The sequence below is a fragment of the Streptomyces sp. NPDC056128 genome (assembly GCF_042263835.1).
Lineage (GTDB): Bacteria > Actinomycetota > Actinomycetes > Streptomycetales > Streptomycetaceae > Streptomyces.
On record NZ_JBHJVQ010000002.1, the window covers coordinates 471491 to 529161 of the forward strand.

At 69.0% G+C, this 57671-nt stretch carries 47 protein-coding genes and 4 pseudogenes (1 of these 51 cut by a window edge); 27 read left to right on the forward strand and 24 right to left on the reverse strand.

What is annotated here, in order from left to right; all coding sequences use genetic code 11:
- The first annotated feature begins 534 nt into the window (after window positions 1–534).
- Window positions 535–882: an SH3 domain-containing protein gene (locus ACFC1X_RS06015; RefSeq protein ID WP_376349138.1), complete on the forward strand. Its 348-nt coding sequence runs from the start codon at window positions 535–537 to the stop codon at window positions 880–882.
- Window positions 883–1573: 691 nt separating this feature from the next.
- Here ACFC1X_RS06015 and ACFC1X_RS06020 read toward each other — a convergent pair.
- From ACFC1X_RS06020 to ACFC1X_RS06030, 3 genes are all read right to left on the reverse strand, one after another.
- Window positions 1574–3268, reverse strand: coding sequence for a SpoIIE family protein phosphatase (locus tag ACFC1X_RS06020; protein ID WP_376349140.1), 1695 nt, complete (start codon window positions 3266–3268; stop codon window positions 1574–1576).
- A 58-nt stretch (window positions 3269–3326) separates the two neighbouring features.
- The gene (locus ACFC1X_RS06025; RefSeq protein ID WP_376349142.1) at window positions 3327–3680 is read right to left on the reverse strand and encodes an STAS domain-containing protein; all 354 of its coding nucleotides are present in this window, start codon (window positions 3678–3680) and stop codon (window positions 3327–3329) included.
- A 717-nt stretch (window positions 3681–4397) separates the two neighbouring features.
- Window positions 4398–6371: a heavy metal translocating P-type ATPase gene (locus ACFC1X_RS06030; protein ID WP_376349144.1), complete on the reverse strand. Its 1974-nt coding sequence runs from the start codon at window positions 6369–6371 to the stop codon at window positions 4398–4400.
- A gap of 96 nt (window positions 6372–6467) precedes the next feature.
- Between ACFC1X_RS06030 and ACFC1X_RS06035 the strand changes: the two genes are divergently transcribed.
- On the forward strand, window positions 6468–6854 hold the full coding sequence (locus tag ACFC1X_RS06035; RefSeq protein ID WP_376349146.1) for an ArsR/SmtB family transcription factor: 387 nt from the start codon (window positions 6468–6470) through the stop codon (window positions 6852–6854).
- Window positions 6855–7067: 213 nt separating this feature from the next.
- Here ACFC1X_RS06035 and ACFC1X_RS06040 read toward each other — a convergent pair whose 3' ends face one another.
- The 3 genes from ACFC1X_RS06040 to ACFC1X_RS06050 form a co-directional block, all read right to left on the reverse strand.
- A complete protein-coding gene (locus ACFC1X_RS06040) occupies window positions 7068–7310 on the reverse strand; it encodes an alpha/beta fold hydrolase (RefSeq protein WP_376349148.1) in 243 nt (80 codons plus the stop codon).
- A 540-nt stretch (window positions 7311–7850) separates the two neighbouring features.
- Entirely contained in the window at window positions 7851–8399 is a 549-nt protein-coding gene (locus tag ACFC1X_RS06045) for a GIY-YIG nuclease family protein (RefSeq protein ID WP_376349150.1), read from the reverse strand.
- A 342-nt stretch (window positions 8400–8741) separates the two neighbouring features.
- Complete coding sequence (locus tag ACFC1X_RS06050; RefSeq protein ID WP_376349152.1) at window positions 8742–9419, reverse strand: hypothetical protein; 678 nt, start codon at window positions 9417–9419, stop codon at window positions 8742–8744.
- A gap of 364 nt (window positions 9420–9783) precedes the next feature.
- Between ACFC1X_RS06050 and ACFC1X_RS06055 the strand changes: the two are divergent.
- Window positions 9784–9924 (forward strand): annotated as a pseudogene (locus ACFC1X_RS06055) (IS5/IS1182 family transposase); the annotation flags it as partial.
- Between the two features lie 321 nt (window positions 9925–10245).
- Here the strand turns inward: ACFC1X_RS06055 and ACFC1X_RS06060 are convergent.
- Both ACFC1X_RS06060 and ACFC1X_RS06065 read right to left on the reverse strand, forming a co-directional pair.
- Window positions 10246–11850 (reverse strand): N-acetylmuramoyl-L-alanine amidase, encoded by a 1605-nt coding sequence (locus tag ACFC1X_RS06060; protein WP_376349154.1) that lies wholly within the window; start codon window positions 11848–11850, stop codon window positions 10246–10248.
- 31 nt (window positions 11851–11881) lie between these two features.
- Entirely contained in the window at window positions 11882–12445 is a 564-nt protein-coding gene (locus ACFC1X_RS06065; RefSeq protein WP_376349156.1) for an MmpS family transport accessory protein, read from the reverse strand.
- A 1336-nt stretch (window positions 12446–13781) separates the two neighbouring features.
- Between ACFC1X_RS06065 and ACFC1X_RS06070 the strand changes: the two genes are divergently transcribed.
- From ACFC1X_RS06070 to ACFC1X_RS06095, 6 genes and pseudogenes are all read left to right on the forward strand, one after another.
- On the forward strand, window positions 13782–21506 hold the full coding sequence (locus tag ACFC1X_RS06070; RefSeq protein WP_376349782.1) for a DNRLRE domain-containing protein: 7725 nt from the start codon (window positions 13782–13784) through the stop codon (window positions 21504–21506).
- Window positions 21507–21654: 148 nt separating this feature from the next.
- Entirely contained in the window at window positions 21655–22647 is a 993-nt protein-coding gene (locus ACFC1X_RS06075) for a hypothetical protein (protein ID WP_376349158.1), read from the forward strand.
- Between the two features lie 85 nt (window positions 22648–22732).
- Complete coding sequence (locus ACFC1X_RS06080; RefSeq protein ID WP_376349160.1) at window positions 22733–24115, forward strand: SMI1/KNR4 family protein; 1383 nt, start codon at window positions 22733–22735, stop codon at window positions 24113–24115.
- 98 nt (window positions 24116–24213) lie between these two features.
- A complete protein-coding gene (locus ACFC1X_RS06085) occupies window positions 24214–24810 on the forward strand; it encodes a DUF6461 domain-containing protein (RefSeq protein WP_376349784.1) in 597 nt (198 codons plus the stop codon).
- 81 nt (window positions 24811–24891) lie between these two features.
- Window positions 24892–25428 carry a hypothetical protein gene (locus tag ACFC1X_RS06090; RefSeq protein ID WP_376349162.1) on the forward strand — a complete coding sequence of 179 codons (537 nt, stop codon included), beginning with the start codon at window positions 24892–24894 and terminating at the stop codon, window positions 25426–25428.
- Window positions 25429–25500: 72 nt separating this feature from the next.
- Window positions 25501–25668: pseudogene (locus ACFC1X_RS06095) on the forward strand (IS5/IS1182 family transposase); the annotation flags it as partial.
- Between the two features lie 29 nt (window positions 25669–25697).
- Here the strand turns inward: ACFC1X_RS06095 and ACFC1X_RS06100 are convergent.
- On the reverse strand, window positions 25698–26222 hold the full coding sequence (locus tag ACFC1X_RS06100) for an SMI1/KNR4 family protein (RefSeq protein WP_376349164.1): 525 nt from the start codon (window positions 26220–26222) through the stop codon (window positions 25698–25700).
- Between the two features lie 53 nt (window positions 26223–26275).
- Window positions 26276–26434 (reverse strand): hypothetical protein, encoded by a 159-nt coding sequence (locus ACFC1X_RS06105; RefSeq protein WP_376349166.1) that lies wholly within the window; start codon window positions 26432–26434, stop codon window positions 26276–26278.
- 586 nt (window positions 26435–27020) lie between these two features.
- On the opposite strand from ACFC1X_RS06105, the gene ACFC1X_RS06110 reads away from it, so the two are divergent.
- The 16 genes and pseudogenes from ACFC1X_RS06110 to ACFC1X_RS06185 all read left to right on the forward strand — a co-directional run bounded on the left by ACFC1X_RS06110 (window position 27021) and on the right by ACFC1X_RS06185 (window position 38508).
- Window positions 27021–27149: a hypothetical protein gene (locus ACFC1X_RS06110; RefSeq protein ID WP_376349168.1), complete on the forward strand. Its 129-nt coding sequence runs from the start codon at window positions 27021–27023 to the stop codon at window positions 27147–27149.
- 106 nt (window positions 27150–27255) lie between these two features.
- Window positions 27256–27459: a hypothetical protein gene (locus tag ACFC1X_RS06115; RefSeq protein ID WP_376349170.1), complete on the forward strand. Its 204-nt coding sequence runs from the start codon at window positions 27256–27258 to the stop codon at window positions 27457–27459.
- Window positions 27460–27903: 444 nt separating this feature from the next.
- Complete coding sequence (locus ACFC1X_RS06120) at window positions 27904–28719, forward strand: DUF3152 domain-containing protein (RefSeq protein ID WP_376349171.1); 816 nt, start codon at window positions 27904–27906, stop codon at window positions 28717–28719.
- A 181-nt stretch (window positions 28720–28900) separates the two neighbouring features.
- Window positions 28901–29353, forward strand: coding sequence for a hypothetical protein (locus ACFC1X_RS06125; protein ID WP_376349173.1), 453 nt, complete (start codon window positions 28901–28903; stop codon window positions 29351–29353).
- A 92-nt stretch (window positions 29354–29445) separates the two neighbouring features.
- Window positions 29446–30009, forward strand: a complete 564-nt coding sequence (locus ACFC1X_RS06130) for an RNA polymerase sigma factor (RefSeq protein WP_376349175.1) — start codon at window positions 29446–29448, stop codon at window positions 30007–30009.
- 2 nt (window positions 30010–30011) lie between these two features.
- Window positions 30012–30779, forward strand: coding sequence for a hypothetical protein (locus tag ACFC1X_RS06135; protein WP_376349177.1), 768 nt, complete (start codon window positions 30012–30014; stop codon window positions 30777–30779).
- A 61-nt stretch (window positions 30780–30840) separates the two neighbouring features.
- Window positions 30841–31235, forward strand: a pseudogene (locus tag ACFC1X_RS06140) (transposase); the annotation flags it as partial.
- Window positions 31236–32003: 768 nt separating this feature from the next.
- Window positions 32004–32894, forward strand: coding sequence for a hypothetical protein (locus ACFC1X_RS06145; protein ID WP_376349178.1), 891 nt, complete (start codon window positions 32004–32006; stop codon window positions 32892–32894).
- Window positions 32895–33001: 107 nt separating this feature from the next.
- Window positions 33002–33436, forward strand: coding sequence for a DUF6409 family protein (locus ACFC1X_RS06150; RefSeq protein WP_376349179.1), 435 nt, complete (start codon window positions 33002–33004; stop codon window positions 33434–33436).
- Window positions 33437–33744: 308 nt separating this feature from the next.
- Window positions 33745–35139 carry a DUF3560 domain-containing protein gene (locus ACFC1X_RS06155; protein WP_376349181.1) on the forward strand — a complete coding sequence of 465 codons (1395 nt, stop codon included), beginning with the start codon at window positions 33745–33747 and terminating at the stop codon, window positions 35137–35139.
- 72 nt (window positions 35140–35211) lie between these two features.
- Entirely contained in the window at window positions 35212–35862 is a 651-nt protein-coding gene (locus ACFC1X_RS06160) for a hypothetical protein (RefSeq protein ID WP_376349183.1), read from the forward strand.
- Window positions 35863–35928: 66 nt separating this feature from the next.
- Window positions 35929–36282, forward strand: coding sequence for a DUF6197 family protein (locus tag ACFC1X_RS06165; RefSeq protein ID WP_376349185.1), 354 nt, complete (start codon window positions 35929–35931; stop codon window positions 36280–36282).
- Between the two features lie 44 nt (window positions 36283–36326).
- Window positions 36327–36725, forward strand: coding sequence for a DUF6181 family protein (locus ACFC1X_RS06170; RefSeq protein WP_376349187.1), 399 nt, complete (start codon window positions 36327–36329; stop codon window positions 36723–36725).
- Window positions 36722–37330 (forward strand): DUF6349 family protein, encoded by a 609-nt coding sequence (locus ACFC1X_RS06175; RefSeq protein WP_376349189.1) that lies wholly within the window; start codon window positions 36722–36724, stop codon window positions 37328–37330. The genes ACFC1X_RS06170 and ACFC1X_RS06175 overlap by 4 nt, the downstream gene beginning before the upstream one ends.
- 201 nt (window positions 37331–37531) lie before the next feature.
- Entirely contained in the window at window positions 37532–37810 is a 279-nt protein-coding gene (locus ACFC1X_RS06180; RefSeq protein ID WP_376349191.1) for a DUF6211 family protein, read from the forward strand.
- A gap of 44 nt (window positions 37811–37854) precedes the next feature.
- Complete coding sequence (locus tag ACFC1X_RS06185) at window positions 37855–38508, forward strand: hypothetical protein (protein WP_376349193.1); 654 nt, start codon at window positions 37855–37857, stop codon at window positions 38506–38508.
- Between the two features lie 458 nt (window positions 38509–38966).
- On the opposite strand, the gene ACFC1X_RS06190 is transcribed toward ACFC1X_RS06185, so the two are convergent.
- The 4 genes from ACFC1X_RS06190 to ACFC1X_RS06205 form a co-directional block, all read right to left on the reverse strand.
- Window positions 38967–40229 carry an APC family permease gene (locus ACFC1X_RS06190; protein ID WP_376349195.1) on the reverse strand — a complete coding sequence of 421 codons (1263 nt, stop codon included), beginning with the start codon at window positions 40227–40229 and terminating at the stop codon, window positions 38967–38969.
- 100 nt (window positions 40230–40329) lie between these two features.
- The gene (locus tag ACFC1X_RS06195; protein ID WP_376349197.1) at window positions 40330–41145 is read right to left on the reverse strand and encodes a TSUP family transporter; all 816 of its coding nucleotides are present in this window, start codon (window positions 41143–41145) and stop codon (window positions 40330–40332) included.
- Window positions 41146–41770: 625 nt separating this feature from the next.
- Window positions 41771–42646: a cyclase family protein gene (locus ACFC1X_RS06200; RefSeq protein ID WP_376349198.1), complete on the reverse strand. Its 876-nt coding sequence runs from the start codon at window positions 42644–42646 to the stop codon at window positions 41771–41773.
- 114 nt (window positions 42647–42760) lie between these two features.
- Window positions 42761–44371, reverse strand: coding sequence for an FAD-dependent monooxygenase (locus ACFC1X_RS06205; protein ID WP_376349200.1), 1611 nt, complete (start codon window positions 44369–44371; stop codon window positions 42761–42763).
- Window positions 44372–44442: 71 nt separating this feature from the next.
- On the opposite strand from ACFC1X_RS06205, the gene ACFC1X_RS06210 reads away from it, so the two are divergent.
- Window positions 44443–44883 (forward strand): MarR family winged helix-turn-helix transcriptional regulator, encoded by a 441-nt coding sequence (locus ACFC1X_RS06210; protein ID WP_376349202.1) that lies wholly within the window; start codon window positions 44443–44445, stop codon window positions 44881–44883.
- A 193-nt stretch (window positions 44884–45076) separates the two neighbouring features.
- Here the strand turns inward: ACFC1X_RS06210 and ACFC1X_RS06215 are convergent, their stop codons facing one another.
- From ACFC1X_RS06215 to ACFC1X_RS06250, 8 genes are all read right to left on the reverse strand, one after another.
- A complete protein-coding gene (locus ACFC1X_RS06215; protein WP_376349204.1) occupies window positions 45077–46555 on the reverse strand; it encodes a hypothetical protein in 1479 nt (492 codons plus the stop codon).
- Between the two features lie 190 nt (window positions 46556–46745).
- Window positions 46746–46919 carry a hypothetical protein gene (locus tag ACFC1X_RS06220; RefSeq protein WP_376349206.1) on the reverse strand — a complete coding sequence of 58 codons (174 nt, stop codon included), beginning with the start codon at window positions 46917–46919 and terminating at the stop codon, window positions 46746–46748.
- Window positions 46920–47194: 275 nt separating this feature from the next.
- A complete protein-coding gene (locus ACFC1X_RS06225) occupies window positions 47195–48064 on the reverse strand; it encodes an alpha/beta fold hydrolase (RefSeq protein WP_376349208.1) in 870 nt (289 codons plus the stop codon).
- A 72-nt stretch (window positions 48065–48136) separates the two neighbouring features.
- A complete protein-coding gene (locus ACFC1X_RS06230; protein ID WP_376349210.1) occupies window positions 48137–48703 on the reverse strand; it encodes a hypothetical protein in 567 nt (188 codons plus the stop codon).
- Window positions 48700–49257: a Mu transposase C-terminal domain-containing protein gene (locus ACFC1X_RS06235; protein WP_376349212.1), complete on the reverse strand. Its 558-nt coding sequence runs from the start codon at window positions 49255–49257 to the stop codon at window positions 48700–48702. Before ACFC1X_RS06235 ends, ACFC1X_RS06230 begins: the two co-directional genes overlap by 4 nt.
- Window positions 49258–49693: 436 nt before the next feature.
- On the reverse strand, window positions 49694–49894 hold the full coding sequence (locus ACFC1X_RS06240) for a hypothetical protein (protein WP_376349214.1): 201 nt from the start codon (window positions 49892–49894) through the stop codon (window positions 49694–49696).
- Window positions 49895–50093: 199 nt separating this feature from the next.
- A complete protein-coding gene (locus ACFC1X_RS06245) occupies window positions 50094–50597 on the reverse strand; it encodes a hypothetical protein (RefSeq protein ID WP_376349216.1) in 504 nt (167 codons plus the stop codon).
- A 10-nt stretch (window positions 50598–50607) separates the two neighbouring features.
- Window positions 50608–51303: a TnsA-like heteromeric transposase endonuclease subunit gene (locus tag ACFC1X_RS06250; RefSeq protein ID WP_376349218.1), complete on the reverse strand. Its 696-nt coding sequence runs from the start codon at window positions 51301–51303 to the stop codon at window positions 50608–50610.
- 337 nt (window positions 51304–51640) lie between these two features.
- On the opposite strand from ACFC1X_RS06250, the gene mobF reads away from it, so the two are divergent.
- Window positions 51641–56086 (forward strand): MobF family relaxase, encoded by a 4446-nt coding sequence (gene mobF / locus ACFC1X_RS06255; RefSeq protein ID WP_376349220.1) that lies wholly within the window; start codon window positions 51641–51643, stop codon window positions 56084–56086.
- Window positions 56087–56266: 180 nt separating this feature from the next.
- On the opposite strand, the pseudogene ACFC1X_RS06260 reads toward mobF, so the two are convergent.
- Both ACFC1X_RS06260 and ACFC1X_RS06265 read right to left on the reverse strand, forming a co-directional pair.
- A pseudogene (locus ACFC1X_RS06260) lies at window positions 56267–57327 on the reverse strand (hypothetical protein); the annotation flags it as partial.
- A 34-nt stretch (window positions 57328–57361) separates the two neighbouring features.
- A protein-coding gene (locus tag ACFC1X_RS06265) for a thiopeptide-type bacteriocin biosynthesis protein (protein ID WP_376349222.1) crosses the window boundary here: on the reverse strand, window positions 57362–57671 show its 3' portion. The gene runs 704 nt beyond the window's last position; the window shows 310 of its 1014 coding nt (coding positions 705–1014); its start codon lies beyond the right edge, outside the window — the gene reads right to left on this strand; its stop codon occupies window positions 57362–57364.

Below are 57671 nucleotides of genomic sequence, written 5' to 3' on the forward strand. Positions count from 1 at the left end.
CGGGCGGGGGGGTCCCCACGCCCGGGCCGCACCCCGCCCGCGGGGCGGGGGGGGGGGCGCAACCCCCCCCCCCACCCCACGCTCCGCCCACCGCCGTCCGTGCGCACCCGCGTCGGCGGCCAGCCCCGCTCACCGACCTCCGTACCGAGGCGTCCCTCCGGGACGGCTCAGCCTGGCTCGGCTCGCAGCCGGCCGGAACGTCCGGGCCGCGGGCGGCCCTACGGGCACGACGGCGCTGTGCATCGCGCTCCGCGCGAGACGGGCGGCCGGCACCTCCCCGACGTCGGTACGGCACGCCGCCGACCGCACCACCAAGATCTCACGGCCACGTGCCCCATGCTTCGGAGTCGAGCATTTGAGAGTGCTCGAATGCTGGCCCCTTTCAAACTCGCTTGTCTAACGTGAAAGAGAAGAGTGCTTGAGAGGCCGGATGCTATTGGGAAGTCTCCAAGATGACGTCTTGAGACGGTGGCTTGGAGACACGCAGTCGGCGCAGCACCCTGCACACCTAAACGACCTTTCACTGGGGGATCAATGAACCGTCGACTCCGTGCCCTTGCCGTGGCTGCCGCTGCGGCAGGCTCCACCATCCTGGCCACCAACCCCGTTTCAGCCGTAGAGATGGTCACCACGTACGAGGCTGTAAACCAGCGGGACTACCCCGACTCGAAGAGCGCATGGCAAGGTACCTACCCCGCCAACCACACCGTCCTCGGCCTCTGTTGGACCTGGGGCGAGACCATCACCGATAACGGCATCACCAACGACGTCTGGGTCGCCACCGGCCGGCACAGTAACGGCCGATACACAGCCTGGATCAGTGCCGTCTATTTGAAGGGCAATGCGACCGGCGGGGTAACGAATTACTGCAGTTGGCTCTGACAGCAGCAAGCAGGGGCGGGCCGGGCGGCCCGCCCCTCTCGTGTCTGCGGGACCGTGGCCGTCCACGGCGGTCCCCGCCCGGCCGCGAGCTGCGGACTGGGGCTCCACCCGCAGTTCTCTGGCGAGACGGGGGACCGGGCCATCGAGGCACCGTCGCGTGCCGAGCGAGGCCGTCGTCGTCCTTTACAAGCTCGCAGGCACCGCAGCACAGAAGCAACATCTGACCCAGCTTGGCGAGCTCCTCGGCCGCATCAAGCAGGCCGAACGCCGCTTCCCCGAACTCCCGCTCGACAGTGTCGCCGCCCACCTCGATGCCTTCCGGAAGCCACCCTTCCAGATAGCTTCAGCTGCAAAATATGCGGTAAAAGGATCGTCCTGGACGAGCTGCTGGACCTCGCGCGTCAAGAGGGAGCCGCGATCGCCCGCGCTCGCGACGCCATCGGCGCAGTGCAGAACGAAATCGACCGCCGCTCCGGCTGATCACCACGCCCGAACCGTGACGCCGATGGTTCGGCCCTCAGGGGCGGCGGTAGCACGCGGCGACGGCACCTAGGTCGGCCTTGAGCAGCGCCTTGGTGATGCTGGCGCTGATCAGGACGAGCTGTCGCACGAACTGCGAGCGTTCTCACCGAAGGGCGAGTATCGCGTGCACCCATCCAGCGCCCAGTCAGCCAGGTTCTGCGCTCTTCGTTCAGGGGGTGCGGAGAGCGATCAGGGTGATGTCGTCTCGGGCGTCGCCGAGTTCGCTGGCCAGTTGTGCACACAGGCGGGTCAGGGGGAGGTGTTGGTGGGTGTCGAGGTGCTGGCGCAGGCGGGTCATGCCGGTGTCGAGGTTCTGGGTGCGGGACTCGACGAGGCCGTCGGTGTAGAGGACGAGGGTGGCTCCGGCGGGCAGGGGGATGCGGGCGGTGGGGCGTTCCATGGTGGGCCGAACGCCGAGGAGCATGGCATGGGGGCCGGTGAGGTAGATGCTGGTGTGATCGGTGGCCAGCAGCAGGGGCGGGGGGTGTCCGGCCACTGACCAGGACAGTTCCCAGGTGTCGTCGGGCTGGGGGTGCAGGCGGGCGAGGACGACGGTCGCGGAGTCGGCCAGTCTGAGGTGGGCCTGGGCGGTGTCCAGGCGGCGAATGATCTGCCCGGGGGTTTCGTCGGGCCGGTCGACGGCCAGAGCGCGGAGCATGTTGCGCAGTTCGCTCATGCGCGAGGCGGCCTTGATGTCATGGCCCGTGACGTCGCCGATGACCACGGCGAGGTCGCCGCCGGGCAGGACGAAGGCGTCGTACCAGTCCCCGCCGACTTCGGCGGCCTGTTGGGCGGGCTGATAGTGGGCGGCCAGCTCCAGACCGGGCACGTGCGGCAGGTCGGTGAGCAGGGCCCTTTGGAGGGTGCCGGCGATGTCGGCCTGGGCGGCGTGCAGGTGCGTGTTCTCCAGCCCGAGCGCGGTACGCCGGGCCACTTCCTCGGCCAGGACCCGGTCTGCCTCGTTGAACGGCGGGCTGCCCGCGGTGCGGGCCAGGGTCAGAGCACCCAGGGTCTGGGCGCGCAGCCGTAGCGGGACGACCAGGACGTCCTCGGCCTCCACCAGGTTCAGCAGGTCCGCTCCCGCCGCCGGGGCCGGCGTGGGCAGGTGCCGCATGCCCGCTCCCTGCCTGATCCGCACGAGCGCCTCACGATGTGCGGAGCTCTCCGGCACGCGCGTGTCCCACGGCGCGGCAGGCAGGGTGCCGGGCACGTGATGCGCCCAGGCCGCCCGCTGCATGACGCTGCCCTCAAAGAGATCAATGAACACGGTGTCGGCCAGCCGGGGCACGAGCTGACGCACCAGGCGCTCCAGCGCCTGCTGGGCGTCCAGGGTGCTGACCATCGCCAGGGTGATCTCGCCAAGCCAGGTGATCTCCGCGAGGTCGTACTCGGCCTGCTCGCGCATCGTCTCGCTGTGCGCGTAGCGGTTGGTCTGATGCGCGGCGCGCTCGCGCTGGGCGGAGGCGTCGTGGAACACGACGACCGCGCCCGCGCCGTGCCCGGCCTCGGGCGGCAGCGGAACCGCCGACCACCACACCGGCAGCGGCGTTCCGTCCGCGCGCAGCAGCACCGCCCGGTCGCCGCTGATCCGCTTGCCCTGAGCTACATCGGCGAGGATCGGCCGCTGCTCACGCAACCCGTCCGTGTTCGCCGCCTGAGGGTTGAGAGCCCGGTGGGCGTCGACACCGATCAGAGTGCCCGGCTCGTACCCGAGCAGCTCTTCCGCCCACGGATTGCAGGCGACCACCACGCCGTGGACATCCACCGCGTACACACCGGCGCCCGCGGCGTCGAACAGCACCGACATCAACGCCCCACCGGCCAGCGGTTCAGCCGGTATGCCCTTGTCAACGAAACTCTCCACAGGCCGTATTGTGCCGAACCCGGCGCCGAGACCGGAAGTGTGATCGGTTTGCCCCTTCTCACCGGGCCGTCCGCTCGGTCGCGGACGCGACGTCGGGATGGCACTCGACCACCGCGTCGAGCCCGGTCAGCTCCAGCAGTCGGCGCACCTGCCCATCCGGTCCCGCCAGACGGACACTGCCCTCCCGGGCCTCCACCGAACGCATCGTGTACACCAAGACTCCCAGACCGGTGGAGTCCATGAAACTCACGCCCTCCAGGTCCCACACCAGGTGCACCCGGCCCTCGGAGACCAGCTCATCGACAGCCTCACGCACCCGCGCGACCAGGTACACGTCGATCTCACCAAACAGGGCAAGCACCGCCCACGCCCCGGCATCAGAAACCCGCTCCACACCTGACACCGGAACCATGGCGGCTCCTCCTCTACCTGGAATATGCCGATCATCCCACCCCTCGGGCCCTGGCGAGCACATCGCCCAAACAGACTCAGCAGACACGGAACACCCATCCGTACATCTCCAGCAGGGTGGAGGATCCACGCAACCTTCGGTGAAACGAAAGTGCGATCCGTCAAGGTGCAATGAGATTCACTCAGGTCTTGATGCAAACGGACACTCAGTCTGACTCCGGACCGCGGCCTCTGTGACCGTCATCGAGAGCTGGCCAGCCAATCTGTTCAGCCCGAGGTTACGAGTCTGGCTGTCAGCGATACCCGGCCGTAGGCGTCAGAGGTAGTTGGCCACCCGAACATCCGGGAGCGATGTTTCGCATGCATTGACCGGGTTCAGAAGGGGCGAGGTCAGGGCACCGCAGTCTCCTTGATCATGAGACAGTCCAGAGGGGGATGGCGGGCTTGCTGACGCCCACTCGCTGACTGACTTCTCCGTGATCTCCAGGACGGGGACCCCATTTGTTCTTCTCTTCGGGCGGCGGCTCCTGTGACGGCGTACGCCGTTGGCCCGGACCCTTCCGGAGCGGTGCTCCCGTCGAGGGCGCGGCGCAGGTGGTGGAGTTGGGCGGCGTGGCCGCGGTCGGGGACCTTGGAGGTGCCGCAGCAGCAGCCGTGGCACACGCTCACGGTCGGTCGTGGGCTCCGAGGGCGGGGGCGGTACGCCGGGTGTGTTTGCTCACGCGGCGTCCTCGGTGAGGCGGGGCCAGGCGGCGTCGCGCAGTAGGCGCAAGCCGTTGAGGCCGACGATGACGGTGGAGCCCTCGTGGCCGGCGACACCGAGGGGCAGAGGGAGGGAGCCGATCAAGTCCCAGGCGACCAGCACCGTGATGAACGCCCCGGCGATGGCCAGATTCTGGATGACCAGGCGGCATGCGGTGCGCGAGAGCTGCACGATCGAGGGGATGGTGGCGAGTTCGTCGCGGACGACGACGGCGTCGGCGGTCTCCAGGGCGAGATCGGAGCCGGCCTTGCCCATCGCGATCCCGGAGTGCGCGGCGGCCAGGGCGGGGGCGTCGTTGACGCCGTCGCCCACGACCAGCACCCGGCGTCCCTGGGCTTCCCACTCCTTGACGGCCGTCACCTTGTCCTGAGGCAGCAGACCGGCGCGGACGTCGGTGATGCCGACCGCGGCGGCCAGGTGCTGGGCGGCGCGCTCGTTGTCGCCGGTGAGCAGGATGGGCCGGTGGCCGGTCAGGCGGGTGAGGGCGGCGATAGTGGCCGCCGCGTCCGGCCGGAGCCGGTCCGTGATGCCCAGCACGCCCACCGGCTCCTGGTCGCGCAGGACCATGATGGCGGTCCGCCCAGCCTCCTCCAGTCCGGCCACCACCGCCCGCTGCGGCTGGTGGTCAGCGTCCCGGAATCGGGCGGGGGCGCCGACCGTGATGGTGTGGCCGTCGACGGTGGCGGTGACTCCCTGCCCGGGTGCAGAGGTGAAGTTCTCGGCGCCGGTCAGGGGCAGGTCGCGTTCGCGGGCGGCGGCGACGACAGCGCGGGCGAGCGGGTGCTCGCTGGGGTGTTCGGCGGACGCTGCCAGGGTGAGGAGCGTGTCCTCGTCCAGCCCGCTGCCGGGCAGGGGGCGTAGGTCGGTGACGCGGGGAGTGCCTTCCGTGAGGGTGCCGGTCTTGTCAAGGGCGACGGTGTCGATCTGGCCGAGGCGTTCCATGACGACGGCGGACTTGGCGAGCACGCCGTGACGTCCGGCGTTGGCGATGGCGGACAGCAGCGGCGGCATCGTGGAGAGCACCACCGCGCACGGCGAGGCCACGATCATGAAAGTCATCGCCCGCAGCAACGCTGAGGAGAGGGTCTCGCCGAAGGCGAGCGGGACGCCGAAGACGGCGAGGGTCGCGATCACCATGCCGATCGAGTAGCGCTGCTCGATCTTCTCGATGGCCAGCTGGGTGGGGGCCTTGGTCTCGGAGGCTTCCTCGACCATCTTCACGATCCGGGCGATCACCGAGTCCGACGGGTCGCGTTCGACACGTACGCGCAAGGCGCCGGTGCCGTTGACGGTGCCGGCGAAGACCTCGTCCCCCGCCTGCTTGGCCACGGGCAGTGGCTCGCCTGTGATGGTGGCCTGGTCGACGTCGCTGGAGCCGTCGAGGACCGGGCCGTCGGCGGTGACCCGCTCGCCGGGCCGGACCAGGATGGTGTCCCCGATCACCAGATACTCGGTCTCGACCGTCTCCTCGGTGCCGTCCGCCAGGAGCCGAGTGGCCGTGGTGGGGGCGAGATCCAGCAGCCCGCGTACGGAGTCGGCGGTCCGCGCGGTGGCGACGGCTTCCAGGGCGCCGGAGGTGGCAAAGATGACGACCAGCAGCGCGCCGTCGAGAACCTGCCCGATCGCGGCGGCCCCCAGAGCGGCGACGACCATCAGCAGGTCCACGTCCAGCGTCTTGTCCCTCAGGGCCTTCAGGCCCTCCCAGCCGGGCTCCCAGCCGCCGGCCACGTAGGTAACTGCGAACAGCGCCCCCCACAGCCACGCCGGGCCATCCAGCAGGTAGACGGGCAGTGCGAGGAGGAACAGCACCAGTGCCGCGAGCGCCCAGCGTGTCTCGGGCAGCGCGAGCAGCAGGGTGCGGCGCCTTGGCGGGGCCGGACGGGCGGCGCCGACAGGCGGAGCGGACCGCTGTTCCAGGACAGAAGACACGGCAAGGCAACCCTTCACGGGCGGGACGAGGACAGCAATCCCACCGTACAGGAATAGGTGAACAGGTCTTCAACTGTCATCGGTATGATGGAGCCCATGGGCCACGGACGCGACACCACCAGCAGCGCCAGCACCCGCGAGCGCCTCGACGCGGTCGGCACCGCCGACGTCGCCGCCACCCTCCAGGCCCTCGCCACTCCCTCCCGGCTCTACATCCTCGCCCGCCTCCAGGAAGGGCCTTGCTCGGTCGGCGACCTCGCCGAAGCCGTAGGCATGGAGAACTCGGCCTGCTCTCACCAGCTCCGCCTGCTGCGCAACCTCGGCCTGGTGACCGGCGAGCGCCAAGGCCGCAGCATCGTCTACTCCCTGTACGACAACCATGTCGCCGAACTCCTCGACCAGGCCCTCTACCACGTCGAACACCTGCGTCTCGGACTGCACGACACCTCCGCCCGCGGACCTGCCCCCACTGCCGACCACTGACCAGGGCGGGCATCCACCCCACCGGCGGCTTACCTCACCCGCGCCAGACCTCCGCCAGGGCTGCCCCCTCCATGGGTGCCGCCGGGGCCCATGCGGCGGAGCCGCAGGACACGCACCGCTTCCCTGGCGCCAGGCCGACACCTGGAACCCTGACCAGCGCGATCAACCTTCGGTGACTCGGACCATGTTCACTCAGGGTGCATTGGTACGGGCTCAAACTGCGATGCCACAGGACAATGTGACTGAGCAGCACAATCGGCGGCTTTCGCCTTTGGAGCGCGGGACATGATCAGGAGCGGGCGCCGGGCTGCGGGAGTGCCGGTAACCCCGCAGGTCGGGGCATACGACGGTGAAACCGGGTCGCACCAGAACAGGCGCGACCCGGTGCCAGGTCGCCGACGTGCCGGGGGGGCCTCGTTGGCAGCCGCAATACACTGACTGTGATGATCGCCTCACCAGGTCCGAGGCTCATCCGCCAGTTCGGATCCTCAGTCACACCGAGCCGGGCGTTCTCGGTCAGCATCATGGACTTGACCTCCACGAGCAGCACGAGGTCGACGAAGACGACGATCCAGTCGACGCTTTGCAGTTCGTTCCGCTTGACCCGTAGGTGATCTCCGGGAGTACATCGGCATCCGGTATCAGGCGGAGCTGGCGGCCGACGTACTCCTCGAAGAGGTAGCCGGTCTCCTTCAGGAAGTCGGGTCCGAAGTGCCTCGTGTCCTGTGTGGTAGATGCCAGCCTGGGTCGCTTTGCGCCAGACCAGCTGGGTTGAGGGGCACAATAGGCCGGGCCCGAAGCCGGTAGCCGCGGGTCGGCCGAGCAGCGGGCTGTACGTGAAGCCCGCAGCTGGGCCGCATTGCCGCCGGCCACTCGTGCCAGGTTGTGCGTGATCCGCTTCTCGGCTGCTTTGACGGAAGCTACGTCGGTGGCGAAGTGGCGTTCGGCGACGCGCAGTGCTGTGTCCCGGCCGGCAATGCGGTTGAATTTTCTCTGCTACTTGTCCGGCCGGGGGCCGGCACTGGCGTGGTAGAAGGCTCGTCCCTGTTTGACGCGGTCCCGGTGGGTGCCATGCTCCGCTCCCTCGACGTTCAGAGGCGGGTGCAGTTGGGAGATCAATTCCTTCTCCAGCGGGACGGGGTCGAGGTACTCGGTCCAGGTCAGGGTGAGGTGGTGGCGCATCCAGTGGGTAAGACGCTGTTCGTCCTTGGGAATCAGGACGACGCGGTCGGTCCAGGTGGTGCGGTAGCTCTCGGCGGACATGAGGAGAGCTGCCAAGGTTCGACGCAGGGTGGACCGTCCGGAGTCCCTCAGGTGGTTGGAGACGACGCGGGAGCGCAGTCGGCGGGCCTTGCCCAGGTAGAGCAGCCGCAGTCCGGCATCGCTGGTATTGACCGGTCCGAGGAAGAAGCCCAGGACGTCGAGCGGCGCCCACCAGGCGTACACCCCTGCGGACGTGGGCAGGGCGCGGGCCGCGCGATCGAGGGTCTGGGGTGCGGAGAGCAGTTCGGCTGTGGCTCGATGAACGGTAGCGTCGTTGAGCATGGGCGCACCCTAGGTGATCAATTCCAAGGGGTGCCTGCGGAGATCGTGGGGGTGGGCGGTCAGGCGTCGGGGTCGACATCGGGGTGCGTGAACCGCACGGGCCTGCCCAACGACCGGGCGTAGGCGATTTCGGCTCGGGTGCTGTCTCCGGTTGTGGAGGATCGCGATATTCCCCCAGGGGGAGGTGAGCCTTTTCCAACCCCATACCTGTACTGCTCATCGGCCCGCTGACGACTGACCGATCTGTAGCGGGGTCGTGACCAGCAGATCCGCAGTCGGTCCCGGCGGTCCAGAGCTCCGCCGAGCATGGTCAGCGGCGCTGACAGCAGGGTTAGAAAGGGCTTAGCCCTCCGGCAGCTCCCATGAGGCGAACCAGTGGGGGAACGGTCCGGCGGAGGGCGGGAAGGCGAACGGCGGGGTGCGGTCGGTGAGCAGGCGCAGCACGAACTCGCCGGTGCCGCAGTCGAAGCGCTGCCACTCACCGTCCAGGTACTGCACCAGAACCGGCCAGTCGTCGGGATCGGCCGGTCCGGTCAGCCAGTGGAAGGTCAGCTCCTGCTCGGAGGTCCCCCATATGAGCACGCCGCCGGGCGCGGGATGGACCGGGTATGGCCGGTACAGGTCGGCGTACCGCGCCATGTCCTGGCCCCAGGAGACTAGATCCGTGCCCAGCGCACCCGGCACCAGCAGGTCCAGGTACTCGTCGAAGCTACCAGCGCCGAAGGCGTCGACGATGTCCTTGTAGTCACCGGGCAGCGCGGTGCCCAGCGCTGCCTCCGTCGCGGCCCAGTCGACGCCGCACCGATCGGCCTTCGTCCGCCCGGTGGCCTCCCGCAGCAACGCTACCCACCCGACAGCGGGCGGGCGGGTGAACGCTCGCCGGGCGAGGATCACGACGCGGCGCGGGCCATCGGCGGTGGCCGTCACGCCGTATCCGAACCAGTGCTCGGCCAGCACCCACCCGCGCAGCTCCAGCAGCCCGCCCTTCCCGCCGATGGGGAGCCCACCCTCCCCGCCCACCGGCGGACCGTCGGGCGCCCCTGCCGCCCTACCCCCGACGACCCACGCACGTACCGGCAGACCCGCCCCGTCAACCACGTCCGCAGCGACACGCTCCAGCTCGGCCAGATCCTCCGCGTCACTGGGCACACAGACATGCCCTGCCCCATGAAAGGGCAGCGGGCAGTGCAATTCGGGCGCGCGCCAGGCGTCGTTCAGACGGGCGCGCAGAGCTGAGGCGTCCACGCGGCCAAGTGAACAGCACGGCACTGACATTGTGCCTTTATAACCTGCATCAGCAGTACGCCGTTGGGCCGACAAACAGGATGGAGCCCCTGGTAGGTGGGTTCTCAACCAAGATCACCAGTCTGTCAGGAGCTTCCGCGTGCTTGTCTACCCGTCCGGTATCGACCTGTCCAGCCGCACTCGGCAGCACCTATCCGGTCTTCTCGCAGGCCACCGTCGACGGATCGGCTCCCGCTGGCGTCGCCTGACCTGTGGCGGGCAGGCCGTGCTCGTCCTGGCTCAGGCCGAGGACTCCGACACGACGTAGCGAGCAACCGGAACAGCGGTGGGTAGTCGATACGGAGTCCATGGCACATCGGCGGGCGCCATCCCCATACTGTGTGGCTCGGCTGAGTATCTGGCACGTGGCGGGGAATGAGCCTGGCCCCATGCCGCCATAGGGCGGCCGTCAGAGACGGGACCGCTGCGTCTGGCCGAAATGGCAACGACCCACCAGGCCGCAAGGACGTGCATACAGTCCGCAAGACAGGCGCCGCGAAACTGGGAAAGAAGAAGGCCGCCCCCGCCACCGCGGCGGAAGGCGGCCGTCTGCCGGGCGGGATCAGCTCGTGTATATCGACGCGCCCGCAGTGCGGCGGATCTCCGGCAGTGCCGAGTAGAGCGTGGCACCTGGGCAGAGCGTGGCGTAGCCGTCGCGGTGACCGGAAATCGTGTTGAGGGTGGCCTTGTCGCCGGTGTTCCAGACGCCGGTGTCACCCGCGGCGGTGAGCGTCACCTTCGCCTCCGGGTCGACGTCGTGCAAGTCGAGCTTCCACGCGGAGATGTCGGCGATCGCCTGCTTGGCCGCAGCCGTCGGCGTACCGCCGTTCTCGTAGTCGCCGAGGAGCGAGACGCCGGACGAGTAGCCGTTGAAGCCGTAGGTGTGGGCTCCGCGGACGGGCTTGTCGACGCCGCCCGCGCGGCCCTCGAAAACCGTGCCGCACTTGTCGACGAAGAAGTTGTAGCCGAGGTCGTTCCAGCCGTTGGTCTTCACGTGATACGTGAGGATGGCCCGGATGATGGCCGGCGACTCGGCGCAGTCGTAGGCGTTCGTGCCGGCGGTGTGGTGGACGAAGACCGCGTCGACCTTGTCCAGGTAGGAAGGCGGGTCCGCGACGAGCGACTCGTCCGCACCCCAGTCGGCCCGGCTGACGATCGTTGGTTCGGCAGGGGCGGTCGGCTCGGGCGGATTCTGTGTGGCCGTCTCGGAGGGTGCCGGTGTCGTGGGTTCGGCGGTCGGGGCGGTGCTGGGTTCGGTGGTCGGCTCCTGGCTCGGGGCGGGAGCGCTCGGCTCGGCGGTCGGCTCCGGCGGATCCTGTGTCGCCGTCTCGGAGGGCGCTGGTGTCGTGGGTTCGGTGGTCGGGGTGGTGCTGGGTTCGGTGGTCGGCTCCTGGCTCGGGGCGGGAGCGCTCGGCTCGGCGGTCGGCTCCGGCGGATCCTGTGTCGCCGTCTCGGAGGGGACCAGGGGCGTGGGCGAGGCCGGCTGTTCGGTGGCCGGGGCCACGGCCGACTCCGTGGGGATTCCGGTCGGTTCGGGCGCGGTCGTCGCCGCGGTGTCCTCGCCGGGGACCGTGGGGCTCGGTGCGGCTGTGTCCGTCTTCCCTGGCTTGGCGGACGGCTTGCCCTTTCCGTTCCCCTTGCCGCCCTTCGTCTCGCCCGGGTCGATCATGTCAAGGCGCAGCGCGTCCGGCACCGCGGTCTCCTTGCCGCCGGCCACGACTCGTGCTTCGACGGCGTCCGAAGGCCCCACCCACAGCGGCTCGGAGGCGCCGCGGACGCCTGAGGCGTCGCCCTCCTTCGTCTCCGGGGCCCGGATGCCGAAGTCGAGATCGCGCCAGTCGCTCCAGGCGCCGTCGTCCGCGCTGCGGGTGCGTATCTGAGCGGTGCCCTCGAAGTCCTCGGTGCTGTCCTCCCATGAGACGCCGACGAGTGAGAAGAGCTGCGTCTCAGTGCGGGGCAGTTCGCGCTTCTTCGCGTCCTTGCCCGCCAGTGCCAGCGTGTGCGCCTTTGCTGGTCGGGAGCTGTCATCGGTCCCGGTGTCCCCGGAGCCTCCCGTGACGGTCACGGCCGTCATACCGGTGCCGGCCAGGACTACGGCTCCCGCCGCCAGCCAGATGGTCCGCTTCGACGTGCTTGCCCGCCGCGCGCGGGTCCCTCTCGGACTCATGCCCATCCCTCGTGAAGCTGCTGTGTGATGATCAGTTGTCGGTGGCGGGCAGTTCGCCCGCGCAGGTGGCGCGCCCGAATTCGTTCATGGCCGTAGCCCTTTGGACGTGCTTGCCGCCGATCGCGAGCGTGCAGGCCGCCTGTCCGCCCTTCTCGCCGAGGACGATGGCCACGGTCGGGGCCTTGCCCAGGGGCACCTGGACGGTCTGCTTCCAGGGCAGTTCGGCGTCCCGGACGACCGTCGTCTTGCCGTCCTCGTCGCGGCCGAGGTAGGAGATCTCGACCGGTCCCTCGCCCGTGACCTCGTACGTCACGGCGGCGGTCGGCACGGGGGGTGCCTTCGGCTTCTCCTCCGTGTCGAGCACGCCGTAGCCGACGAGGCCGCCGCAGGCGAGCAGCAGGACGGCGGCGATCGCCATCCCGGCCCGGCTGCCGTCGGTGCCCTTGTCCGGGCTCTTGTTCGCCGTCCCGGTGTCTGCCGTTTCCGCGTTCGCCGTTTCCGCATCCGTGGGTTCCGCGTCTGCGGCTTCCGCATGCAGCGTCTCGACGGACAATTCCTCCGGCTCTGAGCTCTCCGTGGATTCCTTGGATGGCATGAACGAGTCCCGGCTTTCGGTGGGTCGAATCGAGTCTGAAGTCGAACCGGGCGGTTATACACCACGCGGAGAGAACCGCGCGAGCGACGGGACAAAAGGGGTGAAGTCGGCGCCTTTCAGGCTCGGGTTGCCCAGAATGTCCGTGGGCTTGACGGGGCGTCACTCAAGTGGTCAATAATCCGCTGCCGCGCCCGTGAACTGGCCGTTCGGCTGCTCACATGCGGCTGCACAGCCATGCTCAAGGCCGGGCCGGAACTCTCCGCTCCGGCTCGTTCGGCGTGCCCGTTTCGCGCTCGTCGGGGGCCGGCCGCCGATGTCGAAAGGTAATGACGTGAAGGTCCCCTACAGGAGATATCTCTCCTGTCTGGTGGTCGCGGCGGTTGCAGGCACGCTACTGCCGCAGGTCGCTTACGCGGCCCCGCCATCAGAGCCCGAAAAGGGCGATGGTAAGGGAATTATCGAAACCGTCACCGACTGGTTCGCAGAAGACGGAAACGAAAGCAAAGAACCGCCCTCGTACGGCAACCACGGAATAGCCGACCGGCAGAAGCTGGCCAGGGGAAAGAACGATCCGAAGGCGAAGCGGGTCAAGGAGCTGACCTCCCGCCGGACGCCCACGGCACGCTTCTGGCAGCTCTCCGACGGCCGCGTCGAGGCCGAGCTGTCGGCCGCGCCAACCTCGTACCGGGACACGGCCTCCAAGACCTGGAAGAACATCGACACCCGGGTCGCGGAGACCAAGGCCAAGGGTTTCGAGTTCGCCAACACGGCCAACACCGGCCGCAGCTGGTTCGGGTCCGACCCGGACCGGCTGCTCCGTTTCGAGGCTGGTGACGGCGGCCGGTCGGTCACGCTCGGGCTGGAGGGCGCGGGCGCCCGCCTCAAGCCGGAGGCGAAGGGCGCCACCGTCACCTACAAGGGTGCGGCGAACGGCGCGGACCTCTCGTACCAGGTCGGTCCCGGCCGGGTGAAGGAGAACATCACCCTCGCCGAACGGCCCGCCGGCCCGGTGAAGTACACCTTCACCCTGGACACGGAGGGCCTGACCCCGAAGGCCCGCAAGGACGGCTCGATCGCGTTCTTCGGCGAACTGCCGAACACTCCGGTGCTGGTCATCCCGGCGCCGTACATGACCGACGCGAAGAAGTCGGCCTCGTCGCCGTACGGGTACGAGTACAGCGCCGCCGTCACCCAGAAGCTCTCCCGCGACGGCGACGGCTGGAAGCTCACCGTCACGCCGGACGCGAAGTGGCTGGCGGCGAAGGAGCGCCAGTACCCGGTCGTCATCGACCCGACCATCACCATCGCGCCCTCGCCGTCCGGTTCGCAGGACACGATGGTCCTGTCCGACCAGCCGGGCGTGAACTTCAACTCCGCCTGGAACCTGTCCACGGGCAAGACCTCCAGCACGGCCCAGGCTCGTTCGCTGCTGAAGTTCCCGCTGGACGAGATCCCGGCCGGCGTGAAGGTCGACGGGGCGCGGCTGGGCGTCTACTTCGACCAGTCGCACACCACCAACGGCAACGATGTGACGATGGAGGCCCACCGCGCCACCGGCGCGTGGGACGAGTCGACGGCGACCTGGTCCAACACCTCAGGACTGTTGGGCGAGCTGTCCGGCACCAGCGTCCAGGCCGACGACGGCGACTCGGGTACGACGGCGGCCACCGGCACCTGGCCTGCCTCCGGCTCGACGCTGACCCAGTACGCGATCGGCCAGGACTACCACTACAACAAGGACGCCGTCGCCGGGGACAAGTACACCTGGCAGCCGAAGGTCACCGACACAGCCTCCTACCGCGTCGACGTGCACTACGTCGCGGCCACCGACCGGGCGACGAACGCCCCGTACACGGTGACCCACCGGGACGGCACCCAGACCTTCACCGTCGACCAGAGCGCCGGCACCAACGGCGTGTGGACCTCGCTGAACGGCGGCACACAGCTGCCGTTCGACAAGGGCACGATCGGCAAGATCGTCCTCGGCGACGGACCGGCCTCCGCCTCGACCTCCGTCATCGCGGACGCCGTCCGCCTGGTGAACCCGGCCCAGATCGTCAAGAACAAGGGCGAGTACAACCAGTGGCACGAGTTCCCGGTCGCCGACACGGTGCAGAAGTGGGTCGACGGCACCGCGAACCACGGCTTCATCCTGAAGGCGAAGGACGAGTCGTCCACGGGGCCGCTCGGCGGTCCCCGCTACGAGGCCGGTGACGGCTACTACGGCGGCGAGACCTCAAGCATTCCGCGGCTGACCGTCACCTGGGGCCGCGTCGGCACCGCGCTCGACTCGCCGACCGTCGTGCACTCCACAGGCCCCGAGCTGCACTGGCCGGCGTACAAGAACACCGCCGGGGACACGGGTGCGGACATCGTCGAGTACCAGCTGCACCGCTCCACGCAGCAGGACTTCACGCCCTCCGCGGCGACACTGATCGCGCCGATCGACAAGGCGACCACCGCGTACACCGACACCACCGCGGTGCCCACCCCCGACTCGTCGTCCAGCGAGATCGGGAAGTCGTACTACTACCAGATCGCTGTCAAGACCGAGGATGGCGATCTGCTCGGATCGCCGACCCGCGTCGTGGGCATCCCCAAGGCCGGCCGGACGATGGAGATCATCCAGGGCAGCCAGGGCGGCGTCACCGACACCACCCTCTCCTCCGCCCAACCGACCACCAACCAGGACACCATCCAGTCCTGGGACGTCGGCCAGAAGTGGCTGAGCGTCGGCAACAACTCCGGCACCTACGGCAAGACCCGTGCCGTGCTGAAATTCCCCACCAGCGACATCCCGGCCACCGCCACGGTGCTCGACAACCGGATGTACATGTGGGGCGCCGAGACCACCACGGGCAGCACCGGAGCGATCTACGAACTCCACGCTCTGACACGAGACTTCGCGGAGACCGGCGCCACCTGGAACAACGCCACCCCCACCACCCCTTGGACCAGCCCGGGCGGTGACATGAACGCCGCCGTCTCCGACACCGTGGCGGACATGGCGGACGTCGGCCGGCACTGGTGGGACGCCACCAGCCTGATGCAGAGCTGGGTGAAGAACCCGGCCGGCAACAAGGGCGTCGCGGTCAAGCTGAAGGACGAGTCCACCACCGGCCCGCAGGAGCGCAGCCTGTTCCTGTCGGCGGAGGCCGCCGACCCGCAGCTGCGCCCGTACATGCAGGTCATCTACGTCGACTCGACCACCTCCTCGACGTACTACGCCCCCACCACCCCGTCCCGGATGACCCCGAACTCCACCTACACGGTGGACTTCACGGTCACCAACACCACGTCCTCGGCGTGGGCAGCGGGCGAGCGGGAGCTGTCCTACACCTGGAAGCTCCCCGACGGCACGGACGTCACCACCGGCGGCAACCAGCTGGAGACCCCGATCCCGGCCCTGCTGCCGGGCAAGTCGGCCACCATCCAGGCCCAGGTCGCCACCCCGATCAACTCGGACTCCGGCAACAAGCGCAACGAGTACGTCCTCGGCTGGGACGTCCGCAAGATCTCCGACGGCAGCTGGCTGTCGGCGGGCACGGGCGGCATCCCGGCGCTGAAGCAGAACGTGGCGGTCGAGGACCCGACCTCCAACCAGCTCGGCCTGGAGAAGTTCTACTCGTACACGGGCAAAAACACCGGCGCCGGCTCGACGGTCATGAACAACCTGTCGTCGGGCAACAGCGTCTGGTCGTACAACGCGTTCACGAACCCGGGACGAGGGCTCACCACCTTCGCCCGGTTCGCGTACAACTCACAGGACACCTCGGACACGGTTGCCGGTCACGGCTGGTCGTTCCAGGCTTCCGGCCCGATCCGGCTGGGCGCGCCCCTGGACTTCCACCCGAATCCGAACCCGACGGAGATCCGACTTCCGGACGGTGACGGCACATCTCACGTCTTCCGTAAGCAGGAGGACGGCACCTGGAAGGCCCCGGCGGGTGTCCACTACCAGGTCACGATGAAGCCGGGCCTGGACTGCAAGCCGACCAAGGACCCGGTCCCGGACGCCTGGACGCTGACCCGCCCGGACGGCACCCGCTTCCTCTTCGGCTGCGACGGCTACATGACGTCGACCGTCGACAAGAACGGCAACACCCAGACGTTCACCTACGAGGAGCGCAAGTCCAACAACAAGCCGACCAAGTTCCTGAAGTACATCACGGACCCGGCCGGCCGCACGTCGCTCACTGTCGAGTACTACAAGAAGGGTGACGCGTCCTACGAGTACATCGACGACTCGGGCGCCAAGGTCACGGACTCGAACCTGACCAACTCCAAGATCTACGACCACGTGAAGTCCATGACGGACATCTCGGGCCGCAAGATCGCCTTCTACTACACGGACAAGGGCCTGCTGGGCCAGTTCACCGACGGCCTGGGCTCCAGCCAGCCCAAGGACTTCACGTTCACCTACGACGCCACGCAGGGGAACAAGAACGTCAAGCTCGTCAAGGCCACCGACCCGCGCGGCAACGGCACGGGCCTGGCGTACTACGCGCCGCAGGCCGGTGACGACCCGAAGTACCACTGGTGGACGAAGACGATCACTGACCGTCTTCAGGGCACCACCGGCTTCGCCTACGCCGTGAACGCCACGAATCCCAAGTTCACCGACACCAGGGTCACCGACTCCGAGTCGCACGCCACCGACTACGTGGCGGACGACTTCGGCCGCCCGGTCCAGACGACCAACGCCAAGTCGGAGACCACGCGGATGTCGTGGGACGCTGACAACAACGTCACCTACCTGGAAGAGGACAACGGGGCCAAGACCGCCTACTGCTACGACCAGAAGACCGGCTACCCGCTCTGGTCACGCGACGCGGAGAACAACAAGGCGGGCGTCCCATCTGCCGCCGACTGCGCTCCGGGCGTCTACCCCGCTAACTCCTCGCAGTACACGTACCAGACCCGCGCCGACGGCTTCGCCGCCGATCTGGCCACCAAGACCTCACCCGAGGGCCGCAAGTGGCAGTTCGGCTATGACGCCTTCGGCAACCTCAAGACGGTCACCGACCCCAAGGGCGTCGCCACCACGACGGCGGGTGACTACACGACGTCGTACGACTACGACACCCACGGCCAGATGACCAAGGCGACCGACGCCAACGGCAGCCCGACGACGAACAGCGACTTCGGCCCCACCGGTTACCCGGCCACGATCACCGACGCGCTGAACAAGTCCACGTCGTTCGTGTACGACGAGCGCGGCCAGGTCACCGAGGTCACCAACGCCCTGGGCAAGAAGACCACGCAGACGTACGACACCTTCGGGCGCCCGAAGGAGAACTCGGTTCCGAAGGACCAGGACGCGGGTGTGCTCATCACCACCCCGGCTCCCGTGTACGACGCCAACGACAACGTCATCAAGTCCACGGCGCCGAACGGTGCGGTCTCGACCGCGGTGTACGACGTCGCGGATCAGCTCAGCTCGGCGACGGCGCCCAAGGACACGGCGATCTCGGCCGAGCGGAGGACGTCCTACACCTATGACAAGGTCGGCAACCTCGAGACCGTCACGGAGCCGAAGGGCGCGCTGACGACATCGGACGCGACCGACTACGTCACCACGAATCACTACGACGAGATCTACCAGCTCACCTCGGTGGTCAACTCCGCGGGCGACCGGATCTCCTACTCGTTCGACAACGTCGGCAACACGGTGCGGGTCGTCGACCCGAAGAAGAACGCGACCGCCGACACGACCGACTACACGTCCAAGATCGCGTACGACCTGAATCACCGGGTCACCACCTTCACGGACGCGGCCGGCAAGGTCACCTCGCGGACCTACGACAAGGACTCGCTGGTCCTCACGTCCACGGACGCCGCGAACAGCACCACGACCTTCGCCTATGACGAACGGGGCAAGCAGACCGAGGTCAAGGCTCCGTACGACGGGGTGAAGTTCCGCACCACCAAGTACGAGTACGACCAGGTCGGCAACACCACCAAGGTGATCTCGCCGCGGGGTGCTGCGACGGCCACCGCGGACGACTTCACCACGCGTACCGAGTACGACGCGCTGAACCGTCCGGTCAAGCAGTTCCAGCCGTATGACCCGGCAGACGCCCGCTACAACGACCCGAACGTCTACACCGAGACGGTCTACGACGCGGTGGGCCAGGTGGAGCGGCAGTCGCTGCCGCCGTCGGAGGGCCAGACCGTCCGCAACGACACGGTCTTCGAGTACTTCGACAACGGCTGGCCGCGGAAGTCCACCGACCCGTGGGACATCACCACGACGTACGACTACACCGAGCTCGGGCAGCAGAAGGCCCGCACGCTTACGTCGGCGGGTGGTTCCTCGGACCGCACCATGACCCAGTCGTACTACCCCGACGGCAAGCTCAAGTCCAAGTCGGACGACGGCGTGCCGGTGGGCAAGTCGGTCGTGCTCGTCGACAACTCCGACATCCAGAACAGCTCCGCCACGGGAACCTGGACGAAGGGAGACATCGCCAGCCAGCAGGGCTACGACCACCGGACCCACGCGGCGGGCACGGGCACCGACGCCTTCACCTGGACGCTCAACATCCCCAAGGACGGCACGTACACGGCGTACGTGAAGTACCCGCGGGTCACGGGCGCTGCGACGGCGGCGAAGTACACGCTGTCGCAGGGGGCGACGACTCAGCCCTCCGTCACCAAGGACCAGACGGTTGGCACTGGCACCTGGGTGGCGCTGGGCTCCTTCAGCCTGAAGCAAGGCAATGACGCTCAGCTCAAGTTGGAGCAGAGCGGTTCAGGTGTCGTGGTCGCCGACGCGGTCAAGCTGGTGCGGGACGCGTCCGGTGACACGGACAACGAAAAGAAGTCCTTCGTCTACGCCTACGACGTCAACGGCAACCTGAACTCGATCGACGACACCTCGTCGGGTGCGAAGATCGACGCCTACACGATCACCTACACCGGCCTCAACCAGGTCGAGAAGGTGACCGAGGCCCTCGCCGGCCAGGAAAAGAAGGTCACGTCGTACACCTACGACGCGAACGGCCAGGCGGACACGGTCACGCACCCCGACCAGTACGCCAAGTACACCTACGACCTGCGTGAGCTGGTCAAGACGATCTCGATCGGTAAGTCCGCCACGGACGCGTCCCCGAAGGTGTCGTCGTTCACGTTCACCGACCGCGGCCAGCGGCTCAAGGAGACCAAGGCCAACGGCAACACCGTCGACTACACCTACTTCCTCAGCGGTGAGGTGAAGTCGACCACGGAGAAGAAGGGCTCCGGAACTCTCGTCTCCTCACACACCTACGCCTATGACCTCAATGGGAACAAGGCACAGGACGCGGCGAAGAAGATGAACGCCGACAACCACGCGGCGTACCTCGACTCCACCACGGCCTTCACCTACGACCCCGTCAACCGGCTCGCCAAGTCGGTCAAGACGGGCACTGGGGCGGGTACGGACACCTACGTCCACGACGACAACGCCAACGTCGTCCGGCAGACGGTCAAGGACGTCACCACCGACTACGTGTACGACCGGAACCGGCTGCTCAGGGCCACTACCAGCGGCTCGACGGCGACCTACAACTACGACCCGTTCGGCCGCCAGCAGTCGGTGACGAGCGGCGGACAGGTCATCTCCCGGAACGTGTACGACGGCTTCGACCACGTCGTGGAGTCCCAGAAGCTGGACGGGACGGGCGCGATGAAGTCGACAAAGTACACCTTCGACCCGCTCGACCGCACCGCCTCGAAGACGGCCGACGGCAAGACGACGGACTTCAACTACCTCGGCCTGTCCGGCGAGGTGCTGAGCGAGGAAGTCGCCGGCCAGCTCACCAAGTCCTACCAGTACAGCCCGTGGGGCGAGCGCCTTTCCCAGGTCAAGCACAACACCGACGGCACCAGCGAAGACGGCTTCTACGGCTACAACTCGCACACGGACGTCGAGACCCTGACCGACAAGAACGGCGACACCAAGGCCACGTACGGCTACACGGCCTACGGTTCCGACGACAAGTCGGAGTTCACGGGCATCGACAAGCCGGACGCGGCGGACCCCACGAAGCAGGAGTACAACCCCTACCGGTTCAACGCGAAGCGCTGGGACGCCAAGTCGGGCACGTACGACATGGGCTTCCGGGACTACGATCCGGGTCTCAACCGCTTCACGACCCGGGACATGTACAACGGCGCTCTCGCCGACATGAGCCTCGGCGCCGACCCGTTCACCGGTAACCGCTACGCGTTCACCGGCGGCAACCCGGTGAGTAACGTCGAGATCGACGGTCACTGGTTCGCGATTCCTGCGGTCGCCTACTGGGTGGCGGGGGCCCTGGGGCTGTCTCTCTACGCGGCTACACCGGAGGGCCAGGACAACCTCAACGACGCCGCCATGGCGTTGAGCCAGATGATGCCGTCCGCGGAGGACGTCGGGTCCAGCTCGTCCAGCGGGACGCGGAATGCGTCCACGCCGTCGCCTTCGCCTGGACCGGCTCCCGCGCCGTCCGGGGGCGGGGGCGGGGGCGGCTCGAGCGGCCCCAAGGGAACGGTCACAGGAGCGGCCATTTCGACGCTGGTCCGGATCTGGGCAGGCACGTCTGGGCAGTCCAGCCCGGACAAGTCGCTTCAGCGCAAACTGGTCGACCGGGCCGGCGAGGAGAACAAGAAGTGCCAGGACTCCACCGGTCCGAGCACGGTGTGGAACTCTCCGGTGGACGGACAGGGCCGGGCCACGGGCGGGTTCGCCTGTCTCGATCCAGCCGCGCCTGCAACCAGGGACAACCGGGAGCCTCAGGACCCGGTCGGCTGGTCGCTGCAGGGGAGCGCCGACGAATGGAACCGTGCTCATCTCATTGCCCGTGAATTCGGCGGGAGTTCCCGTAGAGAGAACATCGTCCCCACGACGAAGTACGCGAATCAGACCGCGATGCGAGCTGTCGAGTACGAGATCGAGAGGCGTCTCAAGTCAGGCGATCGGGTCTACTATCAGTCGGTCCCGATCTATGTTCCCAACCGGACGAACCCGATTGGAGTGCATATGTACGTGTCGAGCTCTTCGGGGACATTCTCGCGGCTGATAAGCTCAGGAGTTTGAGTCTCCTGAGGGACTGATCCGCCACAGTTGAGGCGGTGGGGTGAGCGGCCGCCCACCCCACCGCCGCCGGCGATGTCGTACACGGCGAGACCCGTTCCTCGCCGAAGGAGCGGTCCGGATGCGGACCGAGGATCAGAGAGGAAGAAGCATGCATCACGTCGACGTCATCCGACTGCTCGGTCTCGATGCCCCGGCTCCTCCGCCGGAAGGCAGCGGGCACGGGGAAGTGATCCCCGCCGACTTCGAACTGCTGGTTCAGGCGGTGCAGAAGGGGGTGATTGCGGGCTCCGTGGTCCCCACGCGGCCTCACCTACCAGTGCGTTCGCTGGAGGAATTCACCAAGGACGCCGCGCCGCGCATCGCGGCCATGAAGGAGTCCCTGCGAACCCGCGGACAGGAGGTTTCGCTGTCCTTCTTCCCACACCCCGGCGGTCTGGTCCCGTGGGGCCGCACCGCACGTGATGGTGTGCTGATGTGGAACACCACCGACCCGGACACCAAGAACTGGACGACCGTTCTCACCGAATCGGATTTCCAGGTCTGGGTGGACCTTCCATGCTCCGCATCCGAATTCATCGTGCGGGCTCTTCTCGGGCGCGCCGGAGGAGTTCCCGATTTCGAGACCGATGAGCAGTTCGAATCGGGCTCCTACTGGGATGTCTACGACGACATGCGTGAGACGGCCATGACCCTGGCGAAGCAGGATATCGGAGCAGTGGAACACATCGTCACGATGGTCCGGAGTATCGGTGTTCCGGGCATCCGGCAGTATGCGGAAGTGCTTGTGGACCGGGCTGCGAGCGAGTCGTGCGACAGGCTTCCGGAGGACTACGTGGCGGTCATGAAGGAATTCCCCGGCGGGGTCATCGCGGGGGTGCGGGTGTTTCCCGTCGTGCAGACTGGCGGCGACAGTGCAGCGAGCCGGGCGGCCCCGGCTCTGCGCCGGCTGACCGAGAATCAGCGGTTCCTGCAGTGGGGAGAGGTGGAGGGCCGAGCGGCCGGTTGGCTCACTGCCAAGGATGATCCTCAGGACTGGCGCGTCGGCTACATCGAGCTGGACGGCTCCGCTCTCATCTGCTCGGAGGACGAGACCTTTGCCACCTTCCTGCAACGCCGACTGCGGGGCAACACACGCGACTGAGCCGCGCCCGTTCGACCCGCCGGGATCGGCGGCCTTGCCTGATGCGCACGTTCCTGGCGATCAACCGAACAACCGGAGGACACCGATGCCCTGGAGGCATGACTTCGCGACCTGGGAGCCGTTGCTGCGGCTCGTGCAGTCCTCCAACCCCGAGCAGCTTGCCGTGCCGGGAGGCTATGTGACGGGCCAGATCGGGCACGGCGGTTGGAGTGTGCCCGTGCAGCAGCCTCTCCCCCTGCCGGGACGGGCCGCCCAGGTCGAGGACATGCAGGACGAGTTCACCGCAGTGGAGCGCGTGCAGAGCGCGCTCAAGGCCGACGGCGTGGACGACGTCTCTTTCATGGTGGAGAGCGCACCGGACGGGAAGACTGTGCTCAGCGTGTTCGACGCGGGTCCGGCCGTGGAGCCGGGCTTCGTCAGCCCATACCTGGGTGCGCTGCTCCTGGTCGAGGGCGCCGTCCCCGAGCCCTGGCGCCGCCTTCCCGATCCGGCGCCCGCCACGGGGCCGTCGCCGTCGGTGGATCTGGCGCTGCTGGAGCGGGCCCTTCGCGAGCGGATGCCCGACGCCATCGGAGCGACCGAGGCAGAGATCGCCGAAGCGGAGGCACGCCTCGGCATCGCGCTGCCCGAGGAGCTCAAGGTGCTCTACCGGGTGACACATGGGCGGTGGGAGGTCGGGGAGGGCGCCTACGAGGCGATGGAGCGCATCGCCGACGCGGTCGGCTGCGAGCTCTTCGCGCTGGACCGGCTGTATGTCGCGGATGTGAAGTCCCGTCCCTGCCCCTGGCGGTTCGCGGCGATGGACGCGGTCGCCACGGCTCCGGACGCGGCGGTGCAGGATCTGGTCGGCTCTCCCGGCTGGATAGTCTTCGGCGACAGCGGTGGAGGCGACCGGGTGGCGGTCGATCTGACACCGGGGCCGCGCGGGCACGTCGGACAGATCATCATGGTCGACCACGAGCGGAACATCGGTGCCGAACTTCGCGCCCACTCCCTGACCGACATGGTGGTGAACCGCCGCAACGACTGGTACTCGGGACGTGCCTGGGACCATCCGCCGGTGGTGGCCAGGGTGAATGTCCGAAGCCTGAACAGCGTGGAGGCCGCCGCGCACCCCGATCTGGAGGTGCTCGGGATCGGCGTATGGGAGGGCGAGCCGCTTAGCCTCGAGCCGGTCGGCGGTCTGCCCCGCCTGCGGGCCCTCAGTGCCTACCCGGGTACGCTCGCCGACCCCGTGGAGATTGCCCGGCTGGCCGGCCTTGAGTACTTGGAGCTCGGGCCCGAGGAATGGCGCGTCCTCCTTGACGCCGACGCCGTCCCGCGAGGGCTTTCGGCCGCCGCCATCGAGGTGCAGGGCGAACGGCATCCGCTCCCGATTGTGGCGCTCGCCAACGAACTCCTCGCTCTGTGGGGCCGCCCGCTGATCACCAGGACCGTCCTCGAAGGCCGCCTGGGCACCGAGGGCTAGCCAGTGCGCCGCCCCGGCCGGTCGATCACCTGTCGGCCAACGGGGTCCGTAGGGTAACTCCTCGCTGACCCGTTCTCGTGTTTCATTCCGAGGTGATCATGGCAGGTACTGGTGGAGAGTTCTCCTGGATTTTCGAACTGGAGGAGGACTACATCGTCCCGACAATTTCCCTCATCGAGGCAGTCGACCGTGACGATGTGATCCGGCGCTTGGGTGGAGATTCGGCTGCGACGCGGAGCCTGACGGCTCTGGAGGCGCTGGAGTTGGCCGACGATTCTGAATTCGTGGGTGTAGGGCAAACGGGAAGTATTGCTTACACAATCGAAAGCATCGGATACGTCGCAGCGGTTCCCGGGGTTGTACGTGACTTGTCGCGAGGTGGCCGATGTTTCAGCGTGCGTTTCGATGTGAATGGAGCCGATAGTGTCCACTATGCGGTCGACGGCGACCTGGTCGTGTACGAAGAGTACGACGGGCCAGTGAATGCGCTTCGCGCTGATGACCCTCGTTGGAGGGTCTCCTGGTGTGACGGGCTTCTCGATGCGGAGGGCCGGTGGGGTGCGAAAATCCTTGCTCTTGCGGAGAGGGTCATGGGAATTCCGGTTCGGCGGTCGTGGTTCAGCGAGCCCTTGATGACGGTCGCACTCCCGTCCGCTTCACGGTACGTGGGCACATCGTACTGGGACATCCCCTGATGGGGGTTGATCGGGTAATTTGGAAAGAAGCCCTGACCAAGAGGCAATAGGTTCGGTTCGTAAGTCGCGCGGAGGGTGCAAATGGAGTGGGTTGATCGTCTGGTGGCGGTGACGGGTGGGAGCGCCGAGCCCGGCGACCCCGACTGGTCCGGCACCGAAAGTGCCCTGGGCACTCCTCTGCCGGCTGACTTCAAGGAATTGCGCCGCCGTTTCGCGCCATGGGGTGCCTTCAGTGACCATGTTCTGGTGCTGGAGGCGCAAGGAGACACGGAATCGCTTCTCTTGAATCACGAGTCGCTGCTCAGGTCCGTGCGCGGCAACCCCGAAAACCGGCGGGTTTTCGAATCGTTCGGGGTTCTCGGGGCGGACGCTGAGCACAAGGGAAGCGGTCTTGTCCAGTGGGGTTATTCCTTCATCGAGGAGGAGTACTACTGGCTGGCCGACACCTCTCAGGAGCCGTCGAGCTGGCCCGTGGTGGCGCGAGCGGATCCGCTGGAGCCCTTCCAGCGTTTCGGCATGACCGCCTCGGAGTTCGTCTACCGGGTGCTCACGGAGGAGCATTTCTCCCCATTCAGCGTTGCGGCGACGGTCGGGACGCCGTACTACCGAGCCTTCTGAGCGGTCCGGCATCGACGGAATATGCTCCGGCACAACGGCAAAGGCAAATGGATCCCGTCGAAGATCTGAAGAATCTGCTCGGGGAGCCGCGCTTCATGTCGTCCGCCCCGGCATGTTCTGCGGATCGGGCTGAGCGTGGTCAAACGCAGCGACGACACGATGGGCTTCACGGTGCTGCCGAAGAGGTGGCTGGTCGAGCCAACGTTCGCGTGGCTGATGCGCTCACGCCGACTCGCCCGGCGAACACGCTGATTCCACCCTATTCAGGTTCAGGACAGGGGTTCGTAGAACGGACGGTCAGGCGCGAGGTTGCGCGAACACACCGTCACGTCCTCACCTCTGAGATACGCCAGCAGCCATTCACTGAACGTCATCTCATGGAGAGTCCAGGCCGGACTGTCAAGCTCCTGAACCAGGATACGCCAGGGCGACGAGGGTCCATCTGGAACACGAAGGAAAACCCATTCTCCCGTCGTGGACGACGCCACCGGCATCAACTCCCCGGGACCCGCTCCTGCCGGACTGGGCAGGAACTCCGCCATGTCCTCCTCTCGCCACATCTCGAGATCCCCCCTGATGGTTTCTCTTAGGCTGTGCAGAAGATGGCCGGAGGGGTGCTCCAGGTACAGCTGCCCGTTGATCTCGATCGAGCCGTAGGCGTTCACTATCTCGCGGAAGTCGGCAGGGAATTCGATGCCGAACTCCCGCTCCATCTCGATCCATGGCGCCGGATCCGACCAGTTGAACCAGGGCTCACCCAACAGGGCCTTGACCTCCGAAAACGTTGCCACCACCGAGCCCTTCTCCCAGGTTCCGGGCGTCCCGGCCGGAACCCCGCCCCGGTAGCCTACGAGCCACCGAGCTGCCCGGCGACCATAATGGCCCCCGGGCGCTCCTCGGCCAGCCAGCCTCGCGCGACCAGGCGCTTCGCCTTCGACCGCACCCCCTCGACCTTCGCGGGGACCGTGTCCAGCCCGAGCGCCACTGCCAGCTGCCGACAGCCCATTGTCTCCCCACCCCCCCCGGTCCCGCCAGCCAGGACATCCACGAGGCGGCGGTAGTCCGGCGCAAGCACACCGACATCGGGGCCGTCTCTCCACACCGGCACGACCGATCCCGGCACAGCCGCAGCGGTCCGCACCCGCCGCTCGCTTGCCACGCCGGCGGCACCTCATTGCCTCCGCGCGCCTCAGTTAGGACCAGTCCGACCGTCTCCCGGGCGATCACGAACCGCTCCCACACGGCTTCCGCCCCGCGCAGCTCGGCCTGAAGAGCTTTCACCCGCTGCCGAGCGGCACGCTCGCGCTCCTGCAACAGCCCCACTACAGACGGCATCCCGACACCTCCACTGCACAGACGACATGGCACTTCGTTTCTGCCGCCGGCGTCACGGCTCTATGCCTCACCAGCGGGAACACACCCGCCACTCTCGGAAAGACAACGGCTTCTAGCCCGGCTTCTGTCAAGGCCCGCCGGCCCGTGCGTCGGGCCGTGAAGCGTCTCAAGGCTCATGCTGCTCCGAAGGAATGGAGCAGGAGCGTGGGTACTCGTTGCGAATGCGCCGCGTTCATGTCCGAGAGGTGGAGAAAGGGGTGGATCACCTGGAGCAGGGATTCGCCGGGCACTTGGACAACGAGCGGTATCAGGAGGAGGTCAACTCGGGGGTGCTGTGCAGCCTCGGCGAGGACTGGCAGATGGTGAAACGTCCTCCTCACGGGTGATGAGGACTCCCCGCCGACGGGGGCCGAGTCCCTGCCGGTCCCCGGAAGGGAACACGTCGCGCCCCTGGGCGAGCACGACGACCTGCTGCTCCAGAGCCTCGAGAGGGTGAGGGCCGCGTACGAGTTCCTCGACGGCGTCGACGACCAGGACCTGCTCCGCCGGCACCGGTCCCGACTGGACGGCAGGGCGGTCGGCACGGCGCCGGACTGGATGGTCGAGGGCTTTGTGGGGCACATCGGCGTACCTCGCCAGCTCTACCGGAGGGCCGCCGCCGCGAACGCGGCCGTGGCCAAGCGGGTCTACGCCTGATGCGCAGCGGGAAGCGCTGATTACCCGGGACGTCGTCGAAGGTTGGCTCGGCGAGTGGAGTGCCGGGTGGGTACCGGGTAGGGGAGGCCGGCGCGGATGTGCGGAGCGCGTTGCAGGTTGCGAGGAATGCCCCGTTAGTCCGTTGGTTTGACCGTCGTCTGTTTGTGCGACTAAAGCTTTCCTGGTCAGGGTGGGCGCGTCGGTTCACGCCGGGCGGGGGACATGAGATCGCCGGGCGCCTGGGGCCGTCCGGGCCACCTGTATTCATCGGCCCGCCGCACCGCACAGTGCCGCGCAGCGCCGTTCAGCCAGGGGGGATGGTGTGCCGTGGGTCGGCAAGCACCGCGTCGGCGCAGATTGGTCCCATCCGGCGGTGGCGGCCGAAGACGCCGCGCGCGTGCCGGCAGCCGCAGACAAGCGGGCAACCGCGGTGCCGCACGCGGGGTGGCCACCGGCGCATTCCTCTGCGCCATGCTGGGCGGGGGAGCAGCCGTCGCGCACTGGCAGGACACGCAGGCCGAGTCGGTGGCCGAGGACACCGCCACCCCCCTGACGGCCCGGCCGGGCTCTTCCGGCAGCGCGTCCCCGAGCAGCAGTCCCAGCCCGTCCCTCAAGAGCAGTCCGTCCCCGAAGGCCGCTGCTTCCACGTCGCCGTCACCGTCGTCCTCCCCGGAGGACGACACCATCGACGTTCCAGCCACCGGCCCCGGTACGTTCACGATGGCCCGCACCGACGGGGCGGCTATCGGCAGCGGAAGCCGGGTGGTGCGCTACATGGTGATGGTCGAGGACGGCATCGACATCCGGGCTGCTGACGCCGCCGCCGAGGTTTCCTCGATCCTCGCTGACGAGCGGGGCTGGATCCGCAGCGGTACGCACTCGTTCCGGCTGGTGAGCTCCGGGTCCTACGACCTGGCGGTGAAGATCGCCACGCCCGGCACGGTCGACCGGATCTGCGGGGCCGCCGGTCTCCTGACCAGGGGCGAGGTGAACTGCCGGGTAGGGGAGAACGTGGTCGTCAACCTCAAGCGCTGGGTGCTGGGTTCGCCGGAGTTCGACGGGCCGATCGGCGACTACCGCGCGCTGATCATCAACCACGAGGTCGGCCACGGCATTGGCCGGGGCCACGAGACCTGCCCGGGGCCGGGCGAGCCCGCCCCGGCGATGATGCAGCAGATCAAGGGCCTGAAGGGTTGCGTCGCCAACGCATGGCCCTACAACCGGTCCGGCGCGTACCTGGGCGGCCCAGCGGTCCCGTGACCCGCGGACACGGCGCCGGCCGAGTCGGCCGGTTGCGTGTCCGTTCCACGCGCGACAATGGACCGGTTAATGGGCTGGTCGAGCCGTCGGCGCGCCGTCGGGCGAGCCGGGAGCGGGCGGAGTGACTGGTGTCACATCCGGTGCCCGTGATGTACGCCCCGAGCAGGTCGCTGGGATCTATATGGATCTGGACTTCGAAGAGTTGCCGGGCGCGTCCGGCATGCGCGCATACGTGAACGCGGTCGTGGGCGGCCTGGCGGCCCGCAGTCGGCTTCCTTTCGACTATTCCGTCGCCAGCCTGCGCCTCGTCGACTTCATCATCGACGGAGCGCGACGCGGCAGTTCCGGCCGTGTGGTGCGGCCGATCGCTCTCCTGCAGAACCTCGGTGCGTACACCGGTGAGGTCATCGTCCGCAGGGGCGGCGCGCAGTGGGTGGATCTGAGCCCTCAGCAGCGGGAGTTGTTCGGGCAGCCCGTCGGCGTCCGGATGCCTGACGGGCGGGTGTGGAATCCACTGGGGAAGGTGGTCAACCGCTTCGAGACCGGCGGGCCCGAGGAGTCGGTCCAGCGGCTCTATCTGATGCTGCACGGCCGTCGGACCGTCACGACGGCCCGAAGATCCTGCCCCGTGTGACGTTTCCGTGACGGTGTACGCAGATCTCAAGGGGGCTCGCCCTGCGACACGGGGCACGGTGTGCGGTGCCGAGGCAGCACAAAGAGGGAAGCGTGGGGGAGTACGACGCGGAGCTGGGCGCGGCTGTCGAGCGCGCGCAGCGCGGCGACGAGGACGCGTTCGCAACGGCATACCGACTCGTGCAGCCGGGGCTCCTCGGCTACCTGCGCGGGCTGGTCGGCGACGAGGCCGAGGACGTGGCCGGGGAGGCGTGGCTGGAGATCGCCCGCGACATCGGCCGGTTCCGCGGCGACGGCGCGGGGTTCCGAGGCTGGACGGTGACCATCGCCCGGCACCGGGCACTGGACCACCTGCGAAGACAACGACGGCGCCCGCGGATCTCGGTGATCGAGGCGGACGTGCTTCAGGTGCCGGACGTGAAGGACACCGAATCGGCGGTGTTGGAGACCCTCTCCACCCGTCAGGCGCTGGACCTGATCGGCGGCCTTCCGCGCGATCAGGCAGAGGCCGTACTGCTACGGGTCGTCGTGGGTCTGGACGGCGTCTCGGCCGCGCGCGTGCTAGGCAAGCGCCCGGGCGCAGTACGATCCGCAGCACACCGCGGACTCAAGAGGCTGGCGGGACGAGTCGCAGCGATGAACCGCCGCGAAGGATGAGCATGGCACCGGAACGGGAAGACCCGACAACCCCAGAATTGACCGCACTCCTGAAGTCGGCGGCCCGCGGCGGTGAACTCGACCCCGCGGCGCATGAGCAGGCGCTCAGGGCTTTCCGTGCTGCGCGGGACGACGGCAGCCTGTTCGATCGTGCCGCGGACGTGCGGCCCCAGGACGACTGGCGGGCTGCCGAACGGCGCCCTCTCGCGGCCGGTCCCTTCCGCATGCCCTCGCTCAAGGTGCTGCTCGCGGCGGCGGTCGCCGCCGTCGCTCTGGGAGGCGTGGCTGTCGCGGCAGGGACAGGGGTGATTCCCTCGCCCTTCGAGCGCGGCGGTGGCGCGCGGCAGGACGCGCCCACGACACAGCAGCCCAGTGACCCACCGTCCCGGACTACACCGGAGGGTCAGCTGCCCGTACCACCACATCCGGATCCGTCGGTGGGCCGCTCGCGACACCCGGGGCCGGAGCCCGATGCCGAGCACGCTGACACCCGCGCCCATTGCAAGGTGTACCTGCGTGCAGTGGAACGTAACGGCATCGCGCCTCGCGGCCGGTCCATGGAGCGCCTGGAGGAGAAAGCCGGCGGCGCGGCTGAGGTCGCCGCTTACTGTGCCCGGCTGACGGGAGACACGGCCAAGCCAACAGGGCCGGAGAAGGGCAAGTCTGCGGATGCCGCGAAGAAGAACGAAGGAGCGCCGGGGCAGTCGCTTGACAACGGGTCGCAGCAGGACAGCCAGGCGCCGAAGAAGGTTGAGGGCAAAGAGGAATGACGGTACCTGGCCGAGCAGCGCGGACGACAAGCCCGGCCGGCCCCGGATATGAAGGACGACCGGGGTCGCCACCCCACACGGCACGCAGGACCTCCCGTGCCGGGCTTCCTGGGACGCCGACGCGGTGCGAGACGACATTGTTGCGTGATTGGCCGACGAGGCGGCGGTGCCGGTCGTCGACGAGACCGGGGAGGTGAAGAAGGGCCGCCAGACGGGGGGCCTCCAACGGCAGTACACCGGCACCGCCAAGCGAATCGAGAGCTCCCAGGTCGCCGTCCGTCTTGTCTACGCCGGTACCCGCGGACACGCCGCGCTGGACCGGGATTTGTACATCCCACGCTCGTGGACGACAGACCCTACCCGCTGTACGGCGGCCGGCCTCGACGACGAGCGCACCTTCCAGAGCAGGCCACTGCGATGATCGAGCGGTTCGTTGACGCCGGGCCCTGGGCCGGTTGAGCGGCCGGAGACGAGGTCTACGGCTCCAACCCCAAGGTGTAGGCCGCGCTTCAGGCACGGGCATCGAGAGACGATTCCTGACGACGATCTGCACCGTGCCCAAGACGAGTGGCACGCCACCTACCGGCAGCTCGCCGCGTACCCGTGCACCGCACTCCGCAGAAGGCTGACCCATCTGTCGTCGGCCGTGTTGTTTCATCCGCAACGGCAAGGCCAGCGGTCAGCAGGCTGGGCGGCATTGCACTGCGCACGCCGGGGTCGACCTACCTCTTGACCTGCCTAGGGTCTGGAGCGCCCGCGGTCGACGACCGTGGGTGCCGGCCATCCAAGAACAGCCTCCGGCGGGTCCTCCTCGGAGGGGGTGGGGGCTGGTTGGTCGGGTGCCGCGCCGTTGTGGTGCGGGTGGGGGAGGCGGAGTTCCCTCCTCGGCTGGACACCCGGGGGGCGTACCAGGAACCCGGGCACGGTGTCCAGGCCGGGCCGCTGCGCGGTCGCTGCGCGAGCCAGGACACCGCGCCCGGAACCTTGATACGGCGGAGCTGTCCGACCGAGGAGGGAACCCCGCCCAGGCCCGTTGTGGCCGAGCCCGGCCGGGCGGGTGCGGGCAAGTAGCTGAAAAGGGCAGGTCGCTTCCCCTATGCGGGTTGACCCTACCCCTAGAACATGGTTTAATTAGTGATGCCGGAAGGGGGAGGGCAACCCCCCGACCAGCATTGCGGGGCCAGCTGGCCCCGCAAGTCGATCTCTCATCAGGAGGACCGCGACATGTCCCGTAAGCCGAAGATGACCGACGAAGAGCGCCGGGCCTACAGCGCCAAGATGCGCGGTGAACTCGAAGCCGTCATGGATCGCGCGTACGGCGCGATGGTCGCAAGGGAAGAATTCTGGGCCACCGTCATGCGCACGGCCGCGAAGCTGACCCACCCGGACCGCGACGACCGCAGCCCCGCCAATTGCATCGCCGTCGCCGCCCAGTGCCCGCACGCCACTCACGTACTCAGCTCCGGAGACTGGCGAAAGGTCGGGCGCTTCCCGGTCAAGGGGTCCACCTCCCTCCGTATCTGGACGCCGATCAAGCGGCGGCCCGACGGTGGCAAGGAGGCCACGGCCGCAGTCGCCGGCGGCGGGCAGCGAGGGGCCGCCGGTGAGGCCGCCGAGGGCGAGGTGCGCAAGGTGTCCGGCTTCAAGGCCGGGCCGGTTTTCGACATCAGCCAGACCGACGGCGATGCCTACGAGCCGCCCGCCGCCGCCCCGCTCGCCGCCGAGGTCATCCGCGATGTCCTGGTGAACCAGTACCGCGACCAGTACCGCGAGGACCCCGAGCAGGCCGGAGGGTTCGACTTCACCCAGGAAGCCCCAGACAGCGCCATCCGTATCCTCCTGTACGGCCACGCGTGGCGGCGCATCGCCGAGGCGGACGCCCCCCTTCCCGGCCAGCACGCCGCCGAAGTCGCCTCAGCCGCCCACGTTGCCGCGCTCATCCTGAACATCGATCCGGGGCCCGCCGTCATGCCGCCGCTCGCGGGCATCATCACCCAGGACAAGAAGCCCCCGATTCACGAGTCCGCCGTACGGACCATCGAGACCGGCCGCGCCATCGTCCGCGCCGTCACGATGGCCGCCGAGCGCCGCCGCGAACTTGCCATGACTGGTTGACCCAGACTCAAAAACATGGTTTAATTAATTGTGCCGGTAGGGGGAGGGCAACCCCCCTACCGACACCCCCGCCGGGGCCGACCGGCCCCGGCGGAACCTCTCACCAGATGGGACACGACATGCTCACCACCGACCAGAAGCCCACAGTCCAGGCCTTCCCCACCGCCACGCTCGTGATCGGCGGACCTTGGCACCGGGGCCATCAGCTCGACACTCGTCCGGCCGTCGTGGTCGGCCCGTTCGGCGGGCCGGAGTTCGCGGACGAGGCCACCATGTCCGTGGTCTGGTTCTTCACCCTCGGTGCCCCGCAGCCGGGCGACAGCGTCCAGGCGATGTTCCCGCACGAGCTGACCCCGCTGGACGACACGCTCACCACGATGCACGGCGACACCTTCCGCGACATCGTCCGCAGCCTGCGCCAAGGCCGGTTCGCCTACGACGACGGGGACGCGCTCCGCGCCGCCGTCCGCAAGGCATGGCGCGACCGGACCGGACTGGCCGACGCCGACCCGGCCGCCCGCCACACGCTCCACCGCAGCTGACACCAAGGCCCCACCGGTCCGGGGGAGGGCAACACGCCCGGACCGGCAGGCCCCCAGCACCCAAGCGGACACCGGCAGGACAGGTCCGGTGCGTTCACCGCCGCCGGCCGACTCCGCCGACCGACGACGAGCACCGGACCGCAGCGGACGCGCCCCGCGGGGGCGCGGCAGCCCCCTGTCGCCGCGCAGGCGCGACGACCCGCGAGCCGATCGTCCCTCACGGCCCGCGTCGGTGGTGCAGCGCCGCTGCCAGCACACGGTCCGCCCTGCGGCCGGACCACAATCTCTCACCAGAAAAGACCAGTTCAGTGACTATCGAGATCACCCACACCCGCCGTGAAGGAACCCTGATCGAGGGGACCAGCCGGGGCGACGGATCGGCCAAGATCCTGCGACTCCGCGAGTACGGTCGCACCCAGCGCCAGCCCTTCCGCTGGAGCAGGAACCTTGACTGCTGGTACCTCCCGCACAGCCGCGACCACGCCACCTACACGCCCTCGCTCCAACTCCTTCAGCAGCGCCTCCAGGGCGCAGGCTTCGAGGTCACGCTGACCATCGACAACGCCGACCGTCGCTCGTTCTCCGAGGCCGAGGAGGAGCGGGAGGAGAAGGCGGAGGGCCGGGCGGAGAGGTTCGGCGGGTACGCCGCCAGCGCGGCCCGGAACTCCGAGGCCGCGTGGAAGTCGAGTCACGAGATATCCGAGCGGTTCGCCTTCAGTCAGCCGATCCTCGTCGGCCACCACTCCGAGGGCCGGGCCCGCCGTGATCACGCGCGGATGGACGACGCGATGCGCAAGAGCATCGGCGACCGCGACCGCGCCGACCACTGGACCGGCCGGGCGCAGGCCGCTGCGAACTACGAGCGGTTCAAGAAGGACCCTGGGCGCACGCTCCGCCGTCTCAGCAAGTTGCGGGCCGACCTCCGCGCGGTCGGGAAGTGGCAGCGCGGCGAGTCCGCCAAGGGTCAGTCCCGCAACCCCGACGACCCCGAGCTGACGATCCGGCACGCGGAACTGACCGAAGAGATCGAGCACTGGGAGCAGATCATCAAGGACGCCGAGGCCGAAGGCGTCAAGGTCTGGTCGAAGGCCGACTTCACGCGTGGTGACTTCGTTCTCCACCGCGGAACCTGGTACGAGGCCCTGCGGGTCAACCCGAAGACGGTGACCATCCCGCACATCCACAACGGCGCCGACAAGCGCATCGTCCGTGCCACCGGCAACCGACACGACGACTGGACCTGGACCGTCCCGTACGACGACGTGTCCGGGCGCAAGAGCGCCGACGAGATGCGGCGAACGCACCAGGCCGAGGCCATCGAACACCAGGAGCGGGCCGAGCAGTCCCCGCCGATCGAGGAGCCGGTGCCGGCGGAGAAGCCGACCCCCGTGGCGGCCCCAGTCGCAGGTGCGAACTGGCAGGAGGGCATGGCGCTGGTGCTGATCGCCTCGAAGAACTCCAGCCGCTCCCGCAAGCGCGCCTTGTGGGCGATGACTCGCCGCGAGGCACAGGCCGTGTGCGGCGACCCCCGCACCTCCGGCCGCTCGTACATGCTCACTTGGACCGAGCGGCCCGGCACCGAGGGCGCCGACTGGGAATGGGTCCCGGACAACCGGAGCTTGGACCAGGTTCTTGCAGACCTGAGCATCACCCCGTGCCGTGATTGGACCGCCTCCCCGCAGGCCCCGGCCGAGGCCGCGTAACTACGCCCCCGCCCGCCCCGGCGGCCGAGCACGCCGGGGCGGGTCCCTCTCTCACCAGAACAGGGCGCCACCATGACCACGCAACTCCTCGAACGACCCGCGACCATCACCGTCCCCGACACCGAAGCGGGCAGGCTCATCGCCCCCGCGACCGAGGGCAGCACCACCGTCCCGACGTACCGCGTCGGCGCCCCCGACATCCAGCGCCGATACCCCGTGATCATCGGCGAAGACCAGGTCATCGGCCGCGCCTACAGGTGGCACCGGGATTGGCTCGTCCTCACCACCGAGGGCGAACGCAACCTCCGCCGCCCGCCGAAGGGAACCCCCGGCACCGACATGGCCGCCGCCCATCTCGCGGAGGAGTACGCCGCCGGTCGGATCGGCGCCCTCCCCCTGGACCGGGTGCTCGCCGAGGCCCCCACGCCGTCGTGCGGGCCGGTGCCTCTCCTGCACCCGCGGATGCCGGTCAACGATCGCAACATCGAGGGCGCGCTGATCGCGTTCGCGGGAATCACGGCCCACTATTGGCGGGCAGTTCTCACCGGGTTCCCCGGCAGTGATAACCACTGGTTCCTCAGCTGCGAATTGTGTGACTGGCAAGGCCCGAAGTTCTGGTCGCACCTGCGCGGGCGCAACGGAGAGCCGCCGAGCGCGCGCCGTCACAAGGGCGGGTGCATCGGAGAGGACAAGGTCCGCCGGTTGATCCCCGCCTACGACTAGCGGCCCGACCGAGGGGCGGCGGCAGCAGCGCGCCGCTGCCGCCCCCGCTTCCCGAGGGACAGCACCGTGCCGACCCGCCACACCCCGGAGAGCATCGTCATCGCGGACACCCCGGCCGAGATCCTGGAAAGGGCCGCCCGCCACATCGAACACGTCGGCATCCACCAGGGGACCCGGTTGTTCGCCGTTCCCGGCCGTACGGTCACGCTGCCGTGCTGGCCGTGCGGCGCCCTCGAAGTCGCCGCCGGCCACGGGCGGGGAGAAGCCGGCTGGACGTACGACTGGGACCGCATCAACGACGCCCGCGACCACGCGTTCGGCATCCTCGCGAAAACCTTCACCCCTCCGTCCGTCGAGGCCGTCGACGCCGCCCACACGTTCCGCACCGCCGCCGCCCGCGCCGAACACGCGCTGTTCTGACACCCGACGCCCACCAACATCCCGAGTCATCGAAGGCCGGCACGATGGACGAGACGACAGAATCCCGCAGCACCACCAGGACGCCGAGCCGCCGAGGAGCCGCCACCCCCAGCCGGGACGGCGTCCATCGGGTCAGCGTTCCCCTCCACCCCCGGCTCAGCGCGACCGAGCTGATCCGCGTACTCCTCGCGGCCCCGGGGGAAAACGACCTCTCCGCCCTCGACCCGGTACGCGTCCGGTCGCTCATCGCCGACGTGCTCACCCAGCACGGCTATGGCGTCCTCGACCGGTCCCCGTACTACCCGGAAGTCGACCGCCATCAGGACGCCCGCCGCGCGGTGCGCCGCGCGTACGCGCCGCGGTTCCTCGACGCCTCCGACGAACAGGCCGCACTGGCGGACCCGCTTCGCGAAGTCCTCGCGGCCGGAAGCAGGAAGTCGTGACCATCACCGTAGCCGAGCCGCCCGGAGCACGAGCACGGCAGAGCTACTACTGGCGAGTGCGCAACGCGCGGACACGCCACCGACCCGAGAACGCCGGGCAGGCGTGGCACATCCAGTCCGGACACCCCGGCGGCGCGTACTGCGACCTCGGCCATGAGCTGGGCCCGCCCGTACACCACGCCCCGACCCTGCTCTCCCGCAGTCGGCCGACCGGCCGCCGGCGGGACGAGCAGCAGTTCCGCGGCGGGTGTCTCGCGTGCGAGTGGCAAGGCCTCGTGCACTCCGGCGACGGGTTCGGGAGTGGTGACAACGAAGCGGTGGCGGACGCCCACGACCATGCGTTTCCCGGCTGGCGGACGCTGCCACCGATCACCACGGTCGAGGACCGGTGGGCCGTCCCGCGGAGCCGGAGCCGCTGGGCACAGCTCATTGCCCGGTACCCGGCGGAATGGATCGACCAGGGCGCCCCCGTCGTGACCTGGCGCCGACACCGCCGCGAAGCTCACGCCCCGCCGCACGCGGGACGTCCCCGCTACGAACTCCGCATCACCCGGCCACCGCACGGCCGGGGCCACCGCCCCGCGGGTCAAGGGGCCCTCTTCTGATGACCGCCGTCCTCCGGATCAGGGGCCCGCCCCGCTCAACCTAAAGGTGGTTTAATTACTCGGCCGTCAGCGGGGCGGGTAACCTCCGACCGGCCGAGCGTCCGTATGGGCGCCGCCCACCTCACGCACAAGATGACGGCCAGCGCACAAGGGCAACAAGGCGCTGGCCGTCGGTGTCTCTCTCACCAGAAAGACCACACCATGCTATGTGACCGACACCCCGACTGTCCCCAGCCCGGCGACATCGCCCAGCTCACCAGGGGTAACAGCATCGGCGCCCACCCCAACGACACCTTCGTCATCGTCGAGGACTTCCCCCCGACCGGCCGGCACCTCGTACTCAACCTCCCCGTCGACCACCCCGGCCGCGCCGACTGGGCCGGCGCTGTCCCCCTGGCCGACGTAGCCACCCTCACCCGGCTCGAACCGGCGGGCAGCCGTACGTGGGCGCCGGCCCCGGACCCGGACGACATTCAGTGACCGCGCTGAGCGGTCACGACCCCGACCAAGAACAGGAGGCGACCGTGTCCAGCAAGACCGGCCGCACGCTCTACTCACGCGCGGGTCTGCGCGAGGTCCACGGCATCAGCGAGTCGACGCTTCAGAACCTCTGGACCGACCGGGAGAACAATGGGCACCCGCCCGTCGCGGACACCATCGACGGCGTCATGCACTGGGACGGCGACGTATGGGCGACGTGGCACCACGAGCTTCAGCGGCAGCGCGCCGCCGCCAGCACCACCAACCCGCCGAAGCTCGACGGCGACCCCGAAGAGATGGTCGGCCCCGCCGAAGCTGCGAAGGTCTGCGGTTTCGCCGATTCCACCACCGTCTCCCACTACGTAAAGAACCCGCCCGAGGGGTGGCCGGCACCGGACGACTGGGACGAGCTTCCGACCCGGCGCCGCCCGAAGTGGAAGCGCTGGCGGCTGTGGCAGTACCTCGCTGACCGCAAGGGTCGCGGGCACGCCGGCGGACGGCCCGCGGGCCGCCGCGGACTGTCCTATCCCTACCAGGGAGACGAGCGGCTGACCCTTGCCCGGCAGGCCATCGCGGCGAACCCCGGGGCGAAGAACGCCGAGCTGATCCCCGAGCTTCAGGGGCAGACGGAGAAGACCTACTCCCGCCCGACCTGGAACCTGATTCTCAAGTCCGCCCGCGAGCACCCCGAGGAGTGACCCGTGCCCGACACTCGCTGTCCTCGCTGCGTCGGCCCGCTCGGTGAACGGCCCGCACGTTCCCGGCTTACCAGCGACCGCGAGGTCTCCATCTGTACCCCGTGCGGTTCGGAGGAAGCCGTGCTCGAAGCACACGGCCAGGCGCCGGTGCCGTTCGGTGAATGGCCCTTGAACGCATAGCCGTCGGCCGAGAGGCCATACGGCCAGCATGACGAAGGTCCCCGCTCCGGCTCTGAGCGGGGACCTTCGTCATGTCACCAGGCGCTGTTGGGTCGGGCAGGGATCAACCAAGACCGCTCGACCCAACAGCAGGGGCGACGCATGGCGGTCATGAGCCCCCGCCGATCGGGAGTCCGCTTCCCCCTCCGGCCGATCGCCCGCCAGCGCGTACGGCACCCAGCCCGCTGTCGGTGCCGGGACACCGTCAGTGGTTCTGGTCGCGGATCGGACGGACCGCGTCAATGCCCTGTCCGGCGGAGTCGGTGCAGGCCGTAGACGCCGGCCCCAAGGATGAGGACTGCCGCGCCGGACATGACGGTGCTCAGGGGGAGAGCGAAGGCGAGGACTGCGCAGCCGGCCAGGCCGATGACAGGGACGAGGCGGTTGGGTCGGCCCTCTTCGGGGGTGAGGGTCCAGGCGGAGGCGTTGGCGATGGCGTAGTACGCCAGGACGCCGAAGGAGGAGAAGCCGATGGCCCCTCGCAAGTCGGTGGTCGCGGCGAGCAGGGCGACGACGGCGCCGACGGCCAGTTCGGCGCGGTGTGGAACTCCGTAGCGGGGATGGATGGCGGACAGGGCGTGCGGGAGGTGGCGGTCGCGGGCCATGGCCAAGGTGGTGCGGGAGACCCCGAGGATCAGGGCGAGCAGTGAGCCGAGCGCGGCGACGGCGCCGCCGACGCGGACGACGGGCACCAGCCAGTCGGCACCCGCCGCCCGTGCGGCGTTCGACAGCGGGGCAGCGGCGTTCGCCAGTCCGCCGGGGCCCAGCACGGTCAGGACGGCGACGGCGACGAGCGTGTAGACGGCGAGGGTGATGCCGAGCGCGATCGGGATGGCGCGGGGGATGGTGCGGGCGGGGTCGCGGACTTCCTCGCCGAGGGTGGCGATACGGGCGTAGCCGGCGAAGGCGAAGAACAGCAGGCCCGCGGCCTGGAGTACGCCGCCGACGGTGGCGTCCGCGCCTATGTTCAGCCGCGCGGTGTCCGCGGAAGCGGAGGTCAGGGCGGTGACGACCACCGCGGCGAGGACGGCCAGCACGATTGCGACGAGGACGCGGGTGAGGAGAGCGGACTTCTGCACCCCGGCGTAGTTGACCGCGGTCAGTGCCACCACGGCGGCCACCGCCACCGCGTGTGTTTGGCCGGGCCACAGGTATGTGCCGACGGTGAGGGCCATGGCCGCGCAGGAGGCGGTCTTGCCGACAATGAACGCCCAGCCCGCGAGGTGGCCCCAGAAGTCGCCCAGGCGTTCGCGGCCGTAGACGTAGGCACCGCCGGACTGCGGATAGAGGGCGGCCAGCCGTGCCGAGGAAGTGGCGTTGCAGTAAGCGACGACCGCGGCCAGGGCCAGGGCGAGCAGCAACCCGGAACCGGCGGCGCCAGCCGCAGGGCCGAGGGCTGCGAAGATCCCGGCCCCGATCATGGAACCCAGGCCGATTACCACCGCGTCGGACACGCCCAGACGACGCTTCATCGCGCCCGTCGGGGCTCCCACCGTGTTCATCAGCAACTCCTTCTCGCACGGGCCTTCGCTCGGCGCACCGTAGTCGAGGAAGATGTCGGGCCGGGGTGCCACCGGTGGTGCGGCCTGTCGTCAGGCCGGGTCAGTCGTGGCGGGCGAGCTTGAATGCCGAGACGAGCAGGATCACGGTCAGCGCGGGGATGAGCACCAGGTCCGGGAACACGCCGAGCAGCAGCCCGCCGAGCACGGCCCCGGCGATCGAGCCCGTGATCATGACCAGGGTGAAGCGGCGGTTGGCTCCCAGCACCGCGAAGCTGCCGTCGCGGCTGTAGCGAGCGAAAGCCACCAGCATTGTCGGTAGCGACACCAGCAGGGAGAGGCTGCCCGCGGTCTTGATGTCCACCGCGAACAACAGCACGATCGTTGGGATCAGCAGCTCACCACCGGCGACGCCCATGATCGCCGCGACCACGCCGATGCCGAAGCCGGCCACAATCCCGAGTGGCACCTCAGCCCACAGCGGCAGGGCGAGTGTCCCGAGCGTGGTGGTGTGCGTGACCAGCAGGGCAGCGGCCATGAGTACCATCAGGGCGGCCAGCACCTTGTAGAGGGTGGAGCTGCGCATCCGCACCGCCCAGGTGGCTCCAGCCCACGCGCCCAGCAGGCTCCCGGCAAGCAGGTTGACCGCGACCGGCCAGCGCGCGGCGACCTCGGCGGCCGGGACCGCCGCCAGCCGGGCGGGCAGCGCGACCAAGACCACGACCAGGCTCATCGCCTTGTTCAGGATGACGGCGGAGAGCGCGGCGAATCCGAAGAGGCCGATCAGCAGAGGCAGTCGGAACTCCGCACCGCCCAGCCCGATCATCCCGCCCAGAAGACCGATGGCCGCTCCCGCACCGAAGACGACGGGCACGGAGTATGTCGAGCGGAGAGCGACAACGTTTTGGTCGGTGGCCATGACCGTCATACTCGCCGGTGGCCCCACCCGCCCGCTACAGCGCGGCCCCACCTTCGGGAGAAGGCACCGGGAATCCGCTGGGGATTCGTCAGGTCCTCCGAACCCCCTTCATTTCCCATCGGGAATATGCCAGGTCCACTGACATCCAGTGGAAGCAGCCGCTGACGTTCTGATGGCAGCTCGGAGGGAGGGTTGAGCCCGGACGGCAGACAATCCGGCGGTGTCACGGTTCGGGTACGGCGCGGGCCAGTGGTTAGAGGTCGCCGTAAAGGCGGCATGCAGCGCGGCGAGTCCACGGGCCCGCGGTTCGCTGTCCGCGGAATACAGGACGAAGCAGACCGGTCCAGACGGCCGCACGGCTCGCGCACCTCGCACAGAGGTAGCAGTCCAAGAGGACATCAGGACCGAGGAGCCTGATCCGCAGGAGCGACGAGGCCGCCTGTCCGGTGCAGATGGAGGCTAGGGCGCTGGCTGCGGGCGACCAGCGGAGCGAAAGATGTGCCTTCACGGAGCCGCCGACATGCGTGCAGATCTCGTCCGGACGGCCTGCCGGGCGCAGAGTCGGTGTTATGGGACGCCCACGCACTCACGAGGGATCCGCGGTGGACCTGAGCTCGGTTCGCGATCAGAAGATCGCGATCGGATTGACCGCGAGCCCCGTGGTGCCCGTGACGCGCGGTGGCGCGAGAACGAGCATGAAGCTCCACCGCTGTAGGGAGGCGCACCGTTCGGCGAGGTCGTCGAGGTTGGCGGCGTCCACCAGCGGCAGTCCGAGCCGTGCCAGTGCGACCTGGTGCATCGGCATCGGGAAGCTTGGTGGGCGGGCGTCGCTGATGTCGCCGACATAGAGGGCCGCACCGTGCCTGTCCAGCCAGTCGACGGCGCTGAGATCCAGCCCGGGGACGGGCTGCGTCACGGGCTGGTTCACGTCCCAGCCACCGCGGACGACGATCGCGTCGCCCGGGTGCACCGACGTACCTGCTCGGTCGAGCGCCGCGTCGAGGTCTGCTGCGCTGACGAGGTAGTCCCCGTCGAGACTGCCGCCGTCGGGGGCCAGGTCCAGGAGGATGCCCCGCGTGACGATGCCTCCGGCGGCGCGGTCGGCGGAGGCGTGGCGTACCCCGGTTGGTGTGATGGCGTCCTGCAGTGGGACGCCGGGATAGACCTTGTCGCCGACAGGGATGTGAGAGAGCGCGTCGAAGTGCGTCAGTCCGGCGTTGTGCGTGTTGATGAGCAGGGAGTCCGTGAGGGCCATGGGCCGGGCTCCGTTGAAGTTCACGACCTGCATGACGGGCGCGGGCATCGTGGCGGGACTCCCGACGGGCGTGAGGCCAGTGGTGAGCGGTATGGGGGCAGTGGGACGCGCGAGGCTCACCGAGGTCGCGTCGTGTACTTCGGCTGCGGCGCGTGAACGCGCCGCGTCGTCAATGAGGTTGAGCGCACCGATCTCGTCGGTGTCACCCCAGCGCCCCCAGTTGAGAGGCAGATCGTTCTCAGTCATCCGAGTCTCTTTCCTCTTGTCGTGGGGCCTCGCCGCGGCATCGTCCCGCGGCGAAGCCCCACCGAACTCACCCGCCCCGCGTGTCCCTGCGGCTCGGAGGGCGGTATCCGTTGATCATGCGCGTGCCGGCTCCGACGTGTGGAGGCTCGTCAGCCGGTTCAGGGCGGCGTGGAGGCTGGTGCCTCCGGTGCCGCGGGCGCTGAGGTAGCCGTCGGGGCGGACGAGGATCCAGTCCCCGTCGGTCGCGGCCAGTGTGTCGTGGACCCGTCCGTCGGGGTCCCACACGCCGTGGTCGTCGTCCGGGCGCTGCTGGCTGATCGTCTCGGCGTTCACCCAGGGTGGCAGCGACCCGGTCTCGGTGGTGAGGTGATCCTTCCCGGTGGCGTCCTCGCTCCCGGTGAAGACCAGCAGGTGCCAGGCAGGCGACCTGAGCTTGGCCCGCAGGATCGTCCAGCCGGGTGACTGCGCGTCGGCAGCTGAGAGCTGCGTGAGTCGCTCGCCGGGTCGCGGACCCTCGCCCGGTTTGTCGCCGGGCACCGTCAGCGGGCTTTCGGGGTAGGAGATGGCCAGACCCGACATGTTCCGGATGAGCTGGCGTTGGAAGCCCCGAGCGGAGTCCACGGAGTCCATGGAGCCCGTGGAGCCTTGGGTGGTACGGGTCTGGCTGACCATGACGGTGTTCATGACCTCGCTGGTGGAGGTGAGCAGGGCCTGGCCGATGGGCACGCGTTCGGCGTCGTAGGTGTCGAGGAGCGTGGGGTCGGCGTGGCCGTGAATGACCATGGCCAGCTTCCATGCCAGGTTGTGCGCATCCTGGATGCCGGTGTTGAGGCCCTGTCCGGATGCCGGGGAGTGGACATGGGCCGCATCCCCCGAGACGAAGCACCGTCCGACGTGCATCGCGGGTACCGCGCGCTGCTGGATGGTGAACTTCGATGTCCAGCTGGGGCTGTCCACGACGGTGTCGCGCCCCAGGGCCTGTGTCAGCTTGGTGCTGAACTGGCGGGCGATCTGCTCAGGGTTCTCCGGCTGCCCTTCGCCGGACGTGTCCAGCAGCCGCCATTTGCCCGGCTCCGGGAACGGGAACAGCATCAGCGCGCCGCCCGGCGGGAACAGCCAGTGCACCCCGTCGATGTCCACATCGGTGTGCACGATCGCATCGGCGATCAGCCACGCGTGGGCGGATTCGCCCGTCAGGGGGAGCTGGAGGGTCTTGCGGACGGTCGAGTGCCCGCCGTCACAGCCCCACAAGTACCTTGCGCGCACGGTCTCTTCGGTGCCGTCGCCACTGTGCAGCACGGCCGTGACGGCGTCGTCGTCGTACTGGAACGACTCCAGCTTGGTGTTCCACTCCACCGCGACCCCGGTTGACGCGGCATCTCCACGAAGGACGCGTTCGATGATCACCTGATCGACGTTGAACATGTACGGGAAGCGCGTCGGCAGGCCGTCGAAGTTGAAATCGAGCCGGTTCGGACGGCCGTCCTGATGGATGACGAACGTGTTGATCCGCGTTCCGTGCGGTGCGATCTCGCCGAGAATCCCGAGCTGGTCGTAGATCTCCAGGCTCCGGGCGTGGGAGCCCAGCGCGCGGCTGGTGGTCGCCGGACCGGTCGCGGCATCCACCAGGCGAACCGACACCCCCGACCGTGCCAGCCGGGATGCCGCCATCAGTCCGACTGGACCGGCCCCGGCCACGAGAACATCGACGTCATAGCCTGTCATCCCACCACGCTCCCTGCGTTAGCTTTGCTGACACAAGGACGGTACATCACGAGCGAGGAGACCCGCGAACCATGACGGCTGAGGACTGCTCGGAGGCATATCTGCCGCTGCCCGTACTCCTGCAACGAGGTGTCCGATGGTTCTCCGAGGAGCTCGTGGCGCGCCTGGAGGCCGCGCAAGTGGCCCCTGTGACGCCGGCGCACACGACCGTGCTCGCGCATCTCGGCCACGACGCGTCCCTGAGCATTGCCGAGCTGGCCCGCCGTGCCGGCGTCACCCGCCAGACGATGCACCGCGCCGTCACGCAGCTCATCGACGAAGGTCTCCTGACGAGCACGCCGGGGCCCGGGTTTCCGCGCAGCACCCTCATCCGGCTGACCGACGCCGGATGCCGGCGCCGTGACGTCGCCCTGGGAATTCTTCATGACCTGGAAGAGGAGCTCGGCAGCAGGCTGGGGCCCGCGACCGTGGTGGAGCTTCGCGACACCCTGACGCGATCGTGGCCGCGCTGAAGGATCACCTATGCCCTCGACGTCACTTGCGGCGACGCCCACAGGAGGCCGCGCAGCAGACGTTCTCCACGGAGCGCGGCCCGCGAGATCCGTACCACCGGCCGCTCCAGCGCGACGTCCTCAGCAATCGGGACGCGGCCGTGCTGTTCCAGGCTGCCCGTTTGCAGTTCGTTTTGGCGGGTGTGCTCGCTGACTACCTCGGTGACGAACGTTCGGGCAGCGGGCGGCCGGGACGTTGTGTGAAAGTCGATCTTGCGGTTTCCGTGTGCTGGTGTGGCTGGCGAGGGTCTGTTCCTTCGAGCGCGGCGCGCATTTTCGCGGCCGTTTCCTTCATCTGCTCGTCGGTGCGTGTGCTCTGCCCGATGGTGCCCTCCCACTTCACGTACTGGGGTTCGCGGTCGCCGAGGAGAACCGGCTTGAGGTGGCCGTGGAAGAGGAGCGTGCGGCCCTGGTTCCGGCGGAGGCGGCTGAACCACATCGCGCTCTTCTGGTGCCGGGCGAGGCGGTTCGCTGCGAGGCCGGGGAGGGTGCCTCGGGCGCGGCCGGGTCTGTAGGTGGCCAGAGTCCGGCTGGGCGGTCGCCAGGAGTCGGCGAGGGCCCAGTGTGCGATGGCGTCGCCGCTCCGGTCGGGCGGGTTGTAGGGGTAGGTGACGCGGCCCGCGACCTCCGCGAAGAACCGGGCCTGCTCGGCTTCGGTGCCGCCGGCCAGCCGCCGCCAGTAGGGCGAAACGATCAGCGGTGCCAGGGCGACGGCTTCGGGATAGACCGCGGCGAACAGCCGCGAGGTGCTGAAGCCGACGTAGTCCTGCTTCTCCCGGTCGAAAGGGATAAGGATGTCGAGGCGGTCGTCCCAGGCGTCCCAGGAGCCGAAGGGCGACGGGCGCCCCTCCGGAGACCAGATGTGCGCGCAGAGCATGAGGCCGGTCAGCACCGCGTCGTAAGTGGCGGCCCAGCCGTAGCGCCGCAGCAGAAGCAGGTGGCGCCGCTGTGCGTCGATGATGTCCGGAAGTCGGGCGAGATCGACGGCGGGGTGGTCGATGTCGGGCGGCCCGATCCAGGTTCCGTGCCGCAGGCAGACGTAGGTGTGGTGAGGCAGCAGCCGGACCACCCGGCCGCCGGGGTGGCGGGCGTCGCAGAGGTGGCAGCCGGTCTGCGGCTGGTGACGGAACATCTCCCAGTTCTGGCGGCGGGTCGCGCAATTCCGGCATCGCCCCGGCCAGGGCGTGGACGCTGCGGCCGGTGAGCGCGGCGAGCCGTTCGGGGACGACGACGCGGCGGCCGGCTCCGGGATAGGCGGGCTGGGTGACCTGTAACCACAGGCCGTTGATGTCCAGGCCGTGCAGCGGGTCCAGGCGGCTGACGTAGGGCGGGGAGATCTCGTGCCGGGCAGGCGGAACGGGGTCGGGGAGTGTGCGGGACATGAGGCCGCGCGCCTCCGCCGCCCAGTCGCCTTGGTCAGAGCGGTGAGCCGTTCGGACTGCTCGGCGGCGAAGTCGATCGGGACGATCTCCAGCAGCTCCTCGGTGATGGCCTCGCCGCGGTCCTCGATGGCCAGCACGGCGGCGCCGCGGACGAGCTGCGACAGGCTGCCGATCATGCCGCCGGTGCGGTACAAGAGACAGTCGCTCATCGCACTCAGCGTGCCCGGCGCGTGCTCGTGAAGGCGGAGCATGGATTCCAGCGTGCCGACCAGGCCCCGCCACGCGTCCTGTCCGCGGTGGTGGCGTAGGAGAACGGGGCGGCGGGGATGACGCCGAACCGTCCGGCGATCTGCCGTCCCCGCGTGCCGGCGAACAGGCCCTGGCTCTCGATATCGATGCCCGCGTAGGCGAACGTGGCCGGCAGCCGCTCGGCGAAGTACTTCAGCTGGTCGGAGGCTCCGCCCCGGAGCGGGAGCCGAGGTTGAGGTTGTGCAGCTCGTCCACCAGGACCAGGTCGACGTGGACGTGCGCGGCGGTGGCGCAGACGGCGTCGACGACGTCGGTGTGGGTGGCCCGGACGGGGAAGGTCAGCCCGAAGAACCGGGCGAACTCCATCGCGAGCATCTTCGGTGTGGCCGCCGGTGTCGGCGTACGCCCGAACCTCCCCAGGTAAGTACAGCCGCGCGTACCCAGCGCTCATGGTGATCAGGGTCGGAGCGCCCTGAGGCGGGAAGGTCCGGGGTATGCCTGGACGAGTAGTTCGGATCTCGATCGCGGGCCCGAGTGGACTCTCTTGAGCAGGGGCCAGGTGGCGATGGCACAACCTCATATCGGACAACCTCGCGGCCTCCGCTGCTGAGGTACTCGGATCTACTCGTCCAGCGGTTGGCTCACCAGGCGCCGTCAAGGACCTCCCGCAGTCGATTCGCGAACTCGTCCGGCTTCCCCGGATATCCAAACTCTCCGTCGCAGAACCCGCCGTGATGGCTTGGAAACACGATCACCCGCTGCCCGAGAAGCTCAGCGGTCGCGACGGAAGTGCGTCCGGTCTGGAGGTCCTCTGACTCCTCGCCCACAGCGATCACCATGCGGGTCGGCGCAGCGGCGATCGCGTCGACATCCGGCCGATAGCTGCTGACCGCCCAAGACCGGTCGGACAGCAGCGGATCGCCGCGCGAGCCGTCATCCTCCGTGGGCAGCCCGAGATCGGCGGGATCGGCCTCTGGCTGTGCGAAGTACGCGTCGGTGAACTCTCCCTGCCACGAGGTCATGGCCACGAACGCCGCCATCCCGGCCCCCCACCCCCGCTGCTCGTACGCCTCCCGGACACCGGCCCGGGCCCGCACGGCTGCCGGGCCGTCCGGCGTGAGGGTGATGAGCGGCGGCTCGTGCGCGACCAGGGTGGTCACGTCTGCGGGATACTTCGCCACGACCGCGAGCGCGGTGACCGCTCCGCCACTGCTGGCGAACATCTCAACCGGCCCGGCCCCAAGCGCCTCGATGACGGCGTGCACGTCGTCGGCCTGGGTCTGCGGCGTGTGATCGACCCGCCCGTCGTTACGGGTGCTGCGACCGAGCCCGCGCGGGTCATAAGTGGCAACGGTCCGCTCGGGAAAGCGCGCCGCGAGCGCGGCGAAGCCGCCGGCGTCCATGGGCTGCCCGATCATGAACAACGGTGGGCGTCCATCTGCGGTCGGCAGCGGCCCGCGAACGTCATAGACGAGGTCCGCGCCAGCTGTCTCAAGTGTGTGAGTCTCCATACCCGTGCAGACCGAGCACGCCCCGAAAACTCATCGGCGCAGCGGGCGTCGCTTCGCGATCGAGCTGCGCCCTCACCCTGGAGCGCCCCACCCCATGAGTGGGAGAGCCATCGGAAGCTCCGGTGCCGCGGCGGCCGGCAAACTGGGCACGTTCATCATCCGTACCCGGCTGGGTACTTTCGCGCGAACGCCGACAGCTGGCGGGACGGTGACATAGACGACCGGCAGCCGGGACCGGTCGTGCGGGTGGCGCTTTCGGGTGGCCATCTCGTGCGCGCGGCCCAGCTGGGTGAGCGCGGTCGTCTTGCCCGTGCCGAAGGCGCCGGAGAGGATCACGCCGCGGCGGGCGGAGACCTGGTGGCGGTTGAGCTGGATCAGCAGCCGGGCGGTGGAGATCACCTTCCGGATCGTCGGGGTGTTCACCAGCGGCAGGTCCGCGTGATACTCCCGCCGCACCTCGTCCTCCTGGGCCCGTTCCCGCCCGGTCAGCGCGGCCCGCTCGGAGGCGGGCTGCAGCTTCGGCGGGATGGTCTCGTGCTCGACGTAGCGGCGCCAGCCCTCCTTCGTCGTCAGCGGGGAGTCCGGCGGCGCCTGCTCGTCGATGTCCGGCTGCGGCGGTGCGGTCGCGGGCGTACTCATAGCCACCTTTCGGCTTCGGCATGGGCGTCGAAGACCCCCAAGGGCACCACCTCCGCAGACGGCGCGGAGTCGGGCTCAGGGCCGGGCAGGTTCTCGGTCTCGGGTGCCGCCGCGGGCGCCGGGAGGGCGGCGGCGCGGGTGCGGCCAATGACCCGCGCGGTGCGGATGTCCGGTCCGTGCTCGGCCCGGGTCAGCAGGGCGTCCAGGCGCCGGGCGTGGTCCCAGGTGAAGTCCGCGAGGGGGGTGTTCACCAGCGGCAGGTGGACCCAGGGCGCGGTGATCCAGCCGCCGGTGGTGCGGACGAAGACTCGGGTCAGGTCGTAGGGGTCGTAGTGCACCTCCCAGAGCCCCTTCTTGGCCGCGTGGCCGGAGTGCTGCCGCCGCCACGGTCCCAGCTCGGGCGCGTCGTAGGTGCGGTGGCCGATGCGGGTGCCGTAGTCGTCGACCGCTCGCCAGGCCACCGGCAGTAGCTCCAGGTAGTCCTCCCCGCGCAGCACCAGCGGCAGGTAGCCGGCCGCCGCGACCAGGGAGGCGTACTTGCCGTTCGGCGACATCACCTTTTCCCGGACGGAGCGGGTCGCGCAACGCGTCGTGCGGCCGCGTCTGGCACCCGGCCAGCAGCCACTCCTCCAGCAGGTCCTGGAGTTCGGGGATCGTCCAGACGGCGGCCTGCTCGACGCGCTCGCCGCGGCGGGTCACGTCCCGGCCGGTGTAGCCGACCAGGTGCTGGCAGAACAGCGTGTTGACCGCGGAGAACGTCGCCTCCACGATCGCCTTGTCCGTCGGCGTGCGCGGACGCGCCCGCTGGACGGAGATGCCCAGCCGTTCGCAGGCCCGAACGAAGGTGTCGGAGATGAAACACTTCCCGCCGTCGATGACCACGGTGTCCGGCACGGTCACCGGCTTCGCGGCGGCCTGCTCCATCCGCGCGTCGATGCCGAGCAGCTGCCGGTGCGGCATCCGCGAGGCCGCCATCCGCAGCGACGCCGTTCAGCCCGGCCGCATCGGCTCCGGGACCAGCATCCGCGCCAGCAGCAGAGAGGCGTCCACCGCCTTGGTGCCCACAGGCCGCAGCACCGCCGCGCAGATCGTGCGGGTGGCGACATCGACCGCGATCGTCAGATCCGCCCACGCGGTCACCCCCGAGTCCAGGACCACCATCACATCCAGCGGGGTGGAGTCGATCTGCACCTGTTCCCCGGGCCGGTCCGCGAACGTCGGCGTGAACGGCCCGCCGGCCTGTTCGCCGTCTGCCGCCGCGTGACCGCCGACCCGAAGGCGTGCCGCCCGGTCGCGAGCACGTCGATGAGCTTGTAGAGGGTGCGCGTGCTCGGCAACGGCACCACCCCCTCACCGTGCGCGGCCTCCACCGTTTTGATCACGCGGAGGATCAGCCGCGAGCGCGTGCCGGTCGAGACGTGCGTCTCGCTGTCGAGCACTTCGCGGATCGCCGCCACCAGCAGGGCATCCGCCCGGCCCGTCGCCTCCCACCTCCGCGTCGTGCGCTGATCCACCAGCCCCCAAGCGCCTGCTTCATGTAGCGCGACCGCTTGCCCTCCATCGTCCGCAGGCTCACGTCCAGCTCGGTCGCCTTCGCCCGCATCCGCTCGGTCAGCGACCGCGTCGCCGGGTCGTACTCGTCCCGCGCGGGTGTTCCCAGCCCGGCACCGGGCGGCAGCCCGGTCCCCACCTCCACCACATGCCGCTGCCACTCGACCGCCGCCGCCCGCGCCGGCTCCGGCAGCGTTCCCAGCAGACCGAACGGTTCCAGCACCGGCAGCGGCTCGGTGCCGGTAACAGCGAAGTCCGGCGCCGCCATCAGATACGAGGCCAGCACCACCGATTCCGCCCCGGTAGCGGACCGCAGCCGCACCGCCGTCCCGGCCAGCGCCACCACCTGATGCTCACCGCCTTAGAAGGTCAGCCAGTCGCCCGGCCGCAGCAGCGAGCCCCCGCCCGCGGTCACCGGCCCGCCCTCGGCGAGACCAGGGAGCCGCCGTGCAGGGGCACCGACACGTCACCGTCAGCTCGTGCGACCACAGCAGGTGGAACAGCACCGGCAGCACCGCCAGCGGCTCACCCGCCGCCGCGGCCCCATCCATCAGCGGCAGCGGCTCGGCGAACACCTCCCGCAGCCGCGAGGCGGCCGGCTCCACCCAGTGCCGGGGGTGCCGGTAGCCCGCCAGCCACCGGACGTTGCGGACCACCACTGGTTCCGGGGCGCCCAGCAGCCGGAACTCCCAGCCCACCTCGGCGCAGGCCACCGCCGTCGCCTCGAACTTCGCCACATCCCGCGGGCCGCGGCGGTCAGCCGGGCGGCAGTCGATGACCACGGCCATCCCGTCGTCGCGACGGGCGAAGTAGTCCGGCGCGTGTGAGACCGCCCGCCCGTTCGCCGCCGACCAGAACAGCCAGAACGGCTGCGAGGTGATCCCCACCACCGCCGGGTCGATGTCCAGCAGCATGACATGGTCGCGCTCCAGCCAGGACTCGTAGCCGACATGCCCGCCCGTCGTCGCCGACCACCACAGGCCCGGCAGGTTGCGCTGCCGGCGGTACGACGCGAAGGCGCGCACGGGAAGGGCGTGCTCGAACGGCACAGCCCAGACCTCCGGCAGCGGACGCCGTAACTCCGTCCCGTCCGGGGCGACGTAAGCGACCGCGAACTCAGTCGCCGGCGTTCCGGCAGAACGCATGGACCACGTCTGTCTAACCCACCCATCGCCGCAAGGTAACTCTTCAACCTGCAAGCTCCCCCGCAATGTATAGCTTCAATCCGCAGTCTCTGAAGTCACAGGACAGCCGCCCCGAGTGCCCGAGGCCCCCTCGTTGATCATGATCTTGAATTTCAAGGACCAAGGTATCGTCACTTCGTGACGATACAATCAGCCAAGATGATCGGAACTGACCGGATGAGAGCGGGGGGTGAGCGGGCCGATGGGATGGGTGACCATGATCGGCCCCTCCGACGAGCAGGTTGAGTACCGCCTTACCGGCGGCCACGGATGCGGGAAGTCCGTTGCGGTACACGCCGCCCCCCTCATCGACGCCATTGAGGCCAAAGCCGCCGGGGCCCCCGTCGCCTCCCTCCTCGCCAACCGCGAGGCCAAGCGCGCTTTCTTTCGCGCCCGCGGGCTCATCCGCAGTAAGGGCACCGCGCGGTTCACCGGGTTCGACGCCGTCGAAGTCGCCGCCGCAGCCGGACTCGACGCCCGAGAGCTCTACGGTGAACAGGTCCTTCCCTCACGGCCGACCGACGGACAGGTGGGCTACCACCTGGACGCCGGCGAACGGCCCCTGGTCTGGATCGGCGGCGGGCTCACCGAGTTCGACATCACGCCCGGCGGCGTCCTCGCCCCCGAGCAGTTCCCGGCGGCACGGCGCCTCATGCACGGGGAAGATCCCCGGACCGGGCAGACCCTTGTGGAATCCAAGCTGGCCATCGCGCCGGCCGCCAAGCTCCCCGCCGCCCCGCTGGCTCGCGCCATCCGCCGCGCCGCCGCCGAACGCAGCGTGAACCCCGTCTCCCTGCTGGACTCCAAGCGCAAGCAGGACGCCTTTCGCCGGATGGAGAGCCAGCTCAAGCGGTTCGGTGAGTCGCACCGCGTTCCCGTCTCGACGGTGCTGAAGCTCGCCGACGCCGTCGGCATCGACGCCGTCGACCTCTACGGCGAGGACGTGGTGGAGAAGGCCGTGTCCGCCGAGGCGGGCGGCCACCTGGACGCCCGTGCGCTCCTGCGCGCGGTCGAGGCCCGTGCCACCGAGACCGGACAGCAGCCCGCCGACCTGTTCGACGCCGCATCCATGAAGCGCCGGTACGCCCAGACCGAAGGTGAAGGTGCACGTCGTCTCCGGGACCTGCCGATGGACGTCCGCGAAGCTGTCGCGATAGCCAAGGCGGCGGGACTCGCGCCCGAGGACGTGTGGGACGCCGAGGAGATCAAGGGCGCCCTCCTCGAAGGCCGCGTGCAAGTCGGCAACCGTGGTGCCGACGTCACCTTGGACTTGGCGAAGTCGAAGTCCGCGTTCCTCGCGTACGCGCCCGAGGAGATCGCCGCCCAGGTCGAGGGCATCTACAAGGATGCCGGCCGCGAGTCCATCGGAGCCCTGGAACGGTGGACCGCGTACGCCATGCGCGGCCACCACGGCGACGGCGACGAGGCCGAGACCGTGAAAACGAGCGGGTTCTCCGGCTGGATGATGGTCCACCGCGCCGCCCGCCCCGTCGACGGCGCCCCGTACGGAGACCCCCACTTCCACCTGCACTTCACCCTCGCCAACATGGTTAAAGGCGCCGACGGCAAGTGGTCCACGATGGCCAGCGGGGGCCGCGACCTCCACCGGCACACCCGCGCGACCCAGTCCCTCATGAACGCCCGCATCCGCCGCGCGCTGACCAATGAGTTCGGCATCAGCTTCCGCCGTGAGGAGCGGACGGGAGCGTGGGAGATCGCAGCGATTCCCGAGGCCACGATCCGGCTGTTCAGCAAGCGCGACAGTCAGGTCCGGGACCTGCTGACGAAACTCGGCATCGACTACGACAGCGCCACGACCCGTGAGCGCACCGCCGCCTCCACCGCGTCCAAGGCCGCGAAGAACGGCGAGGCTGCCGGGGTCGGGGACGATGTTCTCCGCGCCTACTGGCAGGCCGAAGGTCGCGCGGCCGGAGATGACCCCGACGCCATCGCAGCCAGCGCGATGGAACAGGCCCGAGCCGACCAGACCCCCACCCTGGACGAGCTGTGCGCCCAGGTCTTCGACCCCAAGACCGGCTTGACCAGCCACTCCAAGGAGTTCACCCACGCCGCCGCCATCGCCGCCGTGCTGGATGCCCTCCCGTACGGCGTCGCGGACGCCACCGAGGCCGAACAGCTCACCAACTCCGTACTCCGGCACGCCGGATACGCGGTCCAGCTGAACCCGAAGGGCGCCCAGCACTTCGCGCATGCCGACCGGTACACCACGGCGGATGTCGTGGCGGCCGAAGCGCTGATCGTCTCCGAGGCCACGAACCGGCTCGGGACCCAGGTCACCGCCGTCAGCAGCGACACGGTCGACATGACGCTGTCCACCGTCGAGGCTCAGCACGACGGCAGCTTCACGTTCTCCGACGAACAGCGTGCCGTTCTCGAACGGCTGCTCACGGCCGGGCACGGAATCGACGCCGTCGTGGGCATCGCCGGATCAGGCAAGACCACGATCATGGACACCGCGCGCCAGGCGTGGGAGGCGCACGGTTTCGTCATCGCCGGCGCGAGCACGGCCGCCGTCGCCGCCGCGAACCTGAAGGCCGAGGCGGGCATCGAGTCCCGCACCGTCGCGTCCTGGTTGACCGGCATCCGCACCGGAGGCTCCGGTCTCTCCGGCGTGGACGTGTTGGTCGTGGACGAGGCCGCGATGTGCGATGACCGCGACGTCGCCGAACTCCTCACCCACGCCGCGGAAACCGGCACGAAGGTCGTCGGCATCGGTGACCCCAAGCAGCTCCACTCGCCCGGCATCGGCGGCAGCTTCGCCGCCGTGCACCACCTCGTGGGCGGGCTCACCCTCAGCCAGAATTTCCGCCAGAAGGACATGGTCGAGCGCCGGGCACTGGAGCTGTGGCGCGACGACAACCGCGTGGAATCGCTCCGTACCTTCGCCGGGACTGGCCGCGTGCACGCTCTCGCGGACAAGGACGCAACCCTCGCCGCGATGCTCACCGTCTGGGCCGACAAGCGGGCCGCGCACAACGACGACCACACCGCCGTGCAGCAGCTCCTCATGCTCGCCGCCACCAACGAGATCGTGGAAGAGCTGAACACTGGCGCGCGCGCACTGCGGAAGGAGAACGGCGACCTCACCGGTCCCGAGCACTCATACGCGCTGCCCGGTGGTGGCGAGCTGATCCTGTCCGTCGGCGACCAGGTCCTAATACGGGTCAACGACTACCGAGGCAAGAAGAGCCGCGGGCAGAACGAAGACGTCCTGAACGGCTACCGCGGAATCGTGCGAGCCGTGGACGAGGAACGCCGGGTTCTGGTCGAGTGGCGGGAGAAGACCGAGGACGGCAGCCGTGACGTTGCCGAATGGGTGGACGCCGACTACATCGCACAGGGCGGGCTCAGCCTCGGATATGCGATCACCGGCCACAAGTCGCAGGGCCTCAGCGTCCAAGAGGCTCTGGTCTACGGACCCGGCGCTCAGGCGAATGCCCTGTACACCATGATGTCGAGGGACAAGGCCGAGTCCCACCTGTTCCTGCCGCTCTCTGTCTACGAGACCGACGCCGACCGCGCCCGCCACGGCGACGCACTCACCGACCAGGAGCAGCTTGACCGCGCCGTCGCTGGCCTCATTCGCGAGATCGAGAACGGCACCGAGGAACGCATGATCCTCACCGAACTTCCGGAGAACGCGGTCCCTGCCCACGTCCGCCAGGTAGTAGCGGACCTCCCGATCCCGCGCGCGCCCGGCGCCGACGAGCACCACGACGCAGACACTCCCGAGGAGGCTCCGGAGCACGAGGACCGCCCCGCACCGACGGACGCCGAGCCGACCATGGCGCCGGCCACACCCTCGGGGCCCGCCCCGACGGCTGACCGTCCATACGCTCACCTCGGTAACTCGGCACTGCGTGACGCCGTGCGCAAGGCCGCCATCGCTGCCCGCGCCACAACGACGGCGGCCGACAAAGCGGAAGCCGCCGCGGATCGTGCCGAACAGGAGGCTGCTGCCGGTGCAGGCCCCAATTCGCTCGCGCACCAGCGCAGTCATCAGGACGTTGCCGAACGGGCCGTGGCCATCCGCGAAGTCCGGTTGCTGGACGGCACGATCGCGGAAAGCACCGCTCGACTGAACGGCACCGAAGCCCGTATCGAGGGTCTCGAACAGCAGCTGGCCGCGCCGGGCCGCTTCGGGCGGGCGGCACTCCGCGGTGACGAGCGTGCTGTGGTCGAGGCGGACCGGGAAGCACTCCTTCGTACCCGTGAGGAGACCGTCCAGGAGCTGGAGCAGATGGACACGCTGCTCCAGGACGTCACCCGGCAGGCCGGACCCGTCAACGAGTACGAAGCTGTGCTGACGGAAGCGGACATGCCGCAGCAGGAGAAGGTCGCGCTGCTCCGGCGGGCCAAGGCCCAGGACAACGAGGCAGCCAAGCAGCTCCGGGCCGAAGCCATCAAGGCTCGAAGCACTGCTTACGGCGCGGCGTACCGGGCAGAGGGTCTTCGGGATGAGCTGTCGGCACGAGCTGAAGCGAAGGCGCCGTTGTCAAGTGACGCGCGGCCTCGCCGGTACGGGCGGGATCGGGCTCTCTCCTCTCCGTACATCGGGCAGGCTGACGTGCATGCACATCAGGGGCAAGAGGGGCCAGACCAGCCGCCCACGGGGCTTCTGCTGTGATGACATCGACTGCCCGTAAGTCGGGCGTAATTGAAGGTCTCGCGATCTGGATTTGTCGCAAAGCGCTGGGTTATGGGTCCGTTCGGGTCCATGACATCCCCCGGCGTTAAGACGACGAAGTGCGGGGAAGGCCGCGTGGTGCCCGCCGGCCGATCGGCGGGCACCACGCAGTCGGATCAGCTACTGCCAGGTGACGCGGACGCGGTTCAGCGGGGTGTCGAGGACGAAGGCACCCGGCTGCTCGACCACGGGCGTGTCGAGCGGCAGAATCTCGAAGGAGGCGTCCCGGCCGCGGTACTCGCGATCCCAGGTGCGGACGGCGTCGGCGACCCGGGCGGCCAGCTCGTCGCTCCCGGGGCCGTGGCCGATGACGCCGAACTCCCAGAGCTTGTCGGCCTCGGGAGTCTTCTCCGCGGAGGGACGTCGCGCGAGGTAGGTGATGGTGCCTTTCTCGACGGCGGCCGTGGCCGAGGGGTAGAGGTCCTCGGTGAGCACCGTGGCCTTGGCGGTTTGGGGGAAGAGCATCCGGATCAGCCCGGACGGCATGACGCAGGAGACGAACAGCTCCATCCACTCCGGTGACTCCCCGGCGCGGACCGTCATCCCGGTCCACTCCTCGACGCGCGGCTGGTCGAGGACACCGGCGAGAGCGTCGGCGTCGATCGCCAGACCGGCCGGGGCCTGGAGGCGCACGGCGCCGTCCGTGCTGAGCGGCACGACGCGGCGGTCGTCGTCGGCGATGCCCCGGCGCAGCGGCATGAAGGTGTTCATCTTCGAGCCGACCGACTGCCACCGGCCGTCGCGCTTCCGCTCGGGCCGACGAGGTGGCCGATCAGGGCGGCGTTGTAGCCGGTCCCGGCGCCGAGTTCGAGGATGCGCTCGCCCGGCTGCGCATCGAGCTGATCCAGCATGAGGGCGACGACAGCCGACTGCGAGGCGCAGGAGATTGAGGTGCCCTCGGGGTCGTACTTCACGTTGACCGGGCTGTTGTCGTAGGCGTCGGCCAGCGGGGCGTTGGGGACGAACAGGTGCCGGGGCACGGTGCGCAGGGCGGCTTCTACCGCGGAGGTACGGGCGGGGCCGTCGGCCTTGATCTGGTCCACCAGCGCATTGCGGAGCTGTTCGGCGTTGGCCCCGGGGGCGGTGAGTGCGTCGGTGTTCACCGCGCTGACGCTATGGGCCGCGGAGCCCGATCCCGCTGCTGACGCGGTGTTTTCACTCGTTCTCATGACTGACTGCCTCTCGCGGTCGGCGCGGGGGGGAAGGCCGCACCGCTCAGCAGGCCTGTGTCTGGTCGTCTTGGTGCAGGATGGCCGCCCTAGCTGCCCAGGCCAGGATGCTTTGCCCGCGCATGGACAGCCCGAGCCGGTTCCAGTGGAAGATCACGTGGTAGCTGAGCACCTGCCGGAGGCCGCGGTCCAGCGTCCCGGTCTGAACGGCACGGCGGAGTTCTTGCCCTGTGCCGCGGAAGGCGCCAGCCCATGCGGAGACAGGCTCCAGCAGTCCGCCGGGGCGCAGCAGGACGTCGCTGTCGGCGAAGAGCAGGGGCCGGATCTCCTGGGCACGGGCGTCGAGCCGGTCTTGG

Bases quoted from the DNA above. Each gene is read 5' to 3' on its own strand.
- ACFC1X_RS06015 (WP_376349138.1), top strand. From the start codon at position 535: ATGAACCGTCGACTCCGTGCCCTTGCCGTGGCTGCCGCTGCGGCAGGC.
- ACFC1X_RS06025 (WP_376349142.1), bottom strand. From the start codon at position 3,680: ATGGTTCCGGTGTCAGGTGTGGAGCGGGTTTCTGATGCCGGGGCGTGG.
- ACFC1X_RS06035 (WP_376349146.1), top strand. From the start codon at position 6,468: ATGGGCCACGGACGCGACACCACCAGCAGCGCCAGCACCCGCGAGCGC.
- ACFC1X_RS06045 (WP_376349150.1), bottom strand. From the start codon at position 8,399: ATGCTCAACGACGCTACCGTTCATCGAGCCACAGCCGAACTGCTCTCC.
- ACFC1X_RS06060 (WP_376349154.1), bottom strand. From the start codon at position 11,850: ATGAGTCCGAGAGGGACCCGCGCGCGGCGGGCAAGCACGTCGAAGCGG.
- ACFC1X_RS06065 (WP_376349156.1), bottom strand. From the start codon at position 12,445: ATGCCATCCAAGGAATCCACGGAGAGCTCAGAGCCGGAGGAATTGTCC.
- ACFC1X_RS06070 (WP_376349782.1), top strand. From the start codon at position 13,782: ATGGTCCTGTCCGACCAGCCGGGCGTGAACTTCAACTCCGCCTGGAAC.
- ACFC1X_RS06075 (WP_376349158.1), top strand. From the start codon at position 21,655: ATGCATCACGTCGACGTCATCCGACTGCTCGGTCTCGATGCCCCGGCT.
- ACFC1X_RS06080 (WP_376349160.1), top strand. From the start codon at position 22,733: ATGCCCTGGAGGCATGACTTCGCGACCTGGGAGCCGTTGCTGCGGCTC.
- ACFC1X_RS06085 (WP_376349784.1), top strand. From the start codon at position 24,214: ATGGCAGGTACTGGTGGAGAGTTCTCCTGGATTTTCGAACTGGAGGAG.
- ACFC1X_RS06090 (WP_376349162.1), top strand. From the start codon at position 24,892: ATGGAGTGGGTTGATCGTCTGGTGGCGGTGACGGGTGGGAGCGCCGAG.
- ACFC1X_RS06105 (WP_376349166.1), bottom strand. From the start codon at position 26,434: ATGGGCTGTCGGCAGCTGGCAGTGGCGCTCGGGCTGGACACGGTCCCC.
- ACFC1X_RS06125 (WP_376349173.1), top strand. From the start codon at position 28,901: ATGGATCTGGACTTCGAAGAGTTGCCGGGCGCGTCCGGCATGCGCGCA.
- ACFC1X_RS06135 (WP_376349177.1), top strand. From the start codon at position 30,012: ATGGCACCGGAACGGGAAGACCCGACAACCCCAGAATTGACCGCACTC.
- ACFC1X_RS06145 (WP_376349178.1), top strand. From the start codon at position 32,004: ATGTCCCGTAAGCCGAAGATGACCGACGAAGAGCGCCGGGCCTACAGC.
- ACFC1X_RS06150 (WP_376349179.1), top strand. From the start codon at position 33,002: ATGGGACACGACATGCTCACCACCGACCAGAAGCCCACAGTCCAGGCC.
- ACFC1X_RS06160 (WP_376349183.1), top strand. From the start codon at position 35,212: ATGACCACGCAACTCCTCGAACGACCCGCGACCATCACCGTCCCCGAC.
- ACFC1X_RS06170 (WP_376349187.1), top strand. From the start codon at position 36,327: ATGGACGAGACGACAGAATCCCGCAGCACCACCAGGACGCCGAGCCGC.
- ACFC1X_RS06180 (WP_376349191.1), top strand. From the start codon at position 37,532: ATGCTATGTGACCGACACCCCGACTGTCCCCAGCCCGGCGACATCGCC.
- ACFC1X_RS06190 (WP_376349195.1), bottom strand. From the start codon at position 40,229: ATGAACACGGTGGGAGCCCCGACGGGCGCGATGAAGCGTCGTCTGGGC.
- ACFC1X_RS06195 (WP_376349197.1), bottom strand. From the start codon at position 41,145: ATGGCCACCGACCAAAACGTTGTCGCTCTCCGCTCGACATACTCCGTG.
- ACFC1X_RS06200 (WP_376349198.1), bottom strand. From the start codon at position 42,646: ATGACTGAGAACGATCTGCCTCTCAACTGGGGGCGCTGGGGTGACACC.
- ACFC1X_RS06205 (WP_376349200.1), bottom strand. From the start codon at position 44,371: ATGACAGGCTATGACGTCGATGTTCTCGTGGCCGGGGCCGGTCCAGTC.
- ACFC1X_RS06210 (WP_376349202.1), top strand. From the start codon at position 44,443: ATGACGGCTGAGGACTGCTCGGAGGCATATCTGCCGCTGCCCGTACTC.
- ACFC1X_RS06215 (WP_376349204.1), bottom strand. From the start codon at position 46,555: ATGCTCCGCCTTCACGAGCACGCGCCGGGCACGCTGAGTGCGATGAGC.
- ACFC1X_RS06220 (WP_376349206.1), bottom strand. From the start codon at position 46,919: ATGGAGTTCGCCCGGTTCTTCGGGCTGACCTTCCCCGTCCGGGCCACC.
- ACFC1X_RS06225 (WP_376349208.1), bottom strand. From the start codon at position 48,064: ATGGAGACTCACACACTTGAGACAGCTGGCGCGGACCTCGTCTATGAC.
- ACFC1X_RS06230 (WP_376349210.1), bottom strand. From the start codon at position 48,703: ATGAGTACGCCCGCGACCGCACCGCCGCAGCCGGACATCGACGAGCAG.
- ACFC1X_RS06235 (WP_376349212.1), bottom strand. From the start codon at position 49,257: ATGTCGCCGAACGGCAAGTACGCCTCCCTGGTCGCGGCGGCCGGCTAC.
- mobF (WP_376349220.1), top strand. From the start codon at position 51,641: ATGGGATGGGTGACCATGATCGGCCCCTCCGACGAGCAGGTTGAGTAC.